54 protein-coding genes, 1 tRNA gene and 1 pseudogene (2 of these 56 only partly in view) are annotated in these 57,035 nt (G+C 59.8%); 35 read left to right on the top strand and 21 right to left on the bottom strand.

The features are described 5' to 3' along the window. The 3 genes in view from fabI to fabA are tightly spaced (at most 53 nt apart) and all read right to left on the bottom strand, a layout consistent with a single transcriptional unit that may run on beyond the window. Window positions 1-149 carry the 5' end (the start) of an enoyl-ACP reductase FabI gene (gene fabI, locus ABOK31_RS17770; RefSeq protein ID WP_174178519.1) on the bottom strand. 658 nt of this gene lie to the left of the window's left edge, so the window shows 149 of its 807 coding nt (coding positions 1-149); the start codon lies at window positions 147-149; the stop codon falls past the left edge of the window. Window positions 150-153: 4 nt separating this feature from the next. After that, window positions 154-1,377: a beta-ketoacyl-ACP synthase I gene (gene fabB, locus ABOK31_RS17765; RefSeq protein ID WP_174178521.1), complete on the bottom strand. Its 1,224-nt coding sequence runs from the start codon at window positions 1,375-1,377 to the stop codon at window positions 154-156. Window positions 1,378-1,430: 53 nt separating this feature from the next. Next, window positions 1,431-1,946 (bottom strand): 3-hydroxyacyl-[acyl-carrier-protein] dehydratase FabA, encoded by a 516-nt coding sequence (fabA, locus tag ABOK31_RS17760; RefSeq protein WP_174178523.1) that lies wholly within the window; start codon window positions 1,944-1,946, stop codon window positions 1,431-1,433. A 297-nt stretch (window positions 1,947-2,243) separates the two neighbouring features. Here fabA and irrA point away from each other — a divergent pair, with 297 nt between their 5' ends. Then, entirely contained in the window at window positions 2,244-2,666 is a 423-nt protein-coding gene (irrA, locus tag ABOK31_RS17755) for an iron response transcriptional regulator IrrA (RefSeq protein ID WP_174178525.1), read from the top strand. A 42-nt stretch (window positions 2,667-2,708) separates the two neighbouring features. On the opposite strand, the gene ABOK31_RS17750 is transcribed toward irrA, so the two are convergent. After that, entirely contained in the window at window positions 2,709-3,344 is a 636-nt protein-coding gene (locus ABOK31_RS17750; protein WP_041677753.1) for a trimeric intracellular cation channel family protein, read from the bottom strand. 140 nt (window positions 3,345-3,484) lie between these two features. On the opposite strand from ABOK31_RS17750, the gene ABOK31_RS17745 reads away from it, so the two are divergent. Further along, entirely contained in the window at window positions 3,485-3,964 is a 480-nt protein-coding gene (locus ABOK31_RS17745) for a hypothetical protein (protein WP_349956967.1), read from the top strand. A gap of 25 nt (window positions 3,965-3,989) precedes the next feature. Here ABOK31_RS17745 and ABOK31_RS17740 read toward each other — a convergent pair whose 3' ends face one another. From ABOK31_RS17740 to ABOK31_RS17730, 3 genes and pseudogenes are all read right to left on the bottom strand, one after another. Continuing rightward, window positions 3,990-4,781: a YdcF family protein gene (locus ABOK31_RS17740; RefSeq protein WP_349956965.1), complete on the bottom strand. Its 792-nt coding sequence runs from the start codon at window positions 4,779-4,781 to the stop codon at window positions 3,990-3,992. Window positions 4,782-4,853: 72 nt separating this feature from the next. Next, window positions 4,854-5,289: pseudogene (locus ABOK31_RS17735) on the bottom strand (DUF1275 family protein). Between the two features lie 104 nt (window positions 5,290-5,393). Continuing rightward, window positions 5,394-5,633 (bottom strand): GIY-YIG nuclease family protein, encoded by a 240-nt coding sequence (locus ABOK31_RS17730; RefSeq protein ID WP_349956964.1) that lies wholly within the window; start codon window positions 5,631-5,633, stop codon window positions 5,394-5,396. A 426-nt stretch (window positions 5,634-6,059) separates the two neighbouring features. On the opposite strand from ABOK31_RS17730, the gene ABOK31_RS17725 reads away from it, so the two are divergent. From ABOK31_RS17725 to ABOK31_RS17715, 3 genes are all read left to right on the top strand, one after another. Next, on the top strand, window positions 6,060-7,481 hold the full coding sequence (locus tag ABOK31_RS17725) for a tyrosine-type recombinase/integrase (RefSeq protein WP_349956962.1): 1,422 nt from the start codon (window positions 6,060-6,062) through the stop codon (window positions 7,479-7,481). A 1,046-nt stretch (window positions 7,482-8,527) separates the two neighbouring features. Then, window positions 8,528-9,160, top strand: coding sequence for a recombinase family protein (locus ABOK31_RS17720; RefSeq protein WP_349956961.1), 633 nt, complete (start codon window positions 8,528-8,530; stop codon window positions 9,158-9,160). A gap of 30 nt (window positions 9,161-9,190) precedes the next feature. Continuing rightward, window positions 9,191-9,448: a hypothetical protein gene (locus ABOK31_RS17715; protein WP_349956959.1), complete on the top strand. Its 258-nt coding sequence runs from the start codon at window positions 9,191-9,193 to the stop codon at window positions 9,446-9,448. Here the strand turns inward: ABOK31_RS17715 and ABOK31_RS17710 are convergent. Both ABOK31_RS17710 and ABOK31_RS17705 read right to left on the bottom strand, forming a co-directional pair. After that, window positions 9,413-10,171 (bottom strand): hypothetical protein, encoded by a 759-nt coding sequence (locus ABOK31_RS17710; RefSeq protein ID WP_349956958.1) that lies wholly within the window; start codon window positions 10,169-10,171, stop codon window positions 9,413-9,415. The two genes, ABOK31_RS17715 and ABOK31_RS17710, sit on opposite strands and share 36 nt — an antisense overlap. Further along, complete coding sequence (locus tag ABOK31_RS17705) at window positions 10,171-10,764, bottom strand: hypothetical protein (RefSeq protein WP_349956956.1); 594 nt, start codon at window positions 10,762-10,764, stop codon at window positions 10,171-10,173. Before ABOK31_RS17705 ends, ABOK31_RS17710 begins: the two co-directional genes overlap by 1 nt. Window positions 10,765-11,335: 571 nt before the next feature. On the opposite strand from ABOK31_RS17705, the gene ABOK31_RS17700 reads away from it, so the two are divergent. The 4 genes from ABOK31_RS17700 (at window position 11,336) to ABOK31_RS17685 (ending at window position 16,807) form a co-directional block, all read left to right on the top strand. Further along, window positions 11,336-11,500, top strand: coding sequence for a hypothetical protein (locus ABOK31_RS17700; RefSeq protein WP_349956955.1), 165 nt, complete (start codon window positions 11,336-11,338; stop codon window positions 11,498-11,500). Between the two features lie 72 nt (window positions 11,501-11,572). After that, the gene (locus tag ABOK31_RS17695; protein WP_349956954.1) at window positions 11,573-11,974 is read left to right on the top strand and encodes a hypothetical protein; all 402 of its coding nucleotides are present in this window, start codon (window positions 11,573-11,575) and stop codon (window positions 11,972-11,974) included. 159 nt (window positions 11,975-12,133) lie between these two features. After that, the gene (locus ABOK31_RS17690) at window positions 12,134-12,562 is read left to right on the top strand and encodes a hypothetical protein (RefSeq protein ID WP_349956952.1); all 429 of its coding nucleotides are present in this window, start codon (window positions 12,134-12,136) and stop codon (window positions 12,560-12,562) included. A 15-nt stretch (window positions 12,563-12,577) separates the two neighbouring features. Beyond that, entirely contained in the window at window positions 12,578-16,807 is a 4,230-nt protein-coding gene (locus tag ABOK31_RS17685) for a D-Ala-D-Ala carboxypeptidase family metallohydrolase (protein WP_349956950.1), read from the top strand. Between the two features lie 270 nt (window positions 16,808-17,077). Here the strand turns inward: ABOK31_RS17685 and ABOK31_RS17680 are convergent, their stop codons facing one another. The 4 genes from ABOK31_RS17680 to ABOK31_RS17665 form a co-directional block, all read right to left on the bottom strand. Next, window positions 17,078-18,244: a TIR domain-containing protein gene (locus ABOK31_RS17680; protein ID WP_349956949.1), complete on the bottom strand. Its 1,167-nt coding sequence runs from the start codon at window positions 18,242-18,244 to the stop codon at window positions 17,078-17,080. Window positions 18,245-18,463: 219 nt separating this feature from the next. Then, window positions 18,464-18,539: transfer RNA gene (locus tag ABOK31_RS17675), tRNA-Ala, on the bottom strand. Between the two features lie 152 nt (window positions 18,540-18,691). Beyond that, window positions 18,692-19,072, bottom strand: coding sequence for a TIGR02300 family protein (locus ABOK31_RS17670; protein WP_174178530.1), 381 nt, complete (start codon window positions 19,070-19,072; stop codon window positions 18,692-18,694). Window positions 19,073-19,155: 83 nt separating this feature from the next. Further along, window positions 19,156-19,443, bottom strand: coding sequence for a hypothetical protein (locus ABOK31_RS17665; RefSeq protein WP_349956948.1), 288 nt, complete (start codon window positions 19,441-19,443; stop codon window positions 19,156-19,158). Between ABOK31_RS17665 and ABOK31_RS17660 the strand changes: the two genes are divergently transcribed. The 3 genes from ABOK31_RS17660 (at window position 19,442) to rpsA (ending at window position 22,623) form a co-directional block, all read left to right on the top strand. Further along, the gene (locus ABOK31_RS17660; RefSeq protein WP_349956947.1) at window positions 19,442-20,077 is read left to right on the top strand and encodes an FMN-binding negative transcriptional regulator; all 636 of its coding nucleotides are present in this window, start codon (window positions 19,442-19,444) and stop codon (window positions 20,075-20,077) included. The genes ABOK31_RS17665 and ABOK31_RS17660 overlap by 2 nt on opposite strands. Window positions 20,078-20,105: 28 nt before the next feature. Beyond that, complete coding sequence (cmk, locus tag ABOK31_RS17655) at window positions 20,106-20,738, top strand: (d)CMP kinase (protein ID WP_349956946.1); 633 nt, start codon at window positions 20,106-20,108, stop codon at window positions 20,736-20,738. Between the two features lie 181 nt (window positions 20,739-20,919). Continuing rightward, window positions 20,920-22,623 (top strand): 30S ribosomal protein S1, encoded by a 1,704-nt coding sequence (gene rpsA / locus ABOK31_RS17650; RefSeq protein WP_004127690.1) that lies wholly within the window; start codon window positions 20,920-20,922, stop codon window positions 22,621-22,623. A 108-nt stretch (window positions 22,624-22,731) separates the two neighbouring features. Here the strand turns inward: rpsA and ABOK31_RS17645 are convergent, their stop codons facing one another. The 3 genes from ABOK31_RS17645 to ABOK31_RS17635 form a co-directional block, all read right to left on the bottom strand. Beyond that, window positions 22,732-24,414, bottom strand: a complete 1,683-nt coding sequence (locus tag ABOK31_RS17645) for a hypothetical protein (RefSeq protein WP_349956944.1) — start codon at window positions 24,412-24,414, stop codon at window positions 22,732-22,734. 238 nt (window positions 24,415-24,652) lie between these two features. Beyond that, the gene (locus ABOK31_RS17640; RefSeq protein WP_349956942.1) at window positions 24,653-25,279 is read right to left on the bottom strand and encodes a ribonuclease D; all 627 of its coding nucleotides are present in this window, start codon (window positions 25,277-25,279) and stop codon (window positions 24,653-24,655) included. An 82-nt stretch (window positions 25,280-25,361) separates the two neighbouring features. Then, window positions 25,362-26,189, bottom strand: a complete 828-nt coding sequence (locus ABOK31_RS17635; protein WP_349956941.1) for a MerR family transcriptional regulator — start codon at window positions 26,187-26,189, stop codon at window positions 25,362-25,364. A 222-nt stretch (window positions 26,190-26,411) separates the two neighbouring features. Between ABOK31_RS17635 and ABOK31_RS17630 the strand changes: the two genes are divergently transcribed. Together ABOK31_RS17630 and ABOK31_RS17625 are read left to right on the top strand one after the other, a co-directional pair. Further along, complete coding sequence (locus tag ABOK31_RS17630) at window positions 26,412-27,683, top strand: 4-aminobutyrate--2-oxoglutarate transaminase (protein WP_349956939.1); 1,272 nt, start codon at window positions 26,412-26,414, stop codon at window positions 27,681-27,683. Window positions 27,684-27,755: 72 nt separating this feature from the next. After that, a complete protein-coding gene (locus ABOK31_RS17625; RefSeq protein WP_349956937.1) occupies window positions 27,756-29,237 on the top strand; it encodes an NAD-dependent succinate-semialdehyde dehydrogenase in 1,482 nt (493 codons plus the stop codon). A 7-nt stretch (window positions 29,238-29,244) separates the two neighbouring features. Here ABOK31_RS17625 and ABOK31_RS17620 read toward each other — a convergent pair whose 3' ends face one another. Then, window positions 29,245-29,991 (bottom strand): metallophosphoesterase, encoded by a 747-nt coding sequence (locus ABOK31_RS17620; protein WP_174178540.1) that lies wholly within the window; start codon window positions 29,989-29,991, stop codon window positions 29,245-29,247. Window positions 29,992-30,016: 25 nt separating this feature from the next. Between ABOK31_RS17620 and ABOK31_RS17615 the strand changes: the two genes are divergently transcribed. Continuing rightward, on the top strand, window positions 30,017-30,397 hold the full coding sequence (locus ABOK31_RS17615; RefSeq protein ID WP_174178542.1) for a hypothetical protein: 381 nt from the start codon (window positions 30,017-30,019) through the stop codon (window positions 30,395-30,397). Continuing rightward, complete coding sequence (copD, locus tag ABOK31_RS17610) at window positions 30,397-31,281, top strand: copper homeostasis membrane protein CopD (protein ID WP_349956934.1); 885 nt, start codon at window positions 30,397-30,399, stop codon at window positions 31,279-31,281. Before ABOK31_RS17615 ends, copD begins: the two co-directional genes overlap by 1 nt. Here copD and ABOK31_RS17605 read toward each other — a convergent pair. Both ABOK31_RS17605 and ABOK31_RS17600 read right to left on the bottom strand, forming a co-directional pair. Then, a complete protein-coding gene (locus tag ABOK31_RS17605; protein ID WP_349956932.1) occupies window positions 31,278-32,048 on the bottom strand; it encodes a sugar phosphate isomerase/epimerase family protein in 771 nt (256 codons plus the stop codon). The genes copD and ABOK31_RS17605 overlap by 4 nt on opposite strands. Before the next feature lie 81 nt (window positions 32,049-32,129). Next, a complete protein-coding gene (locus ABOK31_RS17600; protein WP_349959015.1) occupies window positions 32,130-33,080 on the bottom strand; it encodes a helix-turn-helix domain-containing protein in 951 nt (316 codons plus the stop codon). An 86-nt stretch (window positions 33,081-33,166) separates the two neighbouring features. Between ABOK31_RS17600 and ABOK31_RS17595 the strand changes: the two genes are divergently transcribed. From ABOK31_RS17595 to ABOK31_RS17575, 5 genes are all read left to right on the top strand, one after another. After that, on the top strand, window positions 33,167-34,441 hold the full coding sequence (locus tag ABOK31_RS17595) for a sugar ABC transporter substrate-binding protein (protein ID WP_349956931.1): 1,275 nt from the start codon (window positions 33,167-33,169) through the stop codon (window positions 34,439-34,441). A gap of 186 nt (window positions 34,442-34,627) precedes the next feature. Then, window positions 34,628-35,488, top strand: coding sequence for a sugar ABC transporter permease (locus tag ABOK31_RS17590; RefSeq protein WP_174178552.1), 861 nt, complete (start codon window positions 34,628-34,630; stop codon window positions 35,486-35,488). Next, entirely contained in the window at window positions 35,485-36,321 is an 837-nt protein-coding gene (locus ABOK31_RS17585) for a carbohydrate ABC transporter permease (RefSeq protein ID WP_174178554.1), read from the top strand. Before ABOK31_RS17590 ends, ABOK31_RS17585 begins: the two co-directional genes overlap by 4 nt. Window positions 36,322-36,336: 15 nt before the next feature. Beyond that, window positions 36,337-37,425: a sn-glycerol-3-phosphate ABC transporter ATP-binding protein UgpC gene (ugpC, locus tag ABOK31_RS17580; RefSeq protein ID WP_349956929.1), complete on the top strand. Its 1,089-nt coding sequence runs from the start codon at window positions 36,337-36,339 to the stop codon at window positions 37,423-37,425. A 55-nt stretch (window positions 37,426-37,480) separates the two neighbouring features. After that, window positions 37,481-39,484 (top strand): aldo/keto reductase, encoded by a 2,004-nt coding sequence (locus ABOK31_RS17575; RefSeq protein WP_349956927.1) that lies wholly within the window; start codon window positions 37,481-37,483, stop codon window positions 39,482-39,484. A 93-nt stretch (window positions 39,485-39,577) separates the two neighbouring features. Here ABOK31_RS17575 and ABOK31_RS17570 read toward each other — a convergent pair whose 3' ends face one another. After that, on the bottom strand, window positions 39,578-40,111 hold the full coding sequence (locus ABOK31_RS17570; RefSeq protein WP_349956926.1) for a methylated-DNA--[protein]-cysteine S-methyltransferase: 534 nt from the start codon (window positions 40,109-40,111) through the stop codon (window positions 39,578-39,580). A gap of 251 nt (window positions 40,112-40,362) precedes the next feature. Here ABOK31_RS17570 and ABOK31_RS17565 point away from each other — a divergent pair, with 251 nt between their 5' ends. Then, window positions 40,363-40,698, top strand: a complete 336-nt coding sequence (locus tag ABOK31_RS17565; protein WP_174178561.1) for a DUF6665 family protein — start codon at window positions 40,363-40,365, stop codon at window positions 40,696-40,698. A gap of 3 nt (window positions 40,699-40,701) precedes the next feature. Here ABOK31_RS17565 and ABOK31_RS17560 read toward each other — a convergent pair whose 3' ends face one another. Beyond that, on the bottom strand, window positions 40,702-41,904 hold the full coding sequence (locus ABOK31_RS17560) for an ROK family transcriptional regulator (protein WP_349956924.1): 1,203 nt from the start codon (window positions 41,902-41,904) through the stop codon (window positions 40,702-40,704). A 231-nt stretch (window positions 41,905-42,135) separates the two neighbouring features. On the opposite strand from ABOK31_RS17560, the gene ABOK31_RS17555 reads away from it, so the two are divergent. From ABOK31_RS17555 to ABOK31_RS17495, 13 genes are all read left to right on the top strand, one after another. Continuing rightward, window positions 42,136-43,374 (top strand): extracellular solute-binding protein, encoded by a 1,239-nt coding sequence (locus ABOK31_RS17555; protein ID WP_349956922.1) that lies wholly within the window; start codon window positions 42,136-42,138, stop codon window positions 43,372-43,374. Window positions 43,375-43,446: 72 nt separating this feature from the next. Further along, complete coding sequence (locus ABOK31_RS17550) at window positions 43,447-44,331, top strand: sugar ABC transporter permease (RefSeq protein ID WP_349956921.1); 885 nt, start codon at window positions 43,447-43,449, stop codon at window positions 44,329-44,331. After that, a complete protein-coding gene (locus ABOK31_RS17545; RefSeq protein ID WP_349956919.1) occupies window positions 44,331-45,176 on the top strand; it encodes a carbohydrate ABC transporter permease in 846 nt (281 codons plus the stop codon). Before ABOK31_RS17550 ends, ABOK31_RS17545 begins: the two co-directional genes overlap by 1 nt. After that, the gene (locus ABOK31_RS17540; protein WP_349956917.1) at window positions 45,173-46,195 is read left to right on the top strand and encodes an SIS domain-containing protein; all 1,023 of its coding nucleotides are present in this window, start codon (window positions 45,173-45,175) and stop codon (window positions 46,193-46,195) included. Before ABOK31_RS17545 ends, ABOK31_RS17540 begins: the two co-directional genes overlap by 4 nt. Continuing rightward, a complete protein-coding gene (locus tag ABOK31_RS17535) occupies window positions 46,196-47,125 on the top strand; it encodes a PfkB family carbohydrate kinase (RefSeq protein WP_349956916.1) in 930 nt (309 codons plus the stop codon). Beyond that, a complete protein-coding gene (locus ABOK31_RS17530; RefSeq protein ID WP_349956915.1) occupies window positions 47,122-48,186 on the top strand; it encodes an ABC transporter ATP-binding protein in 1,065 nt (354 codons plus the stop codon). The genes ABOK31_RS17535 and ABOK31_RS17530 overlap by 4 nt, the downstream gene beginning before the upstream one ends. Window positions 48,187-48,334: 148 nt before the next feature. Beyond that, entirely contained in the window at window positions 48,335-49,537 is a 1,203-nt protein-coding gene (locus tag ABOK31_RS17525) for a hypothetical protein (RefSeq protein ID WP_349956913.1), read from the top strand. Window positions 49,538-49,650: 113 nt separating this feature from the next. Beyond that, entirely contained in the window at window positions 49,651-50,325 is a 675-nt protein-coding gene (locus tag ABOK31_RS17520; RefSeq protein ID WP_349956912.1) for a response regulator transcription factor, read from the top strand. Continuing rightward, a complete protein-coding gene (locus ABOK31_RS17515; RefSeq protein WP_349956911.1) occupies window positions 50,322-51,659 on the top strand; it encodes a HAMP domain-containing sensor histidine kinase in 1,338 nt (445 codons plus the stop codon). The genes ABOK31_RS17520 and ABOK31_RS17515 overlap by 4 nt, the downstream gene beginning before the upstream one ends. Before the next feature lie 272 nt (window positions 51,660-51,931). Then, complete coding sequence (locus ABOK31_RS17510; protein ID WP_349956909.1) at window positions 51,932-52,561, top strand: outer membrane beta-barrel protein; 630 nt, start codon at window positions 51,932-51,934, stop codon at window positions 52,559-52,561. 152 nt (window positions 52,562-52,713) lie between these two features. Further along, window positions 52,714-53,829 (top strand): efflux RND transporter periplasmic adaptor subunit, encoded by a 1,116-nt coding sequence (locus ABOK31_RS17505; RefSeq protein WP_349956907.1) that lies wholly within the window; start codon window positions 52,714-52,716, stop codon window positions 53,827-53,829. A gap of 11 nt (window positions 53,830-53,840) precedes the next feature. Then, complete coding sequence (locus tag ABOK31_RS17500; RefSeq protein ID WP_349956906.1) at window positions 53,841-56,969, top strand: efflux RND transporter permease subunit; 3,129 nt, start codon at window positions 53,841-53,843, stop codon at window positions 56,967-56,969. Then, on the top strand, window positions 56,966-57,035 hold the start of the coding sequence (locus tag ABOK31_RS17495) for a hypothetical protein (protein WP_349956905.1). The gene runs 167 nt beyond the window's last position; the window shows 70 of its 237 coding nt (coding positions 1-70); it begins with the start codon at window positions 56,966-56,968; the stop codon falls past the right edge of the window. The genes ABOK31_RS17500 and ABOK31_RS17495 overlap by 4 nt, the downstream gene beginning before the upstream one ends.

Here is a 57,035-nt window from a genome sequence, read left to right as displayed (position 1 = left end):
TTGACGCGCTTGCCGAGTGCTTCGCCCTGAAATGTGAAAGCCAGTTCGGCGCCCTCGGCTGCCAGCGCCTTTGAAATACCCCAAGCAATCGAGTGATTGTTTGCGACGCCCATGATGAGGCCGCGCTTACCCTGCATAATTCCCGTCATTGCCTTATCCGTTGTAGCGCTGGAATACGAGCGTGGCGTTGGTGCCGCCGAAGCCGAAGGAATTCGAGAGGGCGATATCGAACTTGGCATTGTCGATACGCTTGCGCACGATCGGCACGCCTTCGAATTCCGGATCGAGTTCGGTGATATGAGCGCTTTCGCCGATGAAACGCTCCTGCATCATCAGGATCGAGTAGATCGATTCCTGAACGCCCGCTGCGCCGAGCGAATGGCCCGTCAGCGACTTGGTCGACTGGACCGGCGGGATCTTGTCGCCGAAGACTTCGCGGATTGCGCCGATTTCCTTGCTGTCGCCCACCGGCGTCGAGGTGCCGTGAGTGTTGATGTAGTCGATATCGCCCTTCACGGTGGCGAGCGCCTGGCGCATGCAGCGCACGGCACCTTCGCCCGACGGTGCGACCATGTCGTAGCCATCAGAGGTGGCGCCGTAGCCGACGATCTCGGCATAGATCTTGGCGCCGCGCGCCTTGGCATGTTCAAGCTCTTCCAGAACCAGCACGCCGGCGCCGCCGGCGATGACGAAGCCGTCACGCTTGGCGTCATAGGCGCGCGAGGCGGTTTCCGGGTGATTTTCGTTGAAGTCGGAGGACATGGCACCCATGGCATCGAAGAGGTTCGACATGGTCCAGTCGAGATCTTCGTGGCCGCCGGCAAACATCACATCCTGCTTGCCCCACTGGATCATCTCGGCGGCATTGCCGATGCAGTGCGCCGAGGTCGAGCAGGCCGACGAAATGGAGTAGTTGACGCCGTGAATCTTGAACCAGGTGGCAAGTGTCGCCGATGCCGTTGACGACATCGACTTCGGCACGGCGAAGGGGCCGATGCGCTTCGGGCTGTTGTTCTTGCGGGTGATGTCGGCCGCCTCGATCAACGTGCGGGTCGACGGGCCGCCGGAACCCATGATGATGCCGGTGCGCTCGTTGCTGATATCGCCTTCTTCGAGGCCGCTATCGGCGATCGCCTGCTTCATGGCGACGTGGTTCCAGGCACCGCCCTGCGACAGGAAGCGCATGGCGCGGCGATCCACCAGGTCGGTCGTATCGATCTTCGGCGCGCCCCAGACCTGGCACTTGAAGCCATGCTCGGCAAAATCGGGGGAGAAGGAAATGCCGGATTTGGCGTCGCGCAGCGATGCGGTCACCTCTTGAGCATTGTTTCCAATCGAAGAGACAATACCCAGACCCGTAACAACTACCCGTCTCATGTCGATGACCTTTTCTAAAACATCTGTCTTTGTGGAGGCGGCGGTGCCGCAGTTCAGGCAACCTTGTCCTTGGACAGGCCCACGCGCAGGTCCGTCGCCTGATAGATGGTCTCGCCATCGGCCTTCAGCCAGCCGTCGGCAGTGCCGAGGACGAGGCGGCCGCGCATGACGCGCTTGAAGTCGATGCCGTATTCGAGAAGCTTCGTATCCGGGCGGACCATGCCCTTGAACTTCACTTCACCTGTCGAAAGCGCCATGCCACGGCCGGGCTCGCCAAGCCAGCCGAGGAAGAAGCCCGTCAGCTGCCACATGCCGTCAAGGCCGAGGCAACCCGGCATGATCGGGTTGCCGGCGAAGTGGCAGGGGAAATACCAGTCGTCGGGACGCACGTCATATGCGGCGCGGATGAAACCCTTGTCGAAGGCGCCACCGGTTTCGGAAATTTCTGTAATGCGGTGGACCATCAGCATCGGCGGTAGGGGAAGCTGTGCGTTACCCGGGCCGAACAGCTCGCCGCGGCCACAGGACAGGATTTCCTCGTAATTGAAGCTGGATTGTCTCGTCGTCATAAAAATTCCGTTTCCCCCGCATGAATGCCGATGGATGTGAAGCTTTAGTGCAAGATCGACAGAAAATGAAGCGCAACCATCACACTCTCATTCACCTGTTCAATCGAACGTACTAGCTCTTATGTGGTGGTCGCATACAGGAACGCCAGAGCCGCTACCAGTGCCAAATGCGGCAAAAGCCCGATTTTTCCGGCTTTTGAGCACCTTCCCACCCCATTGAAACTATTGAAAGCAATCAAGGCAAAAGTTATATGGCTTAGTAAAGAATTATAGAGATCAGGAATCCGGAGTCCCTGAATGGCGGAAGAAGCCGAAATCGCGATCGAGAGCAGGCTGCGCAATGTGGGCCTGAGGCCGACCAGGCAGCGCATCGCGCTCGGCGATCTTCTCTTCGCCAAGGGCGACCGCCATCTGACCGTGGAAGAGCTTCATGAGGAAGCTGTTGCCGCCGGCGTTCCGGTTTCGCTCGCGACCGTCTACAACACGCTGCATCAATTTACCGAGGCAGGCCTGATCCGCGTGCTCGCCGTCGAAAGCACCAAGACCTATTTCGACACCAACGTCTCCGATCACCATCACTTTTTTGTCGAAGGCCACAACGAAGTGCTGGATATTCCGATCAGCAATCTGACCATCGATAATCTGCCCGAACCGCCGAAGGGCATGGAAATCGCCCATGTCGACGTGGTGATCCGCCTGCGCCGCAAGCAGCAGCGCTAAGACAAGCGCCGCGTCAGCTCACCCTGCTGCAAAACCCCCCTGTCACATCACATCGTCCGGATGTCGGCCGGGCTTGTGATGATAGGTCGGAAAGGTCCAGCCGAACCAGAGCGCGCCGCCACGCACCGCAAAGGCCGCGATCACACCGAGCCCCGCAGAGGCATAAAGCGGCAGCATCGTCGCATTGGCGGCGGTGAAGACGCCTGCGCCGACAAGCGAGGCCGTCACATAGATTTCCGGCCGCAACAGCACCGAGGGTTCGTTTGCCAAGAGATCGCGCAGGATGCCGCCAAAGGTCGCCGTCAGCGCGCCGGTGACGATCGCAACGGTGGGCGAACCTGTCGCCGCCATGCCTTTGGCCGCCCCCATCACGCAATAGGCTGACAGCCCGACGGCATCGAGCCAGATGAGCAGCCGATAGCGCGATTCGAAGAGATGCGCGGTGAAAAAGACCAGCACGCCGACCACAGCGCAGATGATGATGTAGGTCGGGTTCAGCACCCAGAAGACCGGCACGCGGCCAAGTACGATATCGCGCAGCGTGCCGCCGCCGATGCCGGTGACGGCTGCCAGGAACAGGAAGCCGATCAGATCGAGCTGCTTGCGCGAGGCGGCAAGCGCGCCGGTTGCGGCAAAAAGGGCGACGCCGGCATAGTCAAGAAACGAGAGAAGCGACATCGAAAACTCCAACGGGAGGCCGGCGATTTTTCCGAAATGAATCACGACGGCAAGGGTCGCGCAAGCAGGCGCGTGCAAAGATGTCGCAGCGGCTGCGGCTGTTATGGTGGCCGAGGCGGCGCTTCGAAAAGGAATCCCCCGTGAAATCCCTGCTGATCGTACTCCTCAACCTCGTCGCTCTCGTGATCATGCCCGCCGTGGCCGAAGCGCAGCAATCGATCCTGCAGGACCCCGTGGCCTTCGAGAAGGACCACTTCACCAAGAGCTGCGACGGCCAGGTGAACTTCGGCGACAAGTTCGCCACCCAGCAGGACATCAACAACGACAAGCTGATGGATATCGTCGTCAACGAGGGCGAGATCACCTGCAAGGGAGAAAAAGGCCCCTACTGCACCGACGAGGGCTGCCCCTATAATTTCTACGTCCAGGTCGCCGAAGGCGGCTATCTGCTCGTCGCCACCGCGCAGATTTACGGCTACGATTTCATCCAGCGTTTCGGCAACATGGTGCTGGTGATGAAAATGCATCCGCGCTTCTGCGACCGCAAAGATGGCGAAGCCGTCTGCGAAATCACCGTCAGGGTGCGCGGCACCAAATTCGTCACGATCTCGAAGAAATAGGCAATCTCAGGAAAAGGCGGACACGTTACGGTTCGGGATAGAGCGCCGAGGTGCGGCCGACGGCATAGTAGCCGACCAGACCCACCCATTCGCGCAGGCCGGTCGCCAGCAGCTGCGCATTGCGCGAAGGCTGTGTGAAGTCGAGGCCGAGGCTTTCCTTGCCGGTGCTGCGATAGTCGACCGGCCATGGCACGACGGGAATGCCCTGCTTGCGGAAGATGCCCATCGAGCGCGGCATGTGGAAGCCCGAAGTGATGAGCAGGCAATCCGAAAGGCCATTCTGCGCCAGCAGCTCCTTCGTGTTGACGGCATTCTCGAAGGTGGTGCGTGAGGTCTTGTCCTCGACCATGCGGCTTGTCGGAATGCCGAGCGCGGTGAAGAAACGCTCGGAGATGACGGCATCGCCCTCATAGGTGCCACCGATCGAGCCATCGCCACCCGAGATCACGATACGCGCCTGCGAATATTTCTGCGCAAGACGCAGCGCTTCGATCAAACGATCACCGGCCGAATCGAGCTCGTAGCCGCCACGGGCCGTCGTCACCTCATTCTGCGTGGCGCCGCCGAGCACGATCATGCATTTGAGATCGGCAGGATCAGCCGCCGGATGCGGAAAACGCTCTTCCAGCCCCTGAACGACATAGGCGCCGGCTGTCGTATAAAGCGAAACGAACAGAATCAGCACCGATAAGAGCGACGAGATGATGGCCGTGGCGCGCCAGCGCAGGAGAACGGCGACAAATGCCAGGAGAACGAAAAGAAACGCCAGCGACAGCGGCTGACCGAAAATCCAGACAAGTTTCGAAAAAACGAACACGGCATATCCTTAGGCTTGTCGGCAAAACGATTCGTTTTTCTCACTAGCAGATTTTTGTGCGCTGCAATGTGGCTATTTCATTCGCCGCGCTGTCGGGGCCGCCATCATCAGCCGCTGATTGAAGCGGCGCTGCAGTGGACGGGGGATGAAAAGGGTTGATAGCGCCAGCACGAGCGCGACCATCGAAACCAGCCAGAGTGCCCAGACGCCAAGGGCATTGGTGAGAAGCGCGCCGATCCGCCGCATGGGCGATGACGATGCCGAGCGCATTGCCGGCAATGAAGGTCAGAATGGCGGAAAACAGCACCGTCGCATGGCCGAAATCCCCCGTCCCCAAGGCAATCGCCGCCGGCGTCGTATTGCCGGTCATGAAGGACACGAAATTCCCCGTCAGCATCAGCCCGACCGCATCGGTCATGCCGGCGAGAAAAGCGATCGAGGCAACGGGCAAAAGCCTCGTCACGGTACGGCGAGTCTTGATGAGACGACGGCGGCGCCGTCTGGTCATGGGCGAATCGGGGTAGGTTGCGGAGGATTGGAGGCTAGCATGGAGTTGGGGGGATGCGGAGGATTGTGACGTTTGTTCAACGCAAGAATCTTGCCGAAGGGCAGTTACAATCTCTTCTTGGCAAAGGCGCGACCTGATCCGGATTTGAGATATTTTTCGAACGCGAACGCCTGCGCTTCATCGGAAAAGCCGATGTAGGTTTTCACCGACCACGGCGCATATTTCGATGTATGAGGCACTTCTCTGGCGTTGTGCTTCGCCAGACGGGCTTTCAGGTCCCCAGTCACGCCGACATAGTGACGATCAGGAAAACCACAGCTTCGGAGGACGTAAACATACTTCATGCACAGCATGATAGCGCATGGCGGCAAGATCACAACCAGGGCGCTACTTCCGGTTATCCGAACAATGTCTTCGAGACTAAATTGCTGACGGAGATTCGGAGAGATCTATTTCGCTCACTGCGGAACAGCCTTCGCCGTCTTCCGCTCATCAAGCTTGACCTTTCGCCGAGCGGAAGCTCGATCAAATAGTCCGCCCATAAAAGCGAAATAGAGAAAGACTAATCTGTACCGAGTGGAAAAAGTCCGCTTTCGTTGCTGCGCAACTTCAGCGTGACAGCCTTCGTCTGCTGACTTGCCGAGCCGAAGCTCGGAGAGCGAAGGCTGGTGGAGCTAAGCGGGCTCTCCACAACACCTTCTCAAACCCTTGAAACACTTGATTTTACATGCTAATCGCGACTGAAACTTGGTCTGAATGATTGGTCTGAAATGTCGAATAAATCTCGCCGCTATCTTGACCTACGCGGTCTAAAATACTGGTTCAAGAGAGACATTCCGCAGGCAATACGCATCCACTTCGATGGGAAAAGCGCCTACCTAAAGAACCTCGAAACAGGCGACATCAGACTTGCGATGGCAAGACGTGATCAAATTGAGCGGGAGACCGACAAGCTATTTCGAGATGCGCGTGATGGCCGTCTGAGACTGGGCAATGTTGACGTTATTAAAGAGATTGCTGAAGCTTGGATCTCTGAAATAGGGGAAAGCGCGAAAGACCCTGTGGCGTGGACGGCCAAGATCACAAACCGGGATAAAGCGAGCCTTAGCGACGAAGAGGCGCATGACCCTATGACCCTACTCGAGGATGCGGCTGAACAGATCGGGCAGGACCATGGTGACGTAGCTCGCCGTCGCTTTATCAGTATCGTCCACGGCAAGGTGGAAGTAGATCACCACATCGAAGCGTATCTGAAGGAGGCCAAGCTAGCGCCGAAGACTACAGATGAACGCCGAAACCTTGTAAAACGCTTTGCACAGTGGGCCAAGAATGAGGATATGCTTCTCGCCAAAGTCGACCGCGCAGTGGCGGGCCGTTATGTTTCTGCGGTAATTGCACCACTTCACAAATCCACCGCGAAGAAGCACCTTGGCAGCGTAAAGCTTTACTGGGACTGGCTAATTATGAGGGGCCACTATTCCAGTAAGAACCCTTGGGATGGACAGGTGATGCCGAGTCGGGGCAGGCGGGTCGAGCGTGGCAGTGATGTAACCGAGCGCCCTTTTACGACTGAGGAAATGCAGACACTGCTTCACGCGCCCTTCCCTAACAGCATCAATCCTGCATTCAAACAGCAGCTCCACGATGCCATGCGCATCTCCGCATTGTCTGGCATGCGGCTTGCGGAGGTGGTCACTCTATGGGTCGATGAGTGCCCACTAGACGAGAAAGGCAAGGGCCATTTCGATATCCAGCAGGGCAAAACTGCGGCGGCGGCGAGAAAGGTGCCTATCCATCCCGATCTTATCGAAATCGTCTGCCGCAGAAAGAAAGATAAGGCAGGTAACGACTGGTTATTTCACGAGCTTGCTAAAGAGCGCAACGCAGGAGATGTCTTCAGCAAGCGCTTCGCAGCCTATCGCAAGAAGTTGAAGGTGGAAGATAATCGCCCCGGACAGCGGCGCAGCCTGGTGAACTTCCATTCGTTTCGGCGATGGTTCGTTACAGAAGCCGAACAGACAGGGGCACCAGAGAGCATCATCTCGGATGTTGTGGGTCATGAAGAAGGCCGCAAATCAATCACGCTTAGGGTCTACTCTGGTGGCCCATCTGACACACAGAAACGTTCGTGCGTTGAAGCCGTTAAATTGCCCACCCCCCGACTGAAAACCGAATCGCTAGCTCAGGCCTAGCGCAAGAACAAGTGCGGAACCATCAATAGAATTGACGTACAGCCCCACTGGGCGCCTTTTCATCCAGGCACGGTAGATTGTGAATCTCGAATCAAACGCCTCTCCACGGTGAAATACTGGGGAATTAGGGGCATTCCACGCAGGCTCACCTTGCGTCGAGGTCGTGATACTAGTATTTAGATTATGCGTTCACTTGTCCGCGGCATTCGGGCGGCATCTTGGGAGTAAACCTGGGAGGCTTAGCTTCGTCGCATGAAGCGCCGAAGGACTGGTGAGAGCGAGTCCTCCTTGCTCTCAATGAGAAAGGAGGGGGATATGAGAATATCATGTCCCGCATTCCGCCCTGTGTCAGTTACTGACTATTGGCGGTTCCGTCTGGGCGAGTGGGAACATGTTCGTTCTCACTGCCGCCGTTGGCCGCGTTGGCGCGTGACCACGGCTTAACCCAGACTTCCCCTAGACTTCTGCCTGGATTTGGGTCCCCACTGCGGTGGGGGCCTTTTAGGCTCCTGCTATCAACAGGATGTTGATTTTGTATGTCGAATCACGCCGCTTGACAAGTGTTTCTGAACTTCGCCCGCGACGCAAAATCGAAAAATATTCAATTCGATTCCAAAAAATATTGCCATATCAATGCCTTAAAAAAGGCCATCGCGTCTACTCGATCATGACAAAATAGTCAATATCGCACCCCTGTGAATTATGGGGACAGAATGAAGCGCGGCCCGTCGAGTGGAACGACGCAACATCAACAAGCAGCCTTAGTTTTTGCCAAAAATCTGAGTGGGCAATCGATATACAGGAACCCAGCGCCACCCCCATGCCCGCCCGCGCCCATTCTCCGCGCGCGCGATACTGTCGCCTTAACGCGCGCGCTAAATCCCTTTCGCCACGGCAAGACCGCCACAGCCGGCAGACGCGACCTATGGACCTATTTGGGTATACTTCAAGAGAACCGGCAGCACCTCAGTCTGATAATGCCTCATTGACAACTCAAAAGAGACCGCCGATAAAGAGACCACTCAAATCAGACTAAGGGGCTATACATGTTTGTTCGTGCCTACCTTCGCGCGTCCACTGCGGACCAAGATGCCAGCCGAGCCCAATCCGATCTCTTGCGTTTTGCCGAGGAGCGCGACCTGAAGATTGCGACCTCATATATTGAGAACGAGAGCGGCGCATCGCTAAAGCGTCCTGAACTCTTTCGACTGTTGTCCGATTGCCAGCCGGGAGACGTTCTTCTGGTCGAACAGGTGGATCGGCTGAGCCGCCTTAACGCGGATGACTGGGAAAAGCTGAAGGCGGAAATCCGTGCGCGCCATGTCCGGGTGGTGGCAATGGACCTCCCGACTTCATGGAGTCTGGCGTCAGCCGACAAGGACGACATTCAGAGCCGGATGCTTGATGCGATCAACGGCATGATGCTGGACATGTTAGCGGCCATCGCACGCAAGGACTATGAGGACCGCCGCAGACGGCAGGCACAAGGGATAGCAGGTGCCAAGGCCAGAGGCGAATACAAAGGACGGCCTGAAGACAGGAGGCGGAATTCGGCAATCCTTCAGATGCTTCAGAATGGGCAATCGTGGAGCAGCATTATGAACGCAACGGGATGCAGCCGGTCAACCCTAGCACGACTCACAAAGAGGCTTGTCGCGCCGGAAACACCCGTCACATGATTGCTATGTGCTTTCAGGGAGTGGGTAAGCATGAATGTGTATGTCGCGCTGGCTCATGATGACCGTCTGGGCGCCCTCACTATGGCTGTGGCCTACTGGGTGGAGAGCATGGCTAGGGACGACGAGAAGGCCGATGAAGAGCAGTGCGAGGAAGCCCTACACAAGTTTGCGGAGCAGTTCACCGGGCCTCAGCAAGTCGCAGGCTGGATCAACTACGATAAACGGAAGGGCAAGATACTTGCGCTTCCCCCACTATATAACAAATTTGCGCAGTATGTTGGCAACTAAATCTTCGATGACAGCGATAGCTTTGCTGCGTGCTATCTCCACATTGGAGGGATGCGCGGCAGTGTTCCGAACCCCGAGAGCATTATCTAAAATCTTGCGCACATCGTTCGAAATGATATTCGCTGCTCGACATAACTCAATGAACTTGCTTTCCTGAAGTTCGCTCAAGTCCTCTTTGTTACCTATCTTTTTGATCCGCTTATCCGGGTTGGCGGCTAAGGCGTTGTTAAAGTCTGCAAGGTGATGGGTGAGAACAAAATCAAACATATGGTCAACGGCTAGTATCCAGCACATAACCACTGCTGCACGATTGGCGTTTGCTTCGAAGCAATCGACAGTCTCGGAAAGAAATTTCTTTTTCGCTCCTTCCGGAAACCCGGCTTCCAAAGATCTCAGTTCTGTACTCGTTTGTATAACAATGCGTCGAGTGCCCAGCTTGCTTGAAATTTGATCGCTCGCATTCCGGTGTAAACGATAGCCTCCAGCAGCAAGCTTGACATAGGTGAGAGGAGGCTTTTTCGTCCCTTCGGAGAGATACGAGGCTGTTCGACTTGGGACTTTCAAATCGCACGCAGCAAAGCATTCATTCACCGCTTTAGCGGTCGCCGAGGGCTGCCCCAATTCAACGGTGATCATGTAGCAAAAATAAGAAACCAGTTCCCGTTCGCTGAGGCTGCCTGCGTCGGAAATTGCTTCATAAAACCGCAGCGCTTGTGCGACCACTAGGCTAGATCACCCTTCTTGGACATACTTCCATGGTTAATATGATTACCACCCCGCAAAGTTAACTCAACGCCCCCTGAATCGGTAAATTCAATAAACTTCTTTTTACTTGCGGTGTCCCGAAAAGCTTGGACAAAGGCCGTCGGTACTTTTATTCCGGCGTCAGTATAGCACGTAAATACTTCATCAAATGTCGCCGGCTTCCTTCCTTTTCCTTCGAGGAACTTCAGAAATGCCACGATATTATTTGCATGGGTGGTCATGTTGTAATCTGCGATGAATTCCTTTAGGCCTTGCGTATCCAGGTCATCCACTAAACGTGGTTTATAGGTAGCTCCGTTCGAAGCTCTTTGTGGCTTTCCCGATGGCGGTTTTTTGATTTTATTTTTCTTACTCCCTGCAGTCGCCTTCGCTGTTGCTGGAGTTTCGTCAGCTTGGTCGGCATCCGAGTCGCCCTCGGCGAGACCGCCCCAATCCACTGCGTTACCTAACCTATCTCGGAAATCCTCGTAGACCTTCAAAACGAACTCAGCATCGCCTTCAGCATCAATGATACCTTGAGCAATATTTATGTGTAGTTTTGCAGTAGACATGGGGGAGCTCCGAATCATCCCCTATAGATTGTGCAAGCTTTCATCAGTACACAAGTGGATAATTAGTTTTCTGCAACCTTCTCGATGCGCCAAGCGTTACATTACCCGCCACTAGAATGTGGTCAATTACCCGCCACTATAGGAATAGACCATCGGGGCTCAGATAAGGCTCCTCATAGGTTCACTTCAGGATGAAAATCTGAAGGTATTTCTATGGTGATGACCTTATAGAATACAGCCCTCTCTGACATATAAACTTCCCTTTATTGTCCCTTTAGGAAAGGTGTAGGGGGATTGGACCTTTCCTCCGACTTTTAATTTCATTTGCGCCTGCATGTGACGGGATGCATCAATCCGTTTTAGCGGGCGCTCAAGTTATTCACAGCCCATTGTTTCGAAATTTCCTTTCTTTTCAATGCTTTCGCGCTGATAAACCCACAAGCGGGAATAACCCATAAGCGATTGAATTTGTTTCATAAATTTAATTGACGTGACGCCTTGCTTCGGAGTCTAAAGGTGCCGTTCTGGCCGGAGCGCACAACAATGACAACAACAAAACAGGGCTTATCTCATGTCACTCGCTATTGCTGTTTTCGGCCTGTCTCTAAGGGTCGAAGCTTCCTTGACCTCTCTCTATATCGACACGCGGTCGCACAGCTTCGCTTTCTGCCGCGATACATGGTTTGTGACGCCATCCGGCAAGTATCGGCACTGGCTTATCGAGAAGCTGGTCTAGGCAGCTCATGGCGGAATTTTCGAACATGGCGCGCGCATCCATCCCTTGATGTGCGTGCCCAATAGAGGTTTCGTGCCTTTGATATCCAAGGTTCTGAACAATATCGGCATCCGCTTCTGCGGTCGCCCCAGCAACCCCATTTTTTGCCCGATAGATCAGATGCGGAAGCAAGACATCGCCGCGTTTGAACGCTGGCAAGCGTGGGTCATCCTGCAAATGTACATCGTCTACAGATCTCCTCTCACGACAGTGCCGGGGAATCTGAAACCGGTAGATCGGGCGCGGTGGTTCTTTTATGCCCTCCATGACGGCATGAACCACTATTCAGCGGGTGAGGCACCGCCGCATGAAATGCCGGTCATACCTGCCGTGTGGCCTGATTCCTTTCCGTTCGATATCGCTTGGTCGTTCGTAGAAATGATCAACGCGCGCGCCGAACACTTCCGCTTTCTGAAAGCGAATGGTCATTATTGAATAAAGTCAACGGCTTGTGCCCCATAGGGGCGATTGCCCGCCACTGACAGAATAGCAGGCACGCTGCGAAGCCCTGCATTCTTGTACTCACCCACGACCTTCAACTGCGCGACACGCGGGCTTTTTGTCCGCGTGAACGGTATTCCTATGGGCATTCAAATGACCACCTATCTCAACGAAAAGTTCCCCTCAGCCAAGCGCGCGCTCGTCCTCACAGAAGATGCTGATGGGGCCGAAATTGTCCGCGTGTATCTTCGTGATGGGCAGTTTGCGACCGTGCTTGCAAATGACTTCGCCGGCCTGATGTCCTTGGGCGTCTCTCCGAATTGGTTTTTTAACAAGGATGGCGATGGCAAGAACCCCTACGTTCGCGCGAGCCTTTCAATCGCCAATGGTTGGACTGGCAATCTCGTCAGTATTGCGCGGCTTGTCCGCCCGGTTCCGTTCGGTGGCATCACCGTGCGCTACAAAGACGGCAGCACCCTCAATCTTCGCCGCGACAACCTCTTCGTTTCACAGGGTAGAACCTCTGCCAAGGGGCGAGAATGGTCTCTCGTTAACGCTGCCAATCTGAGTATCTCGGCCTGATCCAAGGAAACCCTCATGGCAAATTATGTGAACCTCGGCGGTGACGTCGATGGGCTGTCACCGCGCGCGCGCTCGGTCCTTGATGGACTGGTCGGCCACGGTGATCTTCCCGATATCCGCGTGCGCTCCGGCTTCCGCGACCCCGCCAAGAACAAGGCAGCAGGTGGCGCGAATGATAGCCAGCACATTCATCGTAACGCCCTCGACCTCGATATTTCAGGATACGATGACACACAGAAGCGCAAGCTACTCGACGCGGCGATTGGCCTCGGTGCCAAGGGCGTCGGTATTTATCCGTCTGGCAATAGCCTGCACATTGACGTTCGCGACACTCCAACTGTCTGGGGATGGAACCCAAAAGGTAACTATTCTGCCGCAGACCCCAGTGGTGCGCCTGAGTGGGCGCGCGATAGTTTAGCGAACCTGATGAAGTTGCCAGTCACCAACCCAGTGACGACTGGCGGCACGAACCGCAAGCTTCCTGCTTGGTGGAATTCGCTGGAGCAACATGCCGCTTCCGCAGGTGTTGATAGCGACGTTCTCTACCGCATCGGCGGGGCAGAGAGCATGTTCAAGAATGTCCCGAACGAAGGTGGCACCTCGACCGCTCACGGCCCGTTCCAGATCATTGAAGGGACATGGAACGACATCGCCAAGGCACGTCCTGATCTCAACCTCACGAACCGCTTCGACCCGGAACAGCAGGCGCGCGCGGCCCCATGGCTGCTTCGCGAATACTCCGATGTCATCCGCAAGCGGGTCGGGCGTGACCCTTCCGTGGGCGAGCAATATCTGGCTTGGTTCCTCGGTCCATACGACGCCGCCAGGGTTCTCAATGCTCCTTCGGGAACCGCCGTCAACGGTATCGTAAACCCCAATTCGGTGGCCGCTAACCCGGACGTGTTCAAGTCCGTTCAGACGGTCGATGACATCAGGCATTGGGCTGACGAGAAGATATCCGGCAAAGGTCTCGACGGTCTCGTTATCGACAAGCCGCAGGTTCCCTTCGTCCCTGACATGGGTCGGAACATGGAAGCGGCAACGGTGCCGAACCCTTATGACCACCGTGAGCGCGCCGTTATGGAACGCCAACGGCAGGACGAAAGCTATGGCTTTGGTCGAGGCGCGTGGGAAGCCATGAAGCAGGAGCAGATCATTGGCTGGGCTTTCTCGGAGGCTGGACGACCGGCACCCGACGTGAACTTTCGCGTGACCAAAGATATGCTCAAGCAGAAGGCAGCGGACGTTCCGACCGAATACCTGGGCTATCTCAGCGACAGTCACTCAGGCGCCGATTTCGACTGGCGTTTGGAGCGGCTGAAGAAGGATATCGCCGTCGAGCAGAAGCTTGCGGCTATGGGCGTGACAGGTGTCGGCCTGCGTCTCGGTGCGGCCATTCTTGATCCTGCGGGATGGCTTGCGACCGCTGCCGTTGCACCGATCGGTGGCGCGGTGAAGGCGGGGCGCGTTGGCCGAATTCTTGCTGCTGGCGTCGAAGGTGCCACGGCAAACCTCACGCTTGAAGGTGTGATGTCCCAGATGAAGCCGACGTGGGAAAAGGAGAACCTGATCTACGCGGGTGCCGGTGGGTTTCTGTTCGGGGCAGCGTTTGGCTCGGCTGGACGCAATGCCGCTAATGCTGAAGAGACCAACATTCTCGGGAAGAACGCTCGCGAACTTATGTCGAGCGTTGAGATGGGTCGGTCGGCTGGCGCTGCCCAGAACTCCATGGCACGCAACCCCATCCGCACCGACATCTCGGAATACCTTACCAAGAACTTCGCGGACGCTCAGGATGACTCAGCCCTCAACGGCTGGCATCGCTGGGATTTAACCGGCAAGCTCAAGGCATCTGAGAACCCGCTAGTTCGGGCACTCGGCAACCTACTGCCTGAAGAGACCGTCGGTCAGAAGAAGGGTGGCGCAACTTCGCGCGCCCTAACGGAAGACCAGACAATTATCCAGCGCCGCTTCGATATCTCGTGGTCGCGGGCCTATCGCTCAGCGTGGGCCGACTACAGGGAGCGGAATGGCCTTGGCTGGGCGGCTGGCGTCAACGGACAAGAGACCGCATTCCGTCAACAGGTGACTGAGGCCATCCGCAACACCGACCCACTGAGGGAGTTTGACCCCGCCATCGTGAAGATGAAGGACGAGTGGAACAAGATCAGTGCCGCTTACGTGAAGCTCACGCAGGGCGATCACCTGTCCCTAGACGGCACCCAGCGCGCCCCGATGAAGGGCTGGGAAGGTTTGAGCGAAAGCGAAACCTACGTGCCGCGTCTGGTCCACTGGGAACGCTTCAGGGCGCTCCAGTCGGAGCTTGGCTCCACCGGCCTGACAAAGCTCATCTCTGCTGCCATCCGTGGCCGCAACGCCGACATCGACAAGGTGAAGGCGGACAAGATTGCCAAGGGCTACATCAAGCGCCTTGAACAAGTCGATGCAGGCCAAGAGCAGTCGGCTTCACGCATCTTCTCGACCCTTGATATGGACGAGATGCGGATGAACCTTGAGGAAGCCGGTCTCGACCCTGATGACATCAAGTTCGTGATGAAGGGGATGGAAGGCCGGGATGCCGACAAGGCGGGACAGGCACGCGGCAAGCGCAGACAGTTGCTGAACGAGAACTTCAGCATCGCCCTGCCGACCGCCAACGGCCAGCGTGAAGTGCGTATTGCGGAACTCTTTCACGACGACGTTCAGCACCTGTTCGAAAGCTACAACCGGCAGATGAGCGGCGCTGTCGCCATGTCCCGCTTGCGGGTCGAGAACCCGAACTGGAGGCCGGGAGAGGACGACATTCATCCTCGCTACCTGATCGACGGGGTTCACAGCCGTTCCGATTGGGAGACGGTCATCAAGCAGGTTCGCGCTATCGCGTCGAGTGAAGGGGCCACACATGCCATGCGAAAGAGCGTGGATGATGACGTTGCCCGCCTTCAGTTCCTCTATGATGGCATAACCGGCACGCCATCAAAGTTTGACCAGTCCAACGTGGCGTCAGCCGTGCGCATGGTCCGAGACTACAACTTCCTTCGGGTCATGGGCCAGGTCGGCTTTGCGCAGATTGCCGAAATGGGTATGATCACTGGCTCCCTCGGCCTGAAGACAGCCATCCAATCAATACCGTCTTTGCGCACGTTCATGCGTGATGCGAAGACCGGTGCCTTGAAGGATGCTGACGCTGAAGCTCTGGAGTGGATCAGCACAGCCGGAACCGACACCCTTCGGGGCATCGGCCATATCGTCACCGACGACTTTGGCGCTCCGGTCACTCACGCCGGTAAGTCCTCCGCAATGCTCAAGGCTGAGGGCGCGTTCAGTCGTGGGGCGCGTACCATGACGATGATCAGCGGCATGGCCCCGATCAACGCCTACCTTCAGCGCTGGGCGTCCAAGGGCGTCCTTCAGAAGTTCATTGACATGAGCGAGGAAGGTGCCCGCGTGAACCGCAAGCGGATGCGCGTGCTGGGTCTCGATGACGAGATGCAGGAGCGTATCTTCGGTGAAATCCGCAAGCACATGGGCGAGACCAGCAGCGAACGCGAAGGCGGCAAGCTGATGAGGTTGAACCTTGAGAAGTGGAACCCGGAGACTCGTGGCGCTTTCGAACACGCCATCTTCAGGTGGACGCGAAAGATCATCCAAGAGAACGACTTGGGCCAGACGAACACGATGCTGGGGCATACCCTCGGCAAGCTGTTCTTCCAGTTCCGGGGCTTCATGTTGGGCGCTTGGACCAAGAACACCCTGCACAATATCCACATGCGAGACTGGGAGAGCATGTCGATGATCTTAGCGACGATGACCTTCGGAGCATTGTCCTATGCCGCCCAGACGCATCTTCAGTCCATCGGCAGAAGCGACCGCGAGGAGTGGCTAAAGAAGCGCCTTTCGCCAGAGCGGTTAGGAACGTCCGCATTCCAACGGGCGGGCTTCTATTCGGTCTTTCCGGCAGTGGTCGATAACATGGCGTGGCTGGCGCACTTTGATCCGCTGTTCGATAGCCGCGTAACGGGGCAGCCCTCTCAGGGATATACCTCGTTTCCAGCCTTGGGGATGATCGATAATGCTATGAATTCGGTTCGTGGCATCACAGGCATAGCTCAAGGGGACCCCTTCTCTCAGAGGGATGCACGCTCGATTTTCGGAACATTGCCTTTCCAGAACACGCTTCCAATGCTCTGGTTTGCAAACACCGTCATTCGCGGTTTGCCAGAAAAGGATGGAGCGCGGAAATAAGAAAGGTCACGGTGTCGCTTACCGTGACCCTATTTCTGACCCTCTAGCAAAGGGGGCGGGAGCCGAAACGCTTCCCTTCGCATACGCTAGACAAATTTCTAGCCGACTACAAGTAACCGGCGCATTGGCAGTTAAGCTGTCCGTGCGTCGGTTTTTTTCGCCGTCGAAATGGAGGCGCTACCCACAGCGTATTTTGGCAATTTAGTAATCTCGCGATAGAGGGCTTTCATGGTGTTTTCGCCATAGTCGGCGCTGGCAGTGCCATCCTCACTATGTCGCAACCCTTGGAAAGTATTCGATGTCGAGAGCCGATTTGAAAATTGGAGACATGTGATCCACGATTTTTTCGTAGCCGATGTGAAGCAACTGAGGCCCATAAGCGTAGGCTGCGACTTGATAGGGTGCCAGATGGAATTCCAGCCCCTTCTCATCAAAACTGAACGCCCGGAAACAATCCCAATCAGCAGTACCAGTCTTTACCCACTCTTCCTCAAAAGCAGGTACATCCTCGTCTTCGCGGCGGCGGGCCAATAGTTGAGACCTCGCATCGGCCTGTAAAATCGGAAACACATTGTCGGGATTTTCAAATATCTTTTGTAGCCGTTCGATGCGGCAGAGAGGATCACACAGGAAGCAATAAGTCTGGAAATGGGTATTAGGATGAGCGGCACCGGCAGAGTAGCTATGCATTTGATAAACAAGCGACAGAACCCTGCCTTGCATTTTGGGCAGTTGAGGATTTGCATACACCGAGTTTAGCCGCCTGTAGCGGTCTTGCCCGAAATTGAAATGGTTGACCTCCGGGATGAGCGTCAAAAACCTCATTTCCATGAGGTCCGCAAACATATCCCCTCTAATCAAGTCACCCGCCTGGGAAACAAACGGATAGGTCTCGGAGCTAAGCCGGGGCATGCGATAGGTCGCATCAAATCCCGGAATTCCATCTCGAAACTCGTGGTGCGTGTAAAAACTCCATTTTACCGCCGAGTTATTTTGAGCCGTCTCTATTGCTACGCCAACGCGCTCCAACTGATGCTTAATGGCATCCAGCAGACTTTCTTGGAATGATTCATCGGAAAGTCTAATGAATTGAACACTCCTAATTTCGCGAGGGACGCTGACTTCATCGTCCAGCAGCACCGGTATCAGGTAGATGTCATCGATCAGCTTTTCCTCTGCCTTCTCAAGCGCGAGCTTGATTTCTCGCTGAACATAGCCTCTCTTCGTGACGGACTTGTCGGATAGGAAAACGACTATGACTGTTGCCTGATCGAGCGCGCGACGGATTTCGTAATCCCAATTTTGCCCCGCCTTGAGCCGCTTGAAGTCCATCCAAACATCTATACCCGCGCCAACGAGCCAATCAGCTATAGGACTGACCCTCTCTCTGTCCGCTGCTGTGTAGCTTACGAAAACCAACTGCTCGTCAGGACGCATTCGCTCGTCTCCATATCATGCGCGAGACATGTGTAAACTGTCTCCCAACCCGAAGACCAGTACCTTCGTTCTTGATTAATTGCGCAGACCTCGAAAAACACCTCACCCCGCAGAGCAAAAAACTTGGTCTGAATCATTGGTCCGATTTGGTCGGAACGACGGCCCCCGGAAAATGTTAACCAGCTGATTAGAAAGGATTTTTTAAAGGTAGTTGAAATTTGGTGGAGCTAAGCGGGATCGAACCGCTGACCTCTTGCATGCCATGCAAGCGCTCTCCCAGCTGAGCTATAGCCCCATCAAGATGGTGCCGTTTTACCGGCCCTGGGTCCCTTCCGAGCGCTTCGCCCGTTGGGGTGGCGGCTTATTACTTGTGGTTTTCACAGATAGCAAGCCGAAAAATTCGGCCCGGGAAATTTTTCTTGGGTCCCGGGCCGATTGTCTTTCAGATCAGACGTCGTCTTCGTCGCCGGTGACGCCGATGATGTCGCTCATGTCGTCATCGTCTTCATCTTCGTCGGCTTCGAGGAAGGTGTCGTCGTCATCGTCGCCGATTTCGACATCGTCATCGCCCATGTCCGGAATGTCGTCGCCGCTTGCGGCCTCGTCGGCATCTTCGAGCGATACCAGTTCGACTTCCGTGTTTTCGGTATCGACTTCGGCCACTTCGTCCTCTTCCGGAACTTCCTTGGAAGCGGAGGTTTCTTCGAAGAAGGACAAGGGCCAGGACTTGCCGGTATAGGGCGAGACCACCGGATCCCGGTTCAGGTCATAGAACTTCTTGCCGGTATCGGGATCGGTACGTTTTGTTCCAAGTTCCGCTTTCGCCACTGTCAAAGCCTCATGAATGGCCGAATGAAAATTCGGCAATGCCGGGGAAGCCGGCGTTTTAAGGGAAATATCAGCCGGTCCCCTTAATCGTTGCGGCCGTTTCTGTCAAAGCTAAAGTTCATGCCGCTTTGCACGCGCTTTTCGTGCATTGCCCGGCGGGCCTTTGTCAAACGAGCCGATGCGAAGCGGGGCACATCTGATTCAAAGGTATCGCCACGATGCTTTCGCGTTTTTTTGCTATGATGACAAGATTGAGCGCGACGATCGAAACCAGAGACTGATAGACCGCGCCATTGGCCATTCGAAGCCTTGTCGTACATGGTTCCTGGCAGGGTTTCCTGGGAATGGCGCAGCAAACGGATCGAAGCCATGTATCAGCCGCCACACCATCGCGAAGACGATCTTAGCACGCAGCACCAGCTGATCCGCGCCCATCCGCTCGGAATGCTCATTACGGCTGGTGATGGCGGGCTGATCGCCAATGCCGTCCCATTCCACCTGAATACAGAGCTTTCGCCGAAGGGAACGCTGCAGGCCCATGTGGCTAGGGCGAATGGCCAGTGGAAGGAGATCGCCGCAGGGGCACCCGTGCTCGTCGTCTTCCAGGGCGCCGATACCTATATCACGCCCTCCTGGTATGCGACGAAACGGGAAACCGGCAAGGTGGTGCCGACCTGGAACTATGCGATCGTGCAGGTTCGCGGCGCCGCGCGGACGATCGAGGATCCGGTGTGGCTGCGCGCGCAGATCGGCGCGCTGACGGGCGAAAACGAGAGCGACCGTCAACAGCCGTGGGCAGTGGAGGATGCGCCACCGGACTTCATCGCAGCGCAGATGAAAGGCATCGTCGGCATCGAAATCGACATCGAGACGATTGACGGCAAATGGAAGGTAAGCCAGAACCGGCCGCTGGCTGACCGCCAGGGCGTCGCCGAAGGCCTTACGACGATCGATCGTACGGAGGCCGCGGAAATGGCCGATCTGGTGCGTCGCTACAGCAAATAACAAGAGACCGGCTAGGGACAGAGAAGACATGATCATCGCCATCGACGGACCAGCGGCCGCCGGCAAGGGAACTCTGGCACGTCGGATCGCCGAGGCCTATGGCTACCATCATCTCGATACCGGCCTCACCTACCGCGCCACCGCCAAGGCCCTGCTCGACGCCGGATTACCGCTTGATGATGAAACCGTTGCCGAGGCGATGGCGCACAAGGTCGATCTCGCCAGGCTCGACCGGACTATCCTCTCCCGGCACGAAATCGGCGAAGCTGCCTCGAAGATCGCCGTCATGCCGGCCGTGCGCCGGGCGTTGGTCGAGGCACAGCAGCGTTTTGCCGGTAAGAAGCCGGGCGCCGTGCTCGACGGCCGTGATATCGGCACCGTCGTCTGTCCGGAAGCGCCGGTGAAATTCTATGTGACGGCTTCGGCCGAAGTCCGGGCGAAGCGGCGCTACGAGGAAATCGTCGACGCTGGCGGTAGCGCCGATTACGACGCCATTTTCGAAGATGTGAAGCGGCGCGACGAGCGCGATATGGGCCGCACCGATAGCCCTTTGAAACCAGCTGAAGACGCATACTTGCTAGATACCTCAGAAATGAGTATAGAAGCGGCGTTTCAGACGGCAAAATCGATCATCGACGCCGCTCTGAGCCGAAATGCCTGAAAATGTGAGCGGCTTTCGCGCGCCCCGCGCCGGAAACCGCCGATTTCAAAATAGCCTGACATTCCGTCCAAGCGCCGGATAGCTTCCCGAAAAGGAGGCGGACTGGGGTCAGGCCTGTTTAACGCGAACCACCGGCGCGTCAGTGTCCAGATTGCATGATCGGGACACGCCAGGAGATTTTATGTCTGTAACTTCCCCCTCTCGCGAAGATTTCGCAGCTCTTCTCGAAGAATCCTTTGCCAAGAACGATCTGGCTGAAGGCTATGTCACCAAGGGTATCGTCACCGCCATCGAAAAGGACGTTGCTGTTGTCGACGTCGGCCTCAAGGTCGAAGGCCGTATCGCGCTGAAGGAATTCGGTGCACGCGCCAAGGACGGCACGCTCAAGGTTGGCGATGAAGTCGAAGTCTACGTCGAGCGCATCGAAAACGCACTTGGCGAAGCTGTTCTGTCGCGCGAAAAGGCTCGCCGCGAAGAAAGCTGGATCAAGCTCGAAGCCAAGTTCGAAGCTGGCGAGCGCGTCGAAGGCGTCATCTTCAACCAGGTCAAGGGTGGCTTCACCGTCGATCTCGACGGCGCTATCGCCTTCCTGCCGCGTTCGCAGGTCGACATCCGTCCGATTCGCGACGTCACCCCGCTGATGCACAACCCGCAGCCCTTCGAAATCCTCAAGATGGACAAGCGCCGCGGCAACATCGTCGTTTCGCGTCGTACGGTTCTGGAAGAGTCCCGTGCCGAGCAGCGTTCTGAAATCGTTCAGAACCTCGAAGAAGGCCAGGTTGTTGACGGCGTCGTCAAGAACATCACCGATTACGGTGCGTTCGTTGACCTCGGCGGCATCGACGGCCTGCTGCACGTCACCGACATGGCATGGCGCCGTGTGAACCATCCGTCGGAAATCCTGTCCATCGGCCAGCAGGTCAAGGTACAGATCATCCGCATCAACCAGGAAACCCACCGCATCTCGCTCGGCATGAAGCAGCTCGAGAGCGATCCGTGGGATGGCATCCAGGCCAAGTATCCGGAAGGCAAGAAGATTTCCGGTACCGTCACGAACATCACCGACTACGGTGCGTTCGTCGAGCTGGAGCCGGGCATCGAAGGCCTCATCCACATCTCGGAAATGTCCTGGACCAAGAAGAACGTTCACCCCGGCAAGATTCTGTCCACGAGCCAGGAAGTCGAAGTTGTCGTTCTCGAAGTGGATCCGACCAAGCGTCGTATCTCGCTCGGCCTGAAGCAGACGCTGGAAAACCCGTGGGCAGCATTCGCCCGCAACCATCCGGCTGGCACCGAAGTCGAAGGCGAAGTCAAGAACAAGACCGAATTCGGCCTGTTCATCGGCCTCGACGGCGATGTGGACGGCATGGTTCACCTCTCCGACCTCGACTGGAACCGTCCGGGCGAACAGGTCATCGAAGAGTACAACAAGGGTGACGTCGTCAAGGCTGTCGTTCTCGACGTTGACGTCGAGAAGGAACGCATCTCGCTCGGCATCAAGCAGCTTGGCAAGGACGCAGTCGGCGAAGCAGCCGCTTCCGGCGACCTGCGCAAGAATGCAGTCGTTTCCTGCGAAGTCATCGCAGTCAACGACGGCGGCATCGAAGTGAAGCTCGTCAACCACGAAGACATCACCTCGTTCATCCGCCGCGCCGATCTGTCGCGTGACCGTGACGAGCAGCGCCCTGAGCGTTTCTCGGTTGGTCAGGTTGTCGACGCTCGCGTCACCAACTTCTCCAAGAAGGACCGCAAGATCATGCTGTCCATCAAGGCTCTGGAAATCGCAGAAGAGAAGGAAGCCGTTGCTCAGTTCGGTTCTTCCGACTCGGGCGCTTCGCTCGGCGACATCCTGGGTGCGGCTCTGAAGAACCGCAACGCCGAATAATCTTCGGTCGAAGCCTCTCAAACAAAAGACCCGCCGGAGCGATCCGGCGGGTTTTTCTTTGTCCAAGTGTCGGGTCTGCGCCAGCCAGCCATGGCGTTTCGAATCTGCTTATTCCCAGGCCACCATGCGGCGATAGAAATCGAAGGCGTGGTCATGCAGGGGATCGCGCAGCGGCTGCGGCAGCGCAACGAGTTCCGACCGGGAACCGTCGCCTTGCGAAGGGACGGGTCTGACTTCCGATTCATCAAATCCTTCCTCGCCCGCCTGCACCGACGAATCCTCTGCATGGGCCTCGTCTTTATCCTGATCCTGCGGGGACTGTTCCTCGTCCTGAGCCTGCTCGCCGTCTTCGTCGCCGACCGGGTCAACGCGATTGAGCAGCTTTGCGTCGCCGTTCTTGATCGGGGTATCGGCCGGCAGATAGTTCGCGACGACGAAGGGAACGCCGGGCGGCAGTGGCGTCGATATTGCAGTCTGTTCGGCCGCCTCATACACCGCCATCGGCGTTGCCGACGGAGCCTGCACCGGCGCCTTGCCGGACAGCACGGCAGATGGCGCCTCGAGCTCTTCTGTCAAGGACACGGGAACAGCCGTTGCCGTTGCCGGGCTCCTGGCATTTTCATTGACGCTCGGTGGCTGCGACGGCGGGGCCTCTGTCGCGGCATTGCCCATCAGCGCCTGCGCGATGATCTTCTCAACCGAGGACGAGGGATTGCTGATGATCTGCAGAAGATCGGAATTGGTTGCCATCGCGGGCGGGCTGATGACCACCTGAAGCCCCTGTTTGATATCGGCTTCGATCTGCTGGATATCGCGCGGCACCGGTGGCGGGGAGAGCGGCGATCTGATCAGTGCCACTTCAGTCGGGAGCTCGGCTTCGGCGGCGATCGCTGTCAGCAAGGCGCTCGCGGCGAGATCGTCGACCAGGGAAGCAAGCTGCGAAGGCTGGGGCGCTGAAGCCGCAATGCTGACGGCGGCGGGCGCTATTTGCGGGCTGGCAGCAGCAGGTGCGGCTTGCGGGTAGGCCACGGTCACGTTTTGCGTCGCCGTCTGAACTGGAGCTGCCTCTGCGGCAAACGGTGCGGATTGAGCGGGAACGCCCGATGGCGGCGTCTGCTGCGGCGCGGGCGCCTGCTGGGGAGCGGGTTGGGCTGTTGTTGTTGTTGTTGTCGTCGGCACGGCCGGCTCTTCCGCTGCCGTCGCCAGAGCCATCGCGAGAGCAGCCAAATCAGCCGCTTTCTGCAACGGAGCCGATGTCGGTGCCTGCGCAGCTGGCGTTTCTACCTCGCCGGCGTTTTGTCCATAGGAGCTGACGACAGCCTTCAGCACGGCGTCCGGCTCAGCGGTTAATGCCTGCTCAAGGCTCAGAGCCAGCTGAACCGCCTGTGGGCTCTCCGGGTCCTCCAATGCTGCTGCAAGAAGCGGCAGCGGCACCGGCGTCCTCATCTGCGCATCCAGCCGTTGTTGCGCGGCGGCGAGCTGTGGCGGCGTCAGGCTGCGGATTGCGGCAGCGACGCGCTGCGCATAGGCGGTGTTGCTCTCGCCCGGCTCGCGGGAAACATTCACCACCTTGCTGGCGGCGTCGATCGCGGAGAGCAGGCTGTCGAGCATGCGTTCGCGGGCCGCGACCAGCAGCATGTTCAGCTTACCCTCGACGTTGGCATTGACGGTGCTCGAGAGAACGGCGAGCGGCGTTGCCGTCGTCTGAAGCCCGGAGGTTTCAGCCGTTGCGGCAATCGGCTTCTCAATGGACACACCCACAGCGGACACGGCACCAACGGGAAGCAACATGACATGCTCCTTTGTCTGGCAAGGCGACGATGGAAGCGGGAGGGCAGGTTCAATCCAGATCCGCTCATGCGGCCGGTACATTTCCTAGCGCCACATGACCGAAGTGACGAGGCGCGAACGCGCTGAACTGGAAATCATCCGCAAAATAGCAGTCGAGTCCTTAACAGATCACTAAATAAAAGGGCCGATGCCACTTCCGCGGCACCGGCCTTCGGATTTCGCCCTGTGAGCGAAACAATCAGCTATGCGCGAAAATATCCGCCTCTTCCCAGCCGAGAAGGTCGAGCTTGGCGCGCGTCGGCAGAAAGGCGAAGCAGTCATCCGCATAGTCCATGCGGCCATCGCGCAGCAGGCGTTGCGTCAGCTTTTCGCGCAGCGCATGCAGATAGAGCACGTCGGAGGCTGCATATTCGAGCTGCGCCGACGAAAGCGTTTCCGCCGCCCAGTCTGACGACTGCTGTGCCTTGGAAATATCGACGTCGAGCATTTCCTTGAGATTGTCCTTCAGGCCGTGGCGGTCGGTATAGGTGCGGCAGAGGCGCGACGCGATCTTGGTGCAGAAGACCGGCGTGGTGGTGACGCCGAACGTATGGAACAGGACGGCGATGTCGAACCGGCCATAGTGAAAGATCTTCTGGTGCGTCGGGTCGGCGAGCATTGCGACGAGATTGGGAGCCTGCTTCTGGCCGGCGGCGATGCGGATGACGTCAGCCGTGCCATCACCCGGCGAAAGCTGTACGAGGCAAAGCCGGTCGCGGCGCGGAACGAGGCCGAGGGTTTCGGTATCGATGGCAATGGCGCCGGTGTAGTGGGCGGCATCCTCAGTGGAAATATCGCCTTCGTGAAAACGGATGGTGGCGGCCATGAGATTCTCCCGGCTCTCTATTCAGAATTCGCTTTTCGTCCGTTCTATAGAACAGACGGGTTGAGAACCATACCAGCGCCCGTCAAAAAGTCGGCGGCGTATTGATCCAGAGCAATATGGTCTCGCCATCATGGCGGTTGCGCCAGGAGTGATAGCGGCGGCTTTCGAAATAGAGGGAATCGCCGGGCAGCAGATCGAAGAACTGATCGCTGTCGAGCACCAGCTCCAGCCGCCCGGCAAGCACATGGATGAATTCTTCACCCTCATGGCGATAGGCACCCTCGCTCGCAGCACCCGGAGCAAGAACGAAGCGATGGCAATCCATCATCGTCCTGCCTTCGGCAAGCAATTGCACGGTGACGCCCGGCGTCGTCGCCGGCCAGGCACGCCATTCGCCAGAGCGGATGAGCGCGGGGACATCTTCGCGCTGCTCGCCCGACAGGCGCGACACCGTCGTGCCGTAGTAATCCGCCAGATCGTGGAGGGTCTTGAAGCTGACGCCTTGAGAGGTGCGTTCCAGGGTCGACAGCGTCGACGACGTCACGCCCATGTCGGCTGCGACCTGCTCCAGCGTCTTGCCCGCGGCATGGCGCAGCGAGCGGAGCCTGCGGCCGATATCCGAGGAAGCCAGTTGCTCACCATTTTCGAGACCGGCAGTCCCTTCCTCCGTCTCGAGCGCCTCGCGAATCGCTGCCGGATTGAGGCCGCGCTCGGCGCGGAACCAGGAAATGCGCTTCAGCCGCGCCACGTCCTCGGCACTGTATTGGCGATGTCCGGTCTCGGAACGGGAGGGGACCACTAGCCCCTGGCTTTCCCATAGGCGAAGGGTGGAGGCCGATACGCCAGCCAGACGTGCTGCCTCTGCCACCTTGTAGCGCACGGGGTAGCGCTCGGGCTCGATGCTGCTCATTGCCAATATTCCTGATCTTCCTTTTTTGGAACCGTTTAGCATGGATGAAGCGACTTAGCGCGCCTTAAAAGCCGCACGGCGTTCCAGGCGAGCCGTTGGCGCATTCTTGTCACCCGCACAAAATCCCGCTTGAAATCTTGCAGGAAAAATGTAGGAGTTTTGTAAATAACTTGCAGAAGTTCTGCAAGATAATTCGAAAACGACCTTCTGGGAGCCACTGCAATGACCCTGACCGAGCGGAAGAATGCCGCCATTTCCCGCGGCGTCGGCATGACGACGCAGATCTATGCCGATCGCGCCGAAAACGCCGAGATCTGGGATAAGGAAGGCAATCGCTACATCGATTTTGCCTCCGGCATCGCCGTGGTGAATACCGGCCACCGGCACCCCCGCGTGATTGCCGCCGTCAAGGAGCAGCTCGACCGCTTCACGCACACCTGCCACCAGGTCGTGCCCTATGAGAATTATGTCCATCTGGCCGAGCGGCTGAACGCGATCGTTCCCGGCGATTTCGCCAAGAAGACGATCTTCGTGACGACCGGTGCGGAAGCGGTCGAAAACGCCGTCAAGATCGCCCGCGCCGCTACGGGCCGCTCCGCCATCATCGCCTTCGGCGGCGGCTTCCACGGCCGCACCTTCATGGGCATGGCGCTGACCGGCAAGGTCGCGCCCTACAAGATCGGCTTCGGCCCCATGCCGGGCGATGTCTTCCATGCACCGTTCCCCGTGCCGCTGCATGGCGTGAGCGTCGAGCAATCGCTCGCCACGCTGAAGAAGCTGTTTGCCGCCGATGTCGATCCGCAGCGTGTCGCCGCCATCATTCTGGAACCCGTGCAAGGCGAAGGCGGCTTCTATCCCGCGCCGGCGGCCTTCATGAAAGCGCTGCGCGAGATCTGCGACCAGCACGGCATTCTCCTGATCGCCGACGAGGTGCAGACGGGCTTTGCGCGCACCGGCAAGATGTTCGCGATGGATCACCATGAGGTTTCGGCAGATCTCGTCACCATGGCAAAGAGCCTTGCCGGCGGCTTCCCGCTCGCAGCCGTCACCGGCCGCGCCGAAGTCATGGACGCCCCCGGTCCCGGCGGCCTCGGCGGCACCTATGGTGGCAATCCGCTTGGCATTGCCGCTGCCCATGCCGTGCTCGACGTCATCGCCGAGGAGGGCCTATGCGACCGCGCCAATCAACTTGGCTCGCGCCTGAAGCAGCGGCTGGAATCGCTGCGCGACAAGGTGCCCGAGATCGCCGACATCCGCGGCCCCGGCTTCATGAATGCGGTCGAATTCAACGACGCGACGACGAAGCTGCCGAGTGCGGACTTCGCCAACAAGGTGCGGCTGATCGCGCTCGACAAGGGTCTGATCCTTTTGACCTGCGGCGTCCACGGCAATGTCATCCGCTTCCTGTCGCCGCTCACCATTCAGGACGGCGTGTTCAGCGAGGCACTCGACATTCTTGAGGCATCGCTGCTGGAGGCAAGCGCCTCGCGCTGACGGACGCGATCCACGTAGTTCCTTTTATCCGCCCGCGCGGCCTGCCGGGCGAAACCTGTCGGAGTGCATAGCATGTCCTTTACAACAGCAATGACCAAGCATGTGCCTTTCTCCTCGCGCTTCCTGCGCGCCGCCGGTTATATCAACGGCGCCTGGACGGCCGGCGAGGCAACGAAGACATTCGACGTCATCAATCCCGCCACCGGCGAAGTGCTCGCCTCGCTGCCCGATATGGGAGCTGCCGAGACGACCGCAGCGATCGATGCCGCCCATATCGCCCAGGCCGCCTGGGCCGCCCGCCCGGCCAAGGAACGGGCCACAACCTTACGCAAATGGTTCGACCTCATGATCGCCAATGCCGATGAGCTGGCGGCGATCCTGACCGCTGAAATGGGCAAGCCGCTGCCGGAAGCCAGAGGTGAGATCCTCTACGCCGCCTCCTATGTCGAATGGTACGCGGAAGAGGCCAAGCGTATCTACGGCGAGACCATCCCCGCCCCCTCCAACGACAAGCGCATGGTCGTCATCAAGCAGCCGGTCGGCGTCGTCGGCACGATCACGCCCTGGAATTTCCCGGCCGCGATGATCGCCCGCAAGATCGCGCCGGCGCTGGCTGTCGGTTGCACCGTCGTTTCGAAGCCCGCCGAACAGACGCCGCTGACGGCGATTGCGCTTGCCGTTCTCGCGGAAGAAGCAGGCATCCCGGCCGGCGTTCTCAATATCATCGTCGGTGTAGACGGCCCGGCGATCGGTCGCGAACTCTGCGGCAATGCCAAGGTGCGCAAGATCAGCTTCACCGGATCGACCGAAGTCGGTCGCATCTTGATGCGCCAGTGTGCCGACCAGATCAAGAAGGTCAGCCTCGAACTCGGCGGTAACGCGCCTTTCATCGTTTTCGACGACGCCGATCTCGATGCCGCCGTCGAAGGGGCGATGGCTTCGAAGTACCGCAACGCCGGCCAGACATGCGTCTGCGCCAATCGCATCTATGTGCAGTCGAGTGTCTATGACGCCTTTGCCGCCAAGCTTGCCGCCAAGGTGGGCGAACTTTCCGTCGGCGACGGCTTCAAGCCGGGCGTGACTGTCGGACCGCTGATCGACGAACAGGGTGTCGCCAAGGCCGAAGACCACGTTCGTGACGCCGTCTCCAAGGGTGCTCGCGTTGCCTTTGGCGGCAAGCGCATCGAAGGTGCCGGCACATTCTTCGCGCCGACCATCCTGACGGGCGTCGACCGCAGCATGAAGGTTGCCCGCGAGGAAACCTTCGGCCCCGTTGCGCCACTCTTCCGCTTCGACACGGTCGAAGATGTCATCGCCCAGGCGAACGACACCGAATTCGGTCTCGCCGCCTATTTCTTCGCCGGCGACCTGAAGAAGGTCTGGCGCGTGGCGGAAGCGCTGGAATACGGCATGGTCGGCATCAATACCGGATTGATGTCGTCGGAAACGGCTCCCTTCGGCGGCATCAAGCAATCCGGCCTCGGCCGCGAAGGCTCGCGCCACGGCGCCGACGACTATCTGGAAATGAAGTATCTTTGCATCGGCAATCTATAGCCGACTATCAAGTTGAGGTGATGTGAATGCGGCCCTGCCACAAGCGGGCCGCACTCAGCCGACCGGTGTGAAAAGCGCCGGTATCGAGATTGAGCCTGAGACCATTGACTTCGGCTCGGCTGATCGGTGTATGGCCATGTATGATCAGCTTCGGCAGCGGCTGTGCACTGTCGTAGAAACGCGAGCGGATGAAGACGAGGTCATCGTCTTGCTGATCTGCAATCGTCCGATCCGGATCGATGCCGGCATGGACGAACAGGGCCTTCGGCGTGTCCAGCAGGATCGGCAGGCGACGCAGGAAATTGACGTGATCGTCCGGCAGCCAGGTTCGGATGAACGTGTCGAGTTTCTTCTGCTTGGGATATAGCTGCTGCAACCGAGGGATATCCACGCCATAGGAGGCGAGCGTCGCATCGCCGCCGAGCCCCACCCACTCCTCAAGCGATATCTCGCCATCGACATAGGAAAGCATCGCCATTTCATGATTGCCGGTGAGGCATATGCGGTCGAAACCATTCGGTGGCGGCGCCATCAGGCGGCCGACCACCTGCGCCGATGCCGGACCGCGATCGATGAAATCCCCGAGCATGATGATGAGTTTTCTGCCGGGCAGCCCCACCGCATCGGCGAAGATCTTGCGCTCCAGTGCGCTCAGGAGATCGTAACGGCCATGGACGTCGCCGATCACATAGGTGGGCATGTCGAGGTGTTCGAGCCATTCCCGACGCCGACGATGGCCGAAGCCATTCGCCATTTTTTCGCGTATCCTAGACGCCGCCATGAAACTGCCTTTCGAGCGCACACCCCGGAACGCCTTAACTGTGTCTGCAAAAAGGACTCAAAAGCGACGATTCTTTGCCAGAGAGGCGGAAATCATCGCTGATGACGGTTCTGGCAGCGGGCCTGAGCCTGCGGCACCAACCCGCCTTGCGGCAAAGCGTCCCGAACGGCGCCTTTATGCATGGAGAAAGTTGACAGCGCGTATCCGCAATCTTATCGCGCTAACCACGCTGGCGCGAGAAATTCCCGCCGTTCAACCTGAGAAAACGTGGGTGTCGGGCAGCTTCGGCACGAGCGCTGCCGGATTACCGACGCAAACGACATGCCTCAAACTGGAACGTCCCATTCATGGCGCCTGTAAACTTATCGTGAAGTCCTGATGGAGACGACGACAGCGCTCGAACTCTGCCGCTTCCTGCATGACGCATCCCTGATGCTTCTGTGGGGTGCCTGCGCCTATCTCTCCCTGTTCGTGCCGCAAACGCTGGCCCATATCGTGTGGCGCATGGTTGCGATACCGTTTTTGCTGATTACTGCGATTGCCGTTTTAACAGCCCTGGCCGCGCTGCCGGTGACGACGGCGAATATCGGCAGCGGCTGGAACGATGCGCTCAATGCTAGCATGATCCATGACGTGGTTTTCGAAACCACGGTCGGGGTCGCCTGGCAGGCGCAGGCGCTGGCGGCCATCGTGATGGTTTGCGCCTTGCTGCTGCCGGAGAGCGGGCGCCGCCATGGATTGGCGCTGGGTGCGGGTCTTGGTCTCGCCTCGCTGTCGTTGACCGGGCATGCCTCGATGCTGGAAGGCTGGCTCAGGCAGGCGCATCGGGCCAATGATATACTGCATGTGCTTGCCGGCGGCGGCTGGCTGGGAGCGCTGGTGCCGCTGCTCTCCATTCTTCGGCTTCTCGGCCGGCCGGAATGCAGGGCGGAAGCACGGATCGCGCTGCGCCGGTTCTCCAATGCCGGGCATGTCGCGGTCGCGCTCGTCATTCTCTCCGGCATCGTCAATACGCTGCTGATCCTGAAGCGTCTGCCGACCGACTGGTCTTCGCCCTATCAGATGCTGCTTGCCGTCAAGATCGCGCTGGTCGCCATCATGGCCGTGCTGGCCATTATCAATCGCTACGTCTTCGTTCCGTGGATCGGCCGCAAGCCGACGCGCGCGCTACTGGCCCTTCGGCTTGGAAGCATCGCCGAGATCGTCATCGGCATTGTCGTCATCGGCCTGATCGCCGTCTTCGGGATGCTGGAGCCGGTCTAGCCGCCGAGCGACTTCACGATCGCGCGAACGGTTTCGGCATCGCTTGTCGCGGGCTTGTATTCCAGGCCCACCCTGCCGCGATAGCCCCGGGCGAAGAGCCAATCCAGCCGTTCCTTCAGATCGATGCGGCCCGTGCCGGGGTCGCTACGGCCCGGATGATCGGCGACATGCAGATGCACGATCCGGTCGATACGATCGCCGATCACCTGCCGCGTGTCTTCGCCCATGACAGCCGAATGATAGACATCATAGACGATGCCGATTTCCGGGCGACCGACCTCGTCGACGATATCGAGGCCTTCAACCGTCGAAGACAGGTAGTAGCCGATATGGTCGATCGTCGTGTTCAACGGCTCAAGGCCCAACCGGACGCCGGACCCTTCGAGAATCTCGGCGCCGGCGCCAAGGGCGGCAACGATGGCCGCCCGCTGATCTGCACGCGAATAGTCGGGCAGGTCGTCGCCGGCCTGGGCAATGAGAACCCGCGCACCGAGACGCTGCGCCACGGCGACGGACTCTCGCAGGCCCTTCAGCCACGCCTCCTTGTTTGCCGGATTCGTCAGTGCGATCATCGGTTCGGCCACGAGGCCGGAGACCGCGATGCCGGTCTCGGCTACGGCAGCCGCGATCGCGTCCAGATCCTTGTTCGTCCAGTGCCAAAACTCGATGGCGTCGAGCCCCGCCTCATGTGCCAGCCGGATACGATCGGTAAAAGCGTCGCCGTCGCGCCCGAACAACCATTCGATACAAGCCGAAAACTGCCGCATGAGATTCTCCTCCCTCAACCGGTCAGGAGCAATGCGCGAGATCGCCCTTGACTGCAAGAGGAACCAGGGCTGCAAGTCTCGCTAGCGATGATATTGCTGGGGCAGCCGCGGCATCGGGGGCTTGATGGCCTCGACATTGATGGCGGAAAGGACGCGCATGTCGCGGCGGAAATCGGAAGGCGTCATGCCTGCAATATGGCGGAAGGATTTGTTGAAGGCGCTGATCGAACCGAAGCCGCTGTCCATGGCCACCTGCAGCACGTTGGCGCCGTCCCGCATCAACATCGCCTGGGCGCGCGACAGGCGCAGCAGGTTCACATATTTGGCCAGCGTCATGCCCGTGGATTTCTTGAAGAGGTTCATCGCGTATTTCGGATGGAGATGCGCCGCCTTGGCGATATCGACCGTATCGATGTCGTGCAGAAAATTCTCGGCGATGAAATCGCACATGCGCGCCAGGCTGCGCGAGGATTGCGGATGGGCCTGGTCGCTGGTCAGGTTTTCCTGCTTCTCCGGCACCATGCGATAGGGCTCGAAGGCGATGCGCTCCAGGCGCAGGAGAAGTTCAGCAACGGCATGTTCGGCCTTGGCACCGTCTTCGGACATGACATAACGGTGCCACCGCGCGAAATTCTCGTCGTCCGCAGCATCGGTCGCCGAGCTGATCAGGGTCTGCCCGCGGATAAGGCGGCCGGAAATATCGAGCGGCAGGCGCAGGCGGAAAAAATGCACCAGCGGCAGATGCGCGCCGGCATAGATCGCATCCTCCGACAGTTCATCCAGCTGATGCGGTTGTCCGCCCCAGAAAAGGCAGATCTCGCCGGCTCTCAGGGTAAGCTCGTGATTGCCCACGCGGTAGTGCACAGTCCCGCGGACGATGTAGTTGACTTCCACCTGCGCGTGCCAATGCGGCTTTGCCATCGGCAACGGGTGGTTATGGAACATCTGCAGGACATTTGGCAGCCCTTCGACACTGCTCGCACCCGGCTGATAAACCGCCCGTTGACCTACCTTACTTTTCGCCAAGTCGATGTTCCTTTTTTAGGAGACAGAAGCGTACCGACAGCTAGTTTAAGCGTGTTCTCTTGAGAACGGCAATTGAAAAGGGAGGATTTTCAATGCGTTTAAAACTTGCTGGAGCGACGGCGCTTGCTGCCCTGCTCGCTTCCGGTTCTGCCTTTGCAGAGCAAACCACCATTACAGTCTGGAGCTGGAACATCGCCGCATCGGCGCTGAAGTCCACGGTCGAGGGATTCAACAAGAAATATCCCGACATCAAGGTCGAGGTTCAAGACATCGGCAACCCGCAGGTCTTCGACAAGATGCTGGCTGCATGCGCGGCCGGCGGCGACGGTCTGCCCGACGTCATGTCGATCGAAAACCACAAGGCTTCGATCTTCTGGAACCGCTTTCCGGACTGCCTGACCGACCTGACGAAGCTCGGCTACAATGATGCCCTCAAGAAGCAGTTCCCGGATTTCAAGCGCGCCGAGCTCGAAGTCGGCGACGCCGCCTATGCAATGCCATGGGATTCCGGCCCGGTCACCATGTTCTATCGCCGCGACATGTATGAAAAGGCAGGCGTTGATCCGGCAACGATCAAGACCTGGGACGATTTCATCGCCGCCGGCAAAAAGATCTCCGCCGCCAATCCCGGTGTCGTGATGACGCAAGCCGATCTCAACGGCGACAGCGAATGGTTCCGCATGCTCGCCAACGAACAGGGCTGCGGCTACTTCTCGGATGACAGCCAGAGCATCACCGTCAACCAGCCCGGCTGCGTCAAGGCCCTGGACAAGGTAAAGGAAATCAAGGACGCCGGCCTGATGACCGCGGCGAACTGGAACGAGAAAATCCAGGCGAACACGGCAAGCAAGGTGGCATCGCAGCTCTATGGCGGCTGGTACGAAGGCACCGTTCGCTCGACCTCGCCGGATCTCGCGGGCAAATGGGGCGTCTATCCGATGCCGAGCATGACGGCCGACGGCCCGCATGCGGCCAATCTCGGCGGCTCGTCGCTGGCGATCTCGAACGGTTCCAAGAACAAGGAAGCCGCCTGGAAATTCCTCGAGTACACGCTTGGCACCAATGAGGGCCAGGTGACGATGCTGAAGTCCTTCGGGCTCGTGCCGTCGCTGCTGACGGCGGTTCAAGATCCCTTCGTCAACCAGCCGCAGCCTTATTGGGGCGGACAAAAGGTCTGGGCCGATATCCTCGCCACCCTGCCGAAGATCCGCCCAAGCCCCGGCACCCAGTATTTCAGCGACGCGGATGAGGTCATAAAGGCCGTCCAGACGAAATACCTCGCAGGCGGCTATCCAAACGGCAAGGCCGCGCTCGACGATGCGGCCCAGCAGATCGCCTCGGCGACGGGCCTGCCGCTCGCGAAATGAGTGACACTGCCGGGCGCGCATCCCAAGCCGCGCTCGGCATCCCCGCCGCTCTAGAATCAAAAAAGTAGAGCGTGACGTCGTTCGAAAACCGCCTACACTTTTCGGCGTCACGCTCTAGGGGCGGCGGGGATGCGACGTCACGCATCATTTCCCTGCGCATAAATGCGCATAAAGGAGAAGGCTTTCATGCGGTTGCGAAACCGGAGCGCCTATGCGTTCCTTGCACCCTATCTTCTGGTGTTCGCCGCTTTCTGGGTCTGGCCGATCATCGATTCGTTCCTGATTTCGTTCCAGAACACCCGAGTCAATCCGTGGACCTTCAATCTGTCGCTCAATTGGGGGCGCCTGTTCGGCGACCCGGCATTCTACAACGCGCTTCAAAACACGCTGATCATCCTGATCGTCCAGGTGCCTGTCATGATCACGCTCGCCACGGTCATGGCGGTGCTGCTGAATTCACCGCTGTTGAAGGCCCGCGGCATTTTTCGCTTTGCTTTCTTCGCACCCGTCGTCGTCGGAGAGGTGGCCTATGCCGCCGTCTTCCGCCTGATGTTCAACGTCGATTTCGGCATCGTCAACAAGCTGATCGGCGCGGTCGGCTTCGCGCCGGTGTCGTGGTTCGCCGAATCGCATGCCGCAATGGTGCTCATCATCATCGCCGTCACCTGGCGCTGGGCGGGTTATAACGCCATCATCATCCTGTCCGGTCTGCAATCGATCCCCGAGGATGTCTACGAGGCCGCAACCCTCGACCGCGTCAGCCGCTTCAAGCAGTTCATCCACATCACCCTGCCATTGTTGAAGCCGATCATTCTGTTCTGCGTCGTCCTGTCCGTCATCGGCACCATGCAGCTGTTCACCGAACCATATCTGATCACCAACAGGGGTGGCCCCGGCGGCGGTACGGAGACGCTCGGCCTGCTGCTCTATCGCCAGGCCTTCCAGTCGACCAACTTCGGCTATGCCTCGGCGATCGCCTATACGATGGCGGCGCTTGCGGTAGCCATCTCTCTTCTCAATCTCTGGGTGGGGCGCGAACCGAAATGAAATCGAAGTCCAAATCCAATCTGATCCGCTCGCTCGCCTTGCACGGCCTGCTGGTGCCGCTCGCCATCATCTGGCTGTTTCCGCTCTGGATGATGTTCGTCTTTTCGACCATGCCCGATTACGGCATTTTCAGCCCCGGCATCATCCTGACGCCGTCGACAGGTTTCATGGACAATTTTCGGAACCTGCAGGCCGACACCAACTTCGTCGGCGCGATGACGATCTCCATCATCGTTGCCGTCGTCTACACCTTCCTGTCGGTGCTGCTGACCTCGATGGCCGGATGGGCGCTGGCGCGCTACCAGTTCGTCGGGCGTTCGGGCGTCATCGGCATCATCCTCGGCACCATCACGCTGCCCTACTCCGTCGTCATCATCCCGCAATTCATCATGGTGGCGCGCGATTTCGGGTTGGCGAATACGTGGGTCGCGCTGATCGTACCGCCGCTCTTCAATTCGCTCGGCGTACTCTTCATGCGCCAGGCCTTCTCGATGATGCCGGGCGAGCTGTTCGATGCCGCCCGCGTCGAGGGTGTCAGGGAATGGCAGATCTTCCTGCGCATCGCTCTGCCCCTGGCGCGGCCGACCATGGCGGCGCTCGCCATCATCCTGTTCCTGGCCTCCTGGAACAATTACCTCTGGCCACTGCTCATCAACTCCCGGCCGGGAATGATGACCGCACCCGTGGCGCTCGGAACACTGATCGGCCTTACCAGGGTCTCCTGGGGCGGCATCATGGCTGGTGCTGTGATGCTGACGGCACCGATCCTCATCATCTTCGTTCTCCTGCAGCGCCACTTCATCGCCGGCATCGCCGCCGGCGCAATCAAATAATTCCGGGAGATCCGTATGGCTGAACTTTCTCTCACCAATATCGTCAAACGCTACGGTTCGCTGGAAATCATCCACGGCGCCAATCTCGAGGTGAAGGACGGCGAATTCGTCGTCTTCGTCGGACCGTCCGGATGCGGCAAGTCCACGCTCTTGCGCATGATAGCCGGGCTGGAAGACATCACCGGCGGCGAACTCAAGATCGGCGGCCGTGTGGTCAACGACGTGGAGCCGGCCGATCGCGGCATTGCCATGGTCTTCCAGTCCTACGCGCTCTATCCGCACCTGACCGTCGAGCAGAACCTCAATTTCGGCCTGCGGATGAACGGCAATCCGAAGGCCGACACCGACCGCCGCGTCAAGCAGGCCTCCGAAATCCTGCAGATCACCGAGCTGATGCAGCGCCGACCGAAGCAGCTTTCCGGCGGCCAGCGCCAGCGCGTCGCCATCGGCCGCGCCATCGTGCGCGAGCCGCAGATCTTCCTGTTCGACGAGCCATTGTCCAACCTCGACGCCGAACTGCGCGTGCAGATGCGCGTGGAAATCTCCCGTCTTCACAAGAAGCTCGGTACGACGATGATCTACGTCACCCACGACCAGACGGAGGCGATGACACTCGCCGACAAGATCGTCGTGCTGCGCGGCGGCAACATCGAACAGGTGGGAGCGCCGCTCGATCTCTATGACGATCCGGCCAACCAGTTCGTCGCCGGCTTTGTCGGCTCGCCGAAGATGAACTTCCTGCAGGCCGAGGTCACGGACAACCAGCCGGGCCGCATCGCCGTCGTGCTCAAGGGCCAGCGCAATGTCCGCCTGACATTGCCCGTCACCTCGGCAAAGCTGGAGGTCGGCCAGCCCGTGACGCTTGGTGTCCGTCCGGAGCACTTCCTCGAGGCCGGCCGCGGCGACGTGGACATGACCGTCGACGTCGATGTTGCGGAGCATCTCGGCAACACCAGCTACATCTACGCCAATGTCGAAGGCGGCGAGCAGATCGTCATCGAGCGCGAAGAATCCCGCAATACGGGCAACCGCGACAAGCTCACCGTGGCGCTATCGGCCACCAAGACATTCCTGTTCGACAGCGCCGGCAACCGATTGCGATAGGCGCTGCCCCTCTTCCCTCCCAAGACAGCATGCAGATTTAGGAAAGGACGACTTCATGACGACCGACACACCAATCCGCTGGGGCATCATCGGCCCCGGCAGGATCGCACAGACTTTTGCCGATGGTATCGCCCATTCCCGCAGCGGCAAGCTGGTGGCGATCGCCAGCCGTAACCCCGACAAGCCGGGTCTCGGCGACGGTTTTCCCGGCGCTCGCATCGTCAATGGCTATGAAGCCCTGCTTGCCGACAAAGAGATCGACGCCGTCTACATCGCCACGCCGCACACCGGCCATGCCGAATGGGCAATCAAGGCGATCCGCGCCGGCAAACATGTGCTCGTCGAAAAGCCGATCGCGCTTTCGGCTTTCGATGCGGAAGCCATCTACCATGAGGCCAAGAAGGCCGGCGTCTTCGCCGGTGAGGCCTTCATGTATCGCGTCCATCCGCAGACGGCGAAGCTGATCGAACTCGTCAAGAGCGGCGTGATCGGCGATCTGCGCATCATCCGCTCCTCCTTCGGCTTCAACATGGGAAAGGTCAATCCAGAACACCGGCTGTTTGCCAATGAGACCGCCGGCGGCGGCATTCTCGATGTCGGCGGCTATCCGGTTTCGATGGCACGCCTGATCGCCGGTGCGGTCGACGGCAAGCCGTTTCTCGATCCGGACAAGGTCTCCGGCGTTGGCCATCTCGGCCAGACAGGCGTCGACGAATGGGCTTCCGCCGTCCTGAAATTCCCGAACAACGTCATCGCCGAAGTGTCCTGCTCGATCATGGCGAACCAGGACAACACGCTGCGCATCATCGGCTCCGAAGGCCGCATCGAGGTAGCCGACTTCTGGTTCGCCTCCGGCCATAAGGGCGGCGTCGGCAAGATCGAAGTCATCAAGGGCGGCGAGACCCAGACGATCGAGGTCAAGGAAGATCGCTGGCTCTATTCCTTCGAAGTCGATGCGGCTGGCGATGCCATTCGCGCCGGACAAAAGGAATTCGCCTATCCCGGCATCAGCTGGGCCGATTCGATCGGCAATCTCCGGGTCCTCGACCAATGGCGCGCTTCGATCGGCCTCGAATATAGTGTCGAGAAGGCAGCGAAGCGGACGAAGAATATCGCTGGCGCGACCGTCACCAAGGGTAACAGCATTCCGAAGCGCAGCATTCCCGGCATCTCCAAGCCGGCATCGCTCGTCACGCTCGGCTTCGAATTCTTCCCGAATTTCGCAGCAGCATCGCTGACGCTCGACGCCTTCTATGAAGCGGGCGGCAATGCCTTCGACACGGCCTACGTCTATGGCGGCGGCAAGACGGAAAGCATCTTTGGCGACTGGCACACCAGCCGCAACGTGCCGCGCGAGGAGATCGTGCTGATCGGCAAGGGCGCCCATTCGCCGCTTTGCTACCCGGACATGATCGCCAAGCAGCTCGACCAGTCCCTCAACCGCCTGAAGACCGATTATGTCGATATCTACTTCATGCACCGCGACAACACCGACGTTCCGGTCGGCGAGTTCGTGGATGCCATGGATGCCGAGGTGAAGGCTGGCCGTATTCGCGGCATCTTCGGCGGCTCGAACTGGACGCGCGCCCGCTTCGATGAGGCGATCGCCTATGCCGAAAAGAACGGCAAGACGGCGCCGGCCGCCCTTTCCAACAACTTCTCGCTAGCGGAAATGCTCGACCCGATCTGGGCCGGATGCGTCGCGGCTTCCGACGACGACTGGAAGGCGTGGCTCAACGCCAAGCAGATCCCCAACTTCGCCTGGTCGAGCCAGGGCCGCGGCTTCTTCACCGACCGCGCCGGCCGCGACAAGCGTGACGACGAGGAATTGGTACGCGTCTGGTATTCCGACCGCAATTTTGGCCGCCGCGACAGGGCGATCGAACTGGCGCAGAAGCTCGGCCGCAGCCCGATCCACATCGCGCTTGCCTATGTGGTCGCCCAGCCCTTCCCTGTGATACCGCTGATCGGCCCGCGCACGGTCGCCGAGCTGGAAGACAGCCTTTCGGCACTCGACATCAAGCTCACGCCGGAACAGGTCAAGTGGCTCGAAGGCTGAGATAGGTCTGGCGCTGTCAAACAGTGCTGAAGCAAAAGGCCCATCCGGGAAACCGGATGGGCCTTTTCATGTCTGCCTGAATGATCGCCAAAGTCAGGCGGCGAAATCGAATGTCTTCGTGTCCGCGCCCTCAAGCCGCAGCAGATAGGCCTTGCGCTCGAGACCGCCGGCAAATCCCCTGAGATCACCGGCCGAGCCCACCACGCGGTGGCAGGGCGCGATGATCGAGATCGGGTTGCGGCCATTGGCGGCGCCGACGGCGCGGATCGCCTTTGCCGAGCCGATCTCCGTTGCGATCTGGCGGTAGCTGCGCGTCTCGCCGAAAGGGATGGCGAGCAGCGCCTGCCATACCTTCTGCTGGAACTCTGTTCCGGCAAAATCGAGTGGCAGATCGAAAGCCTGTCGTTCGCCGGCGAAGTATTCGCGGAGTTGCCGCTCTGTCTCCAGCAGCACGGGATGGCTATCATCTTCCGCCACGATCAGCAGGGGCACACGGCCCGGGCGATCATTGTCCCAGAGGATCGCGGCAAGCCCATCATCGCTGCCGATGAGCTTTAGGGCGCCAACCGGCGAATTCATGATCCGATAGACATAGTGCTTTTCTGTGTTTTTCTGAGCTTTGGTCATGCCGATATCCTTTCTTTGAATTGCGCTCGTGGCATCGGGCGAGATTGCCTCTGATGGAGCGCTTATGTCCCCATTGGATCTTAAATGGCGGCCTGCAACCACCCGAAAAGGAACAACGAGCGGCGAAATCCAACATTTCTAACGTCAGTCGCCGAGATCAGAATGACGCAAGCGGCGTGGTCAGGCTTGGGAAAGCGGCTGAGATTGTGTAAAACCGTGGAGAGACACACCGCCAGCATGCGGAGCCCTACATGACGGTTCGCCCGCCTCGCAACTTCAATCCATCGCAAACCAAGGAAACCGGCCTCGGAATCCTTGAATATGAGATGATGTCGGAGAGGGCGAGTTCGCTCGGCCGCCACGGCATGAAGGTTGAGACAGCGCTTGCCGCCTTGCAGGACGGCGAAGCCAAGGGCAAGCAAGGCGTGGAGCACGAGCGGCTGGTGGATGCTGCCGCCGAAGCCGTCTGGGGCATGTTCATTCACCGCGAGATCTGCGGCCTGCGCAACGGCCGTGACGTCATCCAGCGCTACGGCATTCCGAACAAGGTGCTTGCGCGCCTCGGCGCTAGCCCGAGACACCCCTGAATATCAGGATTTCAAGATCGCCGAAAAGCGTGGATCGAAGGCATGGCCGATCGGCTCGGCGGCCGCACCTCGCGCCACGGCCCAGGGGTCGGTCATACCCAGCTGCAGGCGCGGCAGCGATCGGCCGGGACGATCGGCATTAGAGGGCAGCAGCGGCTGCATGGCCGCGATCAGCCGCGTGGCGAGCGCGACGGGGGCACCGCCGCACAGAATCACCGTTTGCGGATCGAAGACGGTTTCGATCAGCTGGACACTCCAGCGCAGATCGATCGCCGCCCTTTCGATCCAGGCGAGAATATCGGGATCATCGGCGGCAGCGCGGTCGTTTATGAGGGAGTAGAGGTCCGGCGCCATCGGATCGACGTCGAGGTGATCGTAGAGGGAAGCCAGCGAAGCGCGATGTTCGAGTTGGGTCTGCTGCCCGCCTGCCGTCAACAGCGCCATGCCGATTTCGCCCGCGTTGCCATGAGCACCGCTATAGAGTTCGCCGCCGAGGATGAGCCCCGCGCCGATGCCGTAGCCGACATAGAGGCAAACGGCGTGGTCGAGCCCATGGGCAGCCCCCACCATGCGCTCCGCCGTCGCGCAGGCGGCAGCGTCGTTCTGAAGGGTCACATTGAGACCGGTTCCGGCCGACAGGGTTTCGAGCAAGGGAAAGCGCTGCCAGGCACCCATCATCCAGGGATTGTCGGCATCCTCCTGCTCGATGCCGAAAGGACCCGGCATCGCCGCGCCGAGGCCGACGAGGCGCTTCTCGGCCTGTGCGACGCGCTGCCGGAGTTCTGCACGCACATCTTCTATCAGCTTCAGGACGACGGGCGTGCCCGTCGCCGGTCCGCCGGCCGGCAGGTTCGCTTCCTTGCGGATCAGCACGTTGCCGACGAGATCGACGGCGATGGCGCGGGTGATGTGGCGGTCGATCTGCAGGCCGATGGCGAAGGCGCCCTCGGGCACAAGACCATAGGGCGTCGAGGGCTGGCCGCGGCCGCGACGCACCGTTTCCCTAGACGTCACCAGCCCGTCGTTTTCCAGCTCCTCCATGATGTTGGAGACCGTCTGCTTCGTCAGGCGGGTGGCGCGTGCAAGATCGGCGCGGGAGAGCGCGCCGTTCAGCCTGAGGGCGTCGATGATGACCCGCCGGTTATGGGCGCTGGTGCCTTCGTGGTTCGTTCCGCTCGTAGCCCTGATCGGGCGAATATCGTTCATCTGTTTTTGCCTCTTGACACCAATAGAATATTGAAGAACAAATTAGTCAAGACAATTGACTTAAAAGAAACCACAGAGTTTCATCAGGGAACTTAAGCGAGCTTTCGGGCTCCAGAGACGCGCCGATCGATGTTCGGCAGCCGGCCCGGCCAATTGCCTGCCCGACAACCGATGGCGACGCTTGAGCCGCCATTGGAAAAATCGCGTGACTGTCAAAAACTGGAGGATGGAATGTTGAAATCATTGAACAAGACATTGCTCGGCGCAGCGCTGATCGGCGCATCCTTCGCCTCGCATGCCTTTGCCGAAACCACGATCAATGCCCTCTTCATGGCACAGGCTGCCTATAGCGAAGCCGATGTGCGCGCCATGACGGATGCCTTCTCCAAGGCCAATCCGGACATCAAGGTCAATCTCGAATTCGTTCCTTACGAAGGCCTGCATGACAAGACCGTGCTCGCTCAGGGGTCCGGCGGCGGCTACGACGTCGTGCTGTTCGACGTGATCTGGCCGGCCGAATACGCGACCAACAAGGTTCTGGTCGATGTGTCCTCGCGCATCTCCGACGACACGAAGAAGAGCGTGCTGCCGGGCGCCTGGACGACGGTCCAGTATGACGGCAAGTACTATGGCATGCCATGGATTCTCGATACCAAGTACCTGTTCTACAACAAGGAAATCCTGGAAAAGGCCGGCATCAAGACGCCGCCGAAGACCTGGGACGAGCTCAACGAACAGGCGAAGATCATCAAGGACAAGGGCCTTCTGGCAACACCGATCGCCTGGAGCTGGTCGCAGGCGGAAGCCGCGATCTGCGACTATGCGACGCTCGTCAGCGCCTATAAGGGTGATTTCATCAAGGACGGCAAGCCGGACTTCCAGACCGGCGGCGGCCTCGATGCCCTGAAGTACATGGTCAACAGCTACAAGTCCGGCCTCACCAACCCGAACTCCAAGGAATTCCTCGAAGAGGATGTCCGCAAGGTCTTCGAAAACGGCGACGCCGCCTTCGCGCTGAACTGGACCTACATGTACAACATGGCGAACGACCCGAAGGACAGCAAGGTCGCGGGCAAGGTCGGCGTCGTGCCGGCACCGGGCGTTGCCGGCAAGAGCGAGGCTTCCGCTGTCAACGGCTCGATGGGCCTTGGCATCACCTCGGCCAGCAAACACCCGGACGAAGCCTGGAAGTACATTTCCTTCATGACTTCGCAGGCAACGCAGAACCAGTATGCCAAGCTCAGCCTGCCGATCTGGGCATCGTCCTATAGCGATCCGGCCGTGACCAAGGGCCAGGAAGAGCTAATCGCGGCCGCAAAGATCGGCCTCGCCGCCATGTATCCGCGTCCGACGACGCCGAAATATCAGGAACTGTCGACGGCACTGCAGCAGGCGATCCAGGAATCGCTGCTTGGCCAGTCTTCTCCGGAAGACGCGCTGAAGTCTGCTGCCGACAACAGCGGTCTCTGATAGTCTTATCGGGCGGTGCCAGTCACCGCCCGCCTCTCGACCCTCCATGAAGAATGAAAGAAGGGGCCTGCCATGTCCGGCACCTCTATGACAACTCGCGCCTGGCTTTTGATGCTGCCGCTGCTTGTGGTGATGATCGCCGTCATCGGCTGGCCTCTCGTCGACACGGTCGGCCTTTCTTTCACCGATGCAAAGCTTGTGGGAACCGGCGGCAATTTCGTCGGCATCGACAACTACGCGAAGATGCTGGCGAACTCCAATTTCCAGCGCACCCTGATCACCACGGCCTGGTTCGCGATCATTTCCGTCGCCGCTGAAATGGTGCTCGGCGTGCTGGCCGCGCTGCTGCTCAACCAGAATTTTAGGGGTCGCGGCGTGCTGCGCGCGCTGATGATCCTGCCCTGGGCGCTGCCAACCGTCGTCAACGCGACGCTCTGGCGGCTGATCTACAATCCGGAATATGGCGCGCTGAATGCAGCGCTCACCCAGCTTGGCCTGCTCGACGCCTACCGCTCCTGGCTTGGCGAACCGGGCACGGCGCTGACGGCACTCATCGTTGCCGACTGCTGGAAGAATTTCCCGCTGGTCGCGCTGATCGCGCTCGCCGCCCTGCAGGCCGTGCCGCGCGACATCACGGCCGCCTCGCTGGTCGATGGCGCCGGACCCTTCAAGCGCTTCCGCTTCGTCATCCTGCCCTATCTTGTCGGACCGCTGATGGTGGCGCTGGTGCTGCGCACCATCGAGGCATTCAAGGTTTTCGACATCATCTGGGTGATGACGCGCGGCGGCCCGGCAAACAGCACGCGCACGCTGTCGATCCTCGTCTATCAGGAAGCCTTCTCTTTCCAGCGAGCGGGGTCCGGGGCGTCGCTTGCCCTGATCGTGACGCTGCTGGTTACGGTGCTCGCCGCCGCCTATGCCGCCCTCGTCCGCAAAACCGCAGGGAGTGCCACCTGATGGAACGCCAGAGCCCGCTGTTTACCTGCTTCATCTATGTCTGCGCCATCCTGCTCGCCGTCGTCATCCTCGCGCCGATCGCCTGGCTCTTCATCATGAGTATTTCGCCGGCTGCCGATCTTGCCGCCAAGCCGCTGCGCTGGTGGCCGCAGACGGTTGATTTCTCGCGCTACAAAGTGCTCTTGTCGACGCTGGAAAACAGCGAGGGCGCCGCCTTCACCTCGTCGCTGCGCAACAGCATCGAAGTGGCTGGGATGGCGACGATCGCCGCGATCGCGCTCGCCATCCCCGCCGGCTGGGCCGTATCGCGCACGCCGTCCGTGGGATGGTCGCTCTCCATGGTCATCGCCACCTACATGCTGCCGCCGGTCGCGCTCGCCGTGCCGCTCTATATGGGCCTTGCCCATCTCGGCTTGCTCAACAACATCTTCGGCCTGGCACTCGTCTATCTGACGATCCTGGCGCCGTTCACGACCTGGCTGATGAAATCAGGCTTCGATTCCATTCCGAAGGAGATCGAGGCAGCCGCAATGATCGACGGCGCCGGGCTGTTCCAGACCTTGAAGATCATCACACTGCCGCTTGCCATGCCCGTGATGGCAACCTCGGCGCTCTTTGCCTTCCTGCTTGCCTGGGATGAATTCTTCTATGCGCTTCTCTTCACATCAGACCAGCGCGCCAAGACCCTCACCGTCGCCATAGCGGATCTCGCCGGCGGCCGTGTCTCGGATTACGGACTGATCGCGACTGCCGGCGTGCTGGCCGCCCTGCCACCGGTACTGATCGGCCTTGTCATGCAACGTGCCCTGATCTCGGGCCTGACCAATGGCGGCGTCAAGGGATGACCATGACCAAAGAGAAAACCCGCCCCGAAGGCCTTACAGCCATCGACCGCGAAATGGCCCGCCAGCATGCCGACGCGCTTGCTTCCTTCAAGGCCGCAGCCGATATGGCCGCCGAGGCCGCGGCATCACTGAAGCGCACGGGCGAGCTGCTCCTCCTCGGCATGGGTGGTTCCCACGCCGTCAATCGTGCTGTCGAGCCGCTTTATCGCGCCGCCGGCATCGATGCGATCGCCCTGCCACTCTCCGAACAGCTCGGCCAGCCGCTGTCGCTTGAGGGACGCACGATCTTCATGACCTCGCAATCGGGCGAAAGCGCCGAAGTGGTACGCTGGTTCAACGAGACGGGCGGCACGGACGACACGTTCGGCCTGACGCTGGAGGGCAGCTCCTTCCTCGCCAAAACCGCGCCTTCGCTTGTCGGCGCCGGCGGCACAGAGCTTGCCTTTGCGGCAACCCGCAGCCTCACCGTCACCTTCGCGCTGCATCTGGCGATCTTCGCTGCGCTCGGGCAGGACCCGGCGCCTGCGCTTGCCGTGCTTCGTGCACCTGAAACGCTCGATATCAAGCCGGCGCTTTCGGCTCTCGCGAATGTCGCGACCGTCGTCACCTCAGGCCGCCGCCTGCAGGGTGTCGCCGAGGCATTGGCTCTTGGTTTGACCGAGCTGTCCCGCCGTCCCTGCTTTTCGCTCGAAGGCGGTCAACTGCGCCACGGCCCGATGGAAATGCTGGGACCGTCGATCGGCGTCATCCTCTTCCGCGGTAACGATGCGACGGCGAGCCTCGTGACGGCCATGGCCGTTTCCGCCGCCGAGACCGGTGCACCTGTCATCATCTTCGACGGCTCTAAAGACGAACCCGTGCCCGGCTGCGTCACGCTGCGCTTCAAGCCGGAAGCCGGTATTGCCGCCATCTTCCAGATGCTGCCTGTCGCGCAGGCGCTGATGATAGCCTTTGCCGACGAGCGAATGGAGAATGCCGGCACGCCGGTCCGCTCCACCAAGATCACCCGGAGCGAATGAATGAAGCCGCTTGCAGTCATCGGCAACGTCAATATCGACCTGATCCTCGGGCCGGCGGCGCCATGGCCGAAGGCCGGCACCGAGATCATCGTCGATCACGACGAGTTGCGCGTCGGCGGCCAGGCGGGCAACAGCGCGCTCGCCTGGGAAGGCCTCGGCGTTGACTACGAAATATCGGCCAATGTCGGCAGCGACGAGTTCGGACGCTGGCTCAGCGAGGCATTCGGCGCGCGCAGCAGCAAGTGGCCCGTCAGGCCGGAGGGCACGACGCTCTCGGTCGGCATCACCCATCCGGATGGAGAGCGCACTTTCTTCACGACGCGCGGGCATCTGCCGCGATTCAGCCTCGACGATGTGCTGACGGTTCTCGACGGCGAGAGGCTTGCCGGCGGCTATGCACTACTGTGCGGTGCCTTCCTCACCGAAGACCTCGCCCGCGACTACGACGCCCTGTTCGACTGGGCCGACAAGCACCGGATCACGGTCGCGCTCGATACCGGCTGGCCGCTGGATGGCTGGACGCAGGCGAATTGCGACGCCACGCGGCGCTGGCTTTCCCGCTGTGGCGTGGCGCTGATGAACGAGGTCGAGACCACAACGTTAGCCGGCATAGACGATCCGGCCGAGGCTGCACGCGCGCTGCATGCGCTGATGCCCGAAGGCGCCATCTTCGTCGTCAAGCGTGGCCCTGATGGAGCGCTCGCCATCGATGCCGACGGCAATCTCGTTTTGGCCACGGCACCGCGCGTCACCGTGGTCGATACGATCGGCGCCGGCGATGTCTTCAATGCCGGCTTTCTGGCCGCCCTAGCCCGTGGCGAGCCGCCTGCAGCCTGCCTTTCGGCGGGAACCGCCGTCGCTTCCCGCGCCATTTCCACTCTGCCGCGCAGCTACGGCCCGGCCAAAGCATCCGAGGAGGCCGTTCAATGAGCGCGCTCGAAATCCAGAACATCCGCAAGAGCTATGGCGAAGTGGAGACGCTGAAGGGCATCGATATTTCCCTTGAAAGCGGCGAGTTCCTGGTGTTGCTCGGCTCGTCGGGCTGCGGCAAGTCCACGCTGCTCAACATCATCGCCGGGCTTGCCGAGGCGACGAGCGGGGATATCCGTATCGGCGATCGCTCCGTGCTTGGCGTGCATCCGAAGGATCGCGACATCGCCATGGTGTTCCAGTCCTACGCGCTCTATCCAAACCTTTCGGTCCACCGCAACATCGGCTTCGGCCTGGAAATGCGCAAGGTGCCTGCCGCCGAGCGGGACAAGGCGGTGCGCGAGGCGGCGAAGCTCTTGCAGATCGAAGCGCTGCTGGAGCGCAAGCCGAGCCAGCTTTCCGGCGGTCAGCGCCAGCGCGTGGCGATCGGCCGTGCCCTGGTGCGCAAGCCAGAAGTCTTCCTCTTCGACGAGCCGCTTTCCAACCTCGACGCCAAGCTGCGCATGGAAATGCGCACTGAGTTGAAGCGCCTGCACCAGATGCTGAAGACCACGGTCGTCTACGTGACGCACGATCAGATCGAAGCGATGACGCTCGCAACCCGCATCGCCGTTATGCGGGACGGACGGATCGAGCAGCTCGGCACGCCGGACGAGATCTACAATCATCCGGCAACACTCTATGTTGCGACCTTCGTTGGCGCGCCGCCGATGAACCTGCTGAACGCGACGGCCGATCAGGGTTCTTTGCGCATCGACGGAACCTCGATCACGCTGTCCATGCCAGCGACGAAAGCCGCGATCAAACAGGGTCAAGATCTGGTGGTCGGCATCCGGCCGGAAACGCTGCGTCTCGATGAAGACGGCAAGCTCGAGGCCGTCTGCGAAGTCGCGGAACTAACCGGTCCGGAGCTGATCGTCACTGCACAGGCGGGCTCGCAGCGGCTGATGGCCTGCCTGCCGCCGCGCACCGCGATTGCCGAAGGGCAGACCTTCAAGCTCGGCTTCGACGCCAACGCACTGCATCTCTTCGACCGCGCGACGGGCCAACGCTGCGAATAGACCTTCGAGCCCGTGCACATGATCGCCGAGGGTGGCGCAGTGGACCATTGCGGTTTCCGGTGTCACCCGCAAAATTTTCGATCTCCGTAATGTTACCGCAAGGCAGGGCGCTGAACCTGACGACACAAACGATCGTCGGGAAAGAACCGTGTTTCAACAATTTCAATGCAGCACACGCTGGCCTTTCGTCGGGCTTCAACTGAGCAATGCCGCCCTGAACGCCAGCCACGCCTTTGCGACCATTCTTTATCCCTGGATCATGTACGACTTAACCGGCAGTGTCGTCTGCATGGCGCTAATGGCTTTGGTGAATAGCGCCATGCTCCTGATCGGCATGATCTTCGGCGGCTACGTGGCCGAGATGCTGGGTGCACGCTACACCGCGCTCATCTCCGCGAAGGTCGGGATGCTGACGTCGCTGATGATTGCAGTGCTCTATATGGCGGATTTTCTACACGCAGGCACCTTTCTCCTTCTGAGCTTCATCGGCTCCATCCTCGATGGACCGGCGACGGTCGCGACCGAAGCGAAGACGCCGGAAATCGCCCGCCTTTCAAGATTGTCCTCGACCACTGCCAATTCCATCGACGACACGATCGACGGGCTTGTGCTGCTGACGGCATCTGCAGCGAGCGCTTTCGTCATCACCGTCATCGGCCCGAAGGACGCGGCCTGGTGGATCGTCGTCGGCAACTTCGCCGCGATGATGCTCCTGTCTTTCAGCCTGCCGAGGTTTCGTTTAGGCCCGGCACCGAGACTTGGCGATATCGTCCGTGCCGGAAAGCGGCTCCGCGCCGCGGCCGCGTCGCTGCCATTCACGCTTTGGGCAAGTGCTGCGCTCGGCTTCTTCATCGTGCTGCAGGTCTTCGTCGTGCCGGCCGCATTGCGTCTCGAGGGCGCATCGGTCGCATGGCTCGGGCTCTTCATCGCGGCATCGGCAACAGGCACGATCATGATGAACCTGCACCTTGCGTCTCGCCACGCCATGCCGGCGCCCGCGGTCATCGTTTCGAGAGCCCTCCTCGGCCTCGCTCTCTCGATGTGCATTCTGTGGATGCAGATTTCGCCGCTGACGATGATGCTTGCCGGCCTCGTCGCCGGGCTGGCGAACGGCTGGCTCTCGCCCGCCTTTGTCGCGATCTTGCAGATGAAAGCGCCGCGTAACTGCCGGCCCTATGTGATGGGTCTTTCCTATTCGATGGTTCTGCTGTTTCTTCCGCTGGAATATATGCTGACCGGCGCTGCAATCGGCCTGACCTCGTTCCGCACGACCTGCATCCTGCTGATCTTCCTGCTGTCGCTGGCGGCCGCCGTCAGCGCCGCCTGGCTCGAATGCATCCAGACCGACTGACCGAAAGCGGGATAAGAGCCGTCGATGAGGCGCACGCCTGGTTGCGCGCAATGATGCCGTAATGTTCGTCGCTATGTCTTGGACAACACTATTTCGTTTCATGGAGGGTGAGAATGCGCCTCTTGCTTGTAGAGGATGAGCCGCAGATGGCCGAGGCGCTTGCGGCCGCCCTGCATCAATACGACATCATCGTGGATCACGCTCCGAACCTTGATTTTGCAAGAGGCGCCATCGCCGAGCAGGTGCATGATATGATCGTGCTCGACCGGCAGCTGCCCGATGGCGACGGATTGGAGCTTATCTGGGATTTGCGCGCGATCGGCGCGACGACGCCTGTCATCGTGCTCACCGCCCGCGGCTCCGTCGCCGATCGCGTCAAGGGGCTGGATTTCGGCGCCGACGATTATCTGGCCAAGCCATTCGCACTCGAGGAACTTCTGGCGCGCATCCGTGCGCTGATGCGCCGGCCGGCAACCGTCGCCCCGATGATCGCCAAGCTCGGCAAGCTGGAATTCAATCTCGATGACAGAGAAGCGCGGATCGATGGCAGGGTGCTCGATCTGCCGCGACGCGAGCTTCTCGTGCTAGAAACACTTATCCGTCGCCAGGGCAGAACCGTTCTGAGGGCCGCACTGGAAGAGGCCGTCTATGCCTTCGACGACGAAATCCAGTCGAATGCGCTCGATTCACACGTATCGCGGCTTCGCAAGAAGCTGGCCGATGCTCAGGCCGATATCGAAATCCACGGCATTCGCGGCGTCGGCTACCTTCTGAGACCACTTACATGAAGCATCCCAAATCAAAATCGCTGAAGCGCCGGCTCATTGCACAGCTTCTGCTCTTCCAGGCGGGTATCCTGCTGCTGTTCAGCGTCGCCTTCGTCGCCTACCTGATACAGGCGGGCGAAGGCATCGTTCTCTCCGATCCCGAGTTTACGGATGTCGCCGCACGCGCGATCGAACGCGAGCCCGATGGCCATCTCGTGCTCAACGAAACGGAAGAGCTCGTGAAGTTGCGGCAACGTTCGACGGACTTTTGGTTCGTCGCCCGCAGCGACAAGGGCGAGATCATCCAGACCGGCAATGTCCCGGCGGTCTATGCCGTGATGGCGGAGAACCTCGATCGCATCACCTTCGGCGACATCCGGGACGCTACGCCACCCTTCTCGTACCTGGCGGTCATCCGCAACGTATCCGGCCCCGCCGGGGATTTTACCGTGCTTGGCAAGGGCGATGTGTTCAGCATGACCTATGCCATCCTGCTGCTCTCCAACCTGTTGATGGTACCTATCCTTGTTCTGCTCGTCATCATAACGATCGTCGTCATCCCGTGGATCGTGAGCCGGGCATTCTCTCGCCTTTCCGTCGTCGCGAAGGAAGCAGAGGCTATAGATATCGACCGGCGCGGGTACAGGCTGCCGGAGAGCGGCATTCCCCGCGAAGTGATGCCGCTCGTCAATGCCATCAACGGCGCCCTGCAGCGCCTCGACGAGGGGCATGAGCGCCATCAGCGGTTCATTCTCGATGCGGCGCACGAATTGCGCACGCCGGTCGCCATTCTGCAGACACGTGTCGAAACGATCGCCGAAGGGCCGATCCGCAACAGGCTCCTGTCGGATGCCGGCCGCATCGCGGCTTTGGCCGAACAACTGCTCGATCTGCAACGCCTTGACGTTATCGGCGCGAATTTTTCCTCGGTCGATCTGGTGGAGATCTGCCGCAACGTTGCGGCCGACATGGCGCCGCTGGCGATCGCACAGGGCTACGATCTCTCGCTCGAAACCGGGCTCGACCATCTGATTATCCAGGGAGATGCCGGTGCGCTGCAGCGTGTCGTCCTCAATATCGTCCAGAACGCGATCGAGCACGCGGGCGGCAAGGGAAACATCACGATCCGGATCGACCGGCGATCCGTCATCGAGGTGACGGACGAAGGGCCTGGCATACCGGCTAAGGAACGCGACCGGATCTTCGAGCCCTTCCACCGTCTTCAGCCGCATGAGCACGGTGCCGGCCTCGGGCTCAATCTGGTGAAGGAGATCATGCAGCGGCATGGCGGCCATGTCGCCGTTACCGACAATCCGCAGGGTGGCGCCTGTTTCCGCCTTTGCTTCCCGGGCTGACGGCCTGGCTCGCCAGGCAATGCCCATCTTTAAGATTTAGTTAAGAAATTGCCAACAACCGCATAAAAATACTCGATAATTTTTCAATATTTTCGAATCCTGCAATGTACCCGCAATTCTCACCGGCAAAATGATCTGCATCTCTCGAAGACGATCCGCTCCCCAAGACGGACGGCATCGGAGAGCAGCAGGAACCGATGTCCGGTTCTCCAACGCAACAGAGACCTTGCGAGCGCCTAGGGATGGCGCATGGGTTTCGTATGGAGTTAGCAATGTCGCTTAGCGCAAAATCAATTCTGTTCGCGGCTCTGGCCATGACGGCCGCGACGAACGCCTCTGCAGCCGATCTCACCACCTATCAAGCCCCGGATGCCGGCTATGACAGGCCACCGGCCTTCCAGTGGAGCGGCGCCTATTTCGGTGCCCATGGCGGTATCGCCTCGCCGAAGTTCAACCCTTTCGCCAGCGGCAAGGGTCTGACCGGCGGCGTGCAAGCCGGCTACAATTTCCAGGTGGGGCCTGGCATCGTCGGCGCCGAACTGGAAGGCTCCTACCTCGGAAACAACGAGCTGCGCGTGCCGAACGGCAAGGTGGAAGAACGCTTCCGCGGCGCCGCCAAGGCCAAGGCCGGCCTGACCTTCGATCGGACGCTCGTCTACGGAACGGCCGGTCTGACGATGACGAAGTTCGAAGGCGGCAAGGGCGTTTCCACCTCGGGCGGCTGGAAGCAGGGCTACCTTGTCGGCGGCGGCGTCGAACAGGGCTTCGGCGGCGGCCTGTCGGCCAAGATCGAATACAACTACGTCATGACCAATGACGTCTCCACGACGACATCGGGCGGCAAGTCGAAGACCGATCTGCGCGATCACGTCATCAAGGCCGGCCTGAACTATCGCTTCTGATTGCCGATTTGCAGAGATCGGCACGCCTTTCAAGCCAAGGCGTGCCCGACGGAGAGTGGCGGAGGATGGCTGATCAAACCCCGAGTCAGTTCTTTCGCCGCTCTCGATCATGAAATGAAAGCATGATGTCAGGTGTCATGATGAGCGTTGTCATGAAAATAACGATTGCCCTAACGCTGACCGCGCTAGGAGTTGCAGGCATCGTGATCGCGCCGGCCGGGAACGATGCACGTAACGCCCCTTCCGCCACTCGGCAGACCGCCGATATCAAAACGATCGAAGTCGCCGCCGTGGAAGTGATGCAGGTTCGCCGCGAAAACTACCGCCAGCAGATTCGCATCAACGGTTTCATCCAGCCGGCCCGTCGCGTGACTCTCACCGCCAGATTGTCCGGGACGCTGGCCGCTGTGGAGGCCGATATCGGCACGGCCGTGCAGGCCGGCGCCGTCATTGCGCGTTTCGACGCGGAAACGCTGACGCTGTCCCTCAACAAGCTGGTCGCAACCACCGAAGCCAAGGCCGCAACGCTGCTGCGCGCGCAGAAGGACCTGGAGCGCACCCGCAGCCTCGCCGCAACGGGCGGCGTCGCCCAGGCGAAACTGATCGAGGTCGAGACCGACGTCGCGGTGCTGAAGGCCGAATTGCGCGCCCTGCAGGCCGAGGAAGCGGAAGCGCGGCGCGCCCTCGATGATGCGGTCGTCACCGCGCCCTTTGACGGCATCGTCAATACGCGCAGGGTCAATCCGGGCCAGGCCGTCTCGATCAACACCGAACTCTTCGAGGTCGTCGATATCGCCAGGCTGGACCTGGTGGCTCTCATCCCGCCGCAGGAAAGCGCCTGGCTTTCGATCGGTCAGACGGCGGAGATCGAGATCGAAGGCCTGCCGGAGAAGCCCCTTTCGGCGCGACTCGACAGGATCAGCCCCGCGACCGTGGACGGCTCACGCTCGCTGCAGGTCTACCTGCGGATCGAACAGGCGATGCCGGGTCTTCGCAGCGGCATGTTCGGCCACGGCACGCTGCAGATCGAAAGCCATGACGACATTCTCGCAGTTCCCGCTGCAGCGGTCATCAAAGAAGGCGGGGACACCTTCATCCGGACGATCTCGGATGGCGCTGTCCGCCAGCAGCCCATAACCCTCGGCAATGCCCGGATCGGAGAGGATCTCGTCGAGGTTCGGAGCGGACTAAACGAGGGCGATCGCATCATAACTGTCCCGCTCAAGGACGTCACGAGCGGCACTCTGGTCAAGATCGCCGGGCGCTGAGGACTATCCCCATGTTTCTTGCCCGTATCTCCATTCAGCAGCCTGTTTTCGCCACCATGGTAATGGTGGCGATCGTCGTGCTTGGCATCGTCGCCTGGTCGCGCCTGCCGGTCGACCTCCTGCCTTCGGTGGATCTGCCGACCGTCGTCGTCTCCACCAATTACGATGGCGCGTCGGCACTCGCCGTCGAGCAGCAAGTCAGCCGGCCGATCGAGGAAAGCATCGGCGCCATCTCCGGCATCAAGAAGATCTCCTCGCATTCCTCGACGGGCAATTCGCTCGTCATTGCGGAATTCACCCTCGAAACGCCGTCGAGAGCGGCAGCCGACGAGGTGCGCGACCGCATATCGCGATTGCAGGATGTGCTTCCCGATGGCGCCGATCGGCCGCTCGTCACGCGCTTCAATCCGCAGGACGCGCCGATCATGTCGCTGGCGGCCTTCTCCGCCGATATTTCCATCAGCCGCATGACGCAGATCGCCGACACGACGATCGTGCCGCGCCTGCGGCGTGTGCCGGGCGTCGGACAGGTGACGCTGGTCGGCGGCAGCGAAGACCAGGTGCGCATTCAGCCCGACCCGGTGAAACTGCAATCCTTCGGCATCCCGATCCCGAGCCTGATCGAGGCGATCCAGCGGGCGACCCGCGACAGTGCCATCGGCTCGGTCGTTTCCTCGACGCGCGAGCGCAGCATCACCGTCAGCGTGCAGCCGGGCAGCCTCAAAGAGTTCGCCGACATCGTCATTGCCCAGGACAGCGCCGGGCGCACCATCCGCCTCTCTGAAGTCGCCGACGTGATGGAGGCAGGCGCCGATCCAAAGAGTCGGGCATGGTTCAACGGCAAGCCGGCGCTCGGCCTCGATATCAATAAGCTGGAAGGCGCCAATACCGTCGACGTTGCCAAAGGTGTTGAACGGGAGCTGGCTAAACTTCGGAAGGACGATGCGCTCAGGGATATGGGCATCGTCGTCTCGCAGGACAGCTCCCGCACCATCATCGGCCAGATCGGCGACGTTCAACACACCATAATCGAAGGTGGCGCGCTGACCATCGTCATCGTGCTTCTGTTTCTCAACTCCTGGCGTTCGACCATCATCACGGCATTGACCCTGCCGGTCGCGGTCATCGGGACGTTTGCCGCCATCGCTGTTCTCGGCTTCAGCCTCAATCTGATGACCATGCTGGCGCTGTCGATCTGCATCGGCATTCTGATCGACGACGCCATCGTCGTGCGTGAAAACATCAGCCGCCATGCGGCCATGGGCAAGGATCGCCGGCAGGCCGCGCTTGATGGCACCACGGAGATCGGTCTTGCCGTGCTGGCAACGACCTTCTCGATCGTCGCGGTCTTCATTCCCGTCGCCTTCATGGGTGGCGTGATCGGCCGCTTCTTCCTGCAATTCGGCGTGACCGTCTCCGTCGCCGCGCTGATTTCGCTCTTCGTATCCTTCACGCTCGATCCCATGCTGTCGAGCGTCTGGGCCGACCAGCCGGTGCAGCAACGAAAGGAACGATTGCGAGCCTTGCTCGACCGTTTCGACACGTCCTTCGAGCGGATCGCACATCGCTATGGCGACATGGTCGGCTGGTGTCTCGATCATCGCGCAGTCACTTCGGTCCGTGTGCTTGCTATGTTTGCCGCAAGCCTCTGCCTCATCCCCAGAATCGGTATGGAATTCGTGCCGAAATCCGATCAGGGAATGGTTGCCGTCAGCCTCACCCTGCCGGAGGGATCGTCGGTCGACTATACCGCCGCCAAGATCCGGCAGACCGAAGACATCCTGCGGAGGTATCCCGACATCAAGGACCTGTATTCGACTGTGAACAGCGGCGACGGCGCTAACACCAATGAAGCCAGAATCGCAGCTTCGATGGTGGAACCTGACAAGAGAAGCATGACTTCGGTGACCATTGCGCCAACACTGCGCGAGGCACTGAGCCCCGTCGCCGGCACCAGGATCGAAGTGGGCCAACCCGGAGAGGTCTCCGGCGCGCAGGCCAAGACAATCCAGATATCGATCCTCGGTGGGGATCTGAACGTGCTGGAGGAAATATCGCACGACATGATGGCCAAGCTCGGCAAGCTCGCGGGGATCATCGATCTCGAATCCTCTGCGGACAAGAAGCGGCCTATGCTGATGGTGCGGTTACGTGCGGACGAAGCGGCTGATCTGGGGATTTTGACCGCGACCATCGAGCACAATCTTCGCCCGCTTGTCGCTGGCGAGAAGCTGACCAGCTGGGCACATGGCGGCGACGAATCGCGCTATGTCGCCATCAGGCTGTCGGAGAGCGGGCGCCGAACGGTTGAAGACCTTGCGCAGATCCCTATCCCCGTCGATCGCAAGGGCGTGACAGGTCCCGCCGCCACCGTGCCGCTATCCCAGGTGGCCGATATTACCGAGACCCTGGCGCCGAAGACGATCATCCGACGCGACGGCGACCGCGAGGTTCGCCTTTCCGCCAATCTGAGCGGCCGCCCTCTCGGCGAAGTCGTGCGCGATATCCAGACATTGATCGCCGGGCAGACCATGCCGGCGGGCTATCGCATGACAATCGGCGGCGAAGCCGACGATATGGCTGAAAGCTTTGGCTATGCGGCGCAGGCGCTGATGCTGGCTGTCGTCTTCATCTATCTCATCCTCGCCTCGCAATTCGGCTCCTTCGTGCAGCCGGTCGCGATCATGACCAGCCTGCCGCTCTCCATAAGCGGTGTGCTGATCGGTCTTCTTGTGACGGGATCGACGATCAACATCTTCTCGGTCATCGGCTTCATCATGCTGATGGGCCTCGTCACCAAGAATGCCATCCTGCTTGTCGATCATGCCAACAAGCGGCGCCGGGAGGGCGCAAGCATGCGCCAAAGCCTGATCGATGCCGGCATTGTCCGCTTTCGACCGATCGTGATGACCACCTCCGCGATGATTATTGGCATGATGCCGCTGGCGCTCGGCTTCGGCGAAGGCGGGCAGGAGCGTGCTTCGATGGCACATGCCGTGATCGGCGGGCTCCTGTCCTCGACGGCGCTGACGCTCATTTTCGTGCCGGTGGCCTTGTCGTTGATCGAAAGCTGCCGGACAATGCCGGCGTTGAGGAAGAGTGGATCGGCGGCCGATCCGATGAAGGATGCAGCCGAATGAGGACGAAGGTACCGTGGTTCCGGGTGAAGGCCTATGGCTATGGAGCAGGTCTGCCGTGCCATTGGC

The sequence above is a fragment of the Rhizobium sp. ZPR4 genome (assembly GCF_040215725.1).
Lineage (GTDB): Bacteria > Pseudomonadota > Alphaproteobacteria > Rhizobiales > Rhizobiaceae > Rhizobium > Rhizobium rhizogenes_D.
Note: the sequence above shows the minus strand (reverse complement) of the source record. Positions and strands in the feature narration are given on the sequence as shown.

Coding starts and splice junctions, on each gene's coding strand:
- ABOK31_RS17550 (WP_349956921.1), top strand. CDS start 43,447: ATGTCCGGCACCTCTATGACAACTCGCGCCTGGCTTTTGATGCTGCCG.
- ABOK31_RS17605 (WP_349956932.1), bottom strand. CDS start 32,048: ATGCGGCAGTTTTCGGCTTGTATCGAATGGTTGTTCGGGCGCGACGGC.
- ABOK31_RS17660 (WP_349956947.1), top strand. CDS start 19,442: ATGTATCAGCCGCCACACCATCGCGAAGACGATCTTAGCACGCAGCAC.
- ABOK31_RS17510 (WP_349956909.1), top strand. CDS start 51,932: ATGTCGCTTAGCGCAAAATCAATTCTGTTCGCGGCTCTGGCCATGACG.
- ABOK31_RS17520 (WP_349956912.1), top strand. CDS start 49,651: ATGCGCCTCTTGCTTGTAGAGGATGAGCCGCAGATGGCCGAGGCGCTT.
- cmk (WP_349956946.1), top strand. CDS start 20,106: ATGATCATCGCCATCGACGGACCAGCGGCCGCCGGCAAGGGAACTCTG.
- fabB (WP_174178521.1), bottom strand. CDS start 1,377: ATGAGACGGGTAGTTGTTACGGGTCTGGGTATTGTCTCTTCGATTGGA.
- ABOK31_RS17685 (WP_349956950.1), top strand. CDS start 12,578: ATGGCAAATTATGTGAACCTCGGCGGTGACGTCGATGGGCTGTCACCG.
- ABOK31_RS17575 (WP_349956927.1), top strand. CDS start 37,481: ATGACGACCGACACACCAATCCGCTGGGGCATCATCGGCCCCGGCAGG.
- ABOK31_RS17545 (WP_349956919.1), top strand. CDS start 44,331: ATGGAACGCCAGAGCCCGCTGTTTACCTGCTTCATCTATGTCTGCGCC.
- ABOK31_RS17720 (WP_349956961.1), top strand. CDS start 8,528: ATGTTTGTTCGTGCCTACCTTCGCGCGTCCACTGCGGACCAAGATGCC.
- ABOK31_RS17505 (WP_349956907.1), top strand. CDS start 52,714: ATGAAAATAACGATTGCCCTAACGCTGACCGCGCTAGGAGTTGCAGGC.
- irrA (WP_174178525.1), top strand. CDS start 2,244: ATGGCGGAAGAAGCCGAAATCGCGATCGAGAGCAGGCTGCGCAATGTG.
- ABOK31_RS17690 (WP_349956952.1), top strand. CDS start 12,134: ATGACCACCTATCTCAACGAAAAGTTCCCCTCAGCCAAGCGCGCGCTC.
- ABOK31_RS17625 (WP_349956937.1), top strand. CDS start 27,756: ATGTCCTTTACAACAGCAATGACCAAGCATGTGCCTTTCTCCTCGCGC.
- ABOK31_RS17635 (WP_349956941.1), bottom strand. CDS start 26,189: ATGAGCAGCATCGAGCCCGAGCGCTACCCCGTGCGCTACAAGGTGGCA.
- ABOK31_RS17645 (WP_349956944.1), bottom strand. CDS start 24,414: ATGTTGCTTCCCGTTGGTGCCGTGTCCGCTGTGGGTGTGTCCATTGAG.
- ugpC (WP_349956929.1), top strand. CDS start 36,337: ATGGCTGAACTTTCTCTCACCAATATCGTCAAACGCTACGGTTCGCTG.
- ABOK31_RS17590 (WP_174178552.1), top strand. CDS start 34,628: ATGCGGTTGCGAAACCGGAGCGCCTATGCGTTCCTTGCACCCTATCTT.
- ABOK31_RS17500 (WP_349956906.1), top strand. CDS start 53,841: ATGTTTCTTGCCCGTATCTCCATTCAGCAGCCTGTTTTCGCCACCATG.
- ABOK31_RS17680 (WP_349956949.1), bottom strand. CDS start 18,244: ATGCGTCCTGACGAGCAGTTGGTTTTCGTAAGCTACACAGCAGCGGAC.
- ABOK31_RS17750 (WP_041677753.1), bottom strand. CDS start 3,344: ATGTCGCTTCTCTCGTTTCTTGACTATGCCGGCGTCGCCCTTTTTGCC.
- ABOK31_RS17700 (WP_349956955.1), top strand. CDS start 11,336: ATGTCACTCGCTATTGCTGTTTTCGGCCTGTCTCTAAGGGTCGAAGCT.
- ABOK31_RS17540 (WP_349956917.1), top strand. CDS start 45,173: ATGACCATGACCAAAGAGAAAACCCGCCCCGAAGGCCTTACAGCCATC.
- ABOK31_RS17560 (WP_349956924.1), bottom strand. CDS start 41,904: ATGAACGATATTCGCCCGATCAGGGCTACGAGCGGAACGAACCACGAA.
- rpsA (WP_004127690.1), top strand. CDS start 20,920: ATGTCTGTAACTTCCCCCTCTCGCGAAGATTTCGCAGCTCTTCTCGAA.
- ABOK31_RS17620 (WP_174178540.1), bottom strand. CDS start 29,991: ATGGCGAATGGCTTCGGCCATCGTCGGCGTCGGGAATGGCTCGAACAC.
- ABOK31_RS17515 (WP_349956911.1), top strand. CDS start 50,322: ATGAAGCATCCCAAATCAAAATCGCTGAAGCGCCGGCTCATTGCACAG.
- ABOK31_RS17725 (WP_349956962.1), top strand. CDS start 6,060: ATGTCGAATAAATCTCGCCGCTATCTTGACCTACGCGGTCTAAAATAC.
- ABOK31_RS17535 (WP_349956916.1), top strand. CDS start 46,196: ATGAAGCCGCTTGCAGTCATCGGCAACGTCAATATCGACCTGATCCTC.
- ABOK31_RS17595 (WP_349956931.1), top strand. CDS start 33,167: ATGCGTTTAAAACTTGCTGGAGCGACGGCGCTTGCTGCCCTGCTCGCT.
- ABOK31_RS17640 (WP_349956942.1), bottom strand. CDS start 25,279: ATGGCCGCCACCATCCGTTTTCACGAAGGCGATATTTCCACTGAGGAT.
- ABOK31_RS17665 (WP_349956948.1), bottom strand. CDS start 19,443: ATGGCTTCGATCCGTTTGCTGCGCCATTCCCAGGAAACCCTGCCAGGA.
- ABOK31_RS17630 (WP_349956939.1), top strand. CDS start 26,412: ATGACCCTGACCGAGCGGAAGAATGCCGCCATTTCCCGCGGCGTCGGC.
- ABOK31_RS17585 (WP_174178554.1), top strand. CDS start 35,485: ATGAAATCGAAGTCCAAATCCAATCTGATCCGCTCGCTCGCCTTGCAC.
- ABOK31_RS17565 (WP_174178561.1), top strand. CDS start 40,363: ATGACGGTTCGCCCGCCTCGCAACTTCAATCCATCGCAAACCAAGGAA.
- ABOK31_RS17615 (WP_174178542.1), top strand. CDS start 30,017: ATGAAACTGCCTTTCGAGCGCACACCCCGGAACGCCTTAACTGTGTCT.
- copD (WP_349956934.1), top strand. CDS start 30,397: ATGGAGACGACGACAGCGCTCGAACTCTGCCGCTTCCTGCATGACGCA.
- fabA (WP_174178523.1), bottom strand. CDS start 1,946: ATGACGACGAGACAATCCAGCTTCAATTACGAGGAAATCCTGTCCTGT.
- ABOK31_RS17715 (WP_349956959.1), top strand. CDS start 9,191: ATGAATGTGTATGTCGCGCTGGCTCATGATGACCGTCTGGGCGCCCTC.
- ABOK31_RS17570 (WP_349956926.1), bottom strand. CDS start 40,111: ATGACCAAAGCTCAGAAAAACACAGAAAAGCACTATGTCTATCGGATC.
- ABOK31_RS17530 (WP_349956915.1), top strand. CDS start 47,122: ATGAGCGCGCTCGAAATCCAGAACATCCGCAAGAGCTATGGCGAAGTG.
- ABOK31_RS17555 (WP_349956922.1), top strand. CDS start 42,136: ATGTTGAAATCATTGAACAAGACATTGCTCGGCGCAGCGCTGATCGGC.
- ABOK31_RS17705 (WP_349956956.1), bottom strand. CDS start 10,764: ATGTCTACTGCAAAACTACACATAAATATTGCTCAAGGTATCATTGAT.
- ABOK31_RS17730 (WP_349956964.1), bottom strand. CDS start 5,633: ATGAAGTATGTTTACGTCCTCCGAAGCTGTGGTTTTCCTGATCGTCAC.